At 54.8% G+C, this 57,671-nt stretch carries 56 protein-coding genes (1 of these 56 running past the window's edge); 20 read left to right on the top strand and 36 right to left on the bottom strand.

Annotation, left to right across the window (positions count from 1 at the left end; all coding sequences use genetic code 11):
* The 6 genes from ABWO67_RS00280 to ABWO67_RS00255 form a co-directional block, all read right to left on the bottom strand.
* Positions 1 to 1,217, bottom strand: the 5' portion of a protein-coding gene (locus ABWO67_RS00280) for an acetate--CoA ligase family protein (protein ID WP_353146122.1). It extends 928 nt beyond the left edge of the window; only the first 1,217 of its 2,145 coding nucleotides appear in the window; its start codon is at positions 1,215 to 1,217; the stop codon falls past the left edge of the window.
* 70 nt (positions 1,218 to 1,287) lie between these two features.
* Positions 1,288 to 2,049, bottom strand: a complete 762-nt coding sequence (locus tag ABWO67_RS00275; protein WP_353146120.1) for an enoyl-CoA hydratase/isomerase family protein — start codon at positions 2,047 to 2,049, stop codon at positions 1,288 to 1,290.
* Positions 2,050 to 2,054: 5 nt separating this feature from the next.
* Positions 2,055 to 2,762 (bottom strand): ABC transporter ATP-binding protein, encoded by a 708-nt coding sequence (locus ABWO67_RS00270; protein ID WP_353146118.1) that lies wholly within the window; start codon positions 2,760 to 2,762, stop codon positions 2,055 to 2,057.
* Entirely contained in the window at positions 2,759 to 3,511 is a 753-nt protein-coding gene (locus ABWO67_RS00265; RefSeq protein WP_353146116.1) for an ABC transporter ATP-binding protein, read from the bottom strand. Before ABWO67_RS00265 ends, ABWO67_RS00270 begins: the two co-directional genes overlap by 4 nt.
* Positions 3,508 to 4,506, bottom strand: a complete 999-nt coding sequence (locus tag ABWO67_RS00260; protein WP_353146114.1) for a branched-chain amino acid ABC transporter permease — start codon at positions 4,504 to 4,506, stop codon at positions 3,508 to 3,510. The genes ABWO67_RS00265 and ABWO67_RS00260 overlap by 4 nt, the downstream gene beginning before the upstream one ends.
* 14 nt (positions 4,507 to 4,520) lie before the next feature.
* Positions 4,521 to 5,387 (bottom strand): branched-chain amino acid ABC transporter permease, encoded by an 867-nt coding sequence (locus ABWO67_RS00255; protein ID WP_353146112.1) that lies wholly within the window; start codon positions 5,385 to 5,387, stop codon positions 4,521 to 4,523.
* Between the two features lie 217 nt (positions 5,388 to 5,604).
* Here ABWO67_RS00255 and ABWO67_RS00250 point away from each other — a divergent pair, with 217 nt between their 5' ends.
* The 11 genes from ABWO67_RS00250 to ABWO67_RS00200 all read left to right on the top strand — a co-directional run bounded on the left by ABWO67_RS00250 (position 5,605) and on the right by ABWO67_RS00200 (position 15,224).
* Positions 5,605 to 6,504 carry a LysR family transcriptional regulator gene (locus ABWO67_RS00250; protein ID WP_353146110.1) on the top strand — a complete coding sequence of 300 codons (900 nt, stop codon included), beginning with the start codon at positions 5,605 to 5,607 and terminating at the stop codon, positions 6,502 to 6,504.
* A gap of 107 nt (positions 6,505 to 6,611) precedes the next feature.
* Positions 6,612 to 7,733 (top strand): muconate/chloromuconate family cycloisomerase, encoded by a 1,122-nt coding sequence (locus ABWO67_RS00245; RefSeq protein WP_353146109.1) that lies wholly within the window; start codon positions 6,612 to 6,614, stop codon positions 7,731 to 7,733.
* Positions 7,734 to 7,750: 17 nt separating this feature from the next.
* Entirely contained in the window at positions 7,751 to 8,041 is a 291-nt protein-coding gene (catC, locus tag ABWO67_RS00240) for a muconolactone Delta-isomerase (RefSeq protein WP_353146107.1), read from the top strand.
* A 26-nt stretch (positions 8,042 to 8,067) separates the two neighbouring features.
* Positions 8,068 to 8,979 (top strand): catechol 1,2-dioxygenase, encoded by a 912-nt coding sequence (gene catA, locus ABWO67_RS00235; RefSeq protein ID WP_353146105.1) that lies wholly within the window; start codon positions 8,068 to 8,070, stop codon positions 8,977 to 8,979.
* A gap of 12 nt (positions 8,980 to 8,991) precedes the next feature.
* Positions 8,992 to 9,768 carry a 3-oxoadipate enol-lactonase gene (pcaD, locus tag ABWO67_RS00230; RefSeq protein WP_353146104.1) on the top strand — a complete coding sequence of 259 codons (777 nt, stop codon included), beginning with the start codon at positions 8,992 to 8,994 and terminating at the stop codon, positions 9,766 to 9,768.
* 176 nt (positions 9,769 to 9,944) lie between these two features.
* Positions 9,945 to 11,114, top strand: a complete 1,170-nt coding sequence (locus ABWO67_RS00225; protein ID WP_353146102.1) for a PepSY-associated TM helix domain-containing protein — start codon at positions 9,945 to 9,947, stop codon at positions 11,112 to 11,114.
* The gene (locus ABWO67_RS00220) at positions 11,114 to 11,299 is read left to right on the top strand and encodes a hypothetical protein (RefSeq protein ID WP_353146100.1); all 186 of its coding nucleotides are present in this window, start codon (positions 11,114 to 11,116) and stop codon (positions 11,297 to 11,299) included. The genes ABWO67_RS00225 and ABWO67_RS00220 overlap by 1 nt, the downstream gene beginning before the upstream one ends.
* 67 nt (positions 11,300 to 11,366) lie before the next feature.
* Entirely contained in the window at positions 11,367 to 13,517 is a 2,151-nt protein-coding gene (locus ABWO67_RS00215; RefSeq protein WP_353146098.1) for a TonB-dependent siderophore receptor, read from the top strand.
* Positions 13,518 to 13,576: 59 nt separating this feature from the next.
* Positions 13,577 to 14,128 (top strand): hypothetical protein, encoded by a 552-nt coding sequence (locus tag ABWO67_RS00210; protein ID WP_353146096.1) that lies wholly within the window; start codon positions 13,577 to 13,579, stop codon positions 14,126 to 14,128.
* Positions 14,125 to 14,676 carry a hypothetical protein gene (locus ABWO67_RS00205; protein WP_353146094.1) on the top strand — a complete coding sequence of 184 codons (552 nt, stop codon included), beginning with the start codon at positions 14,125 to 14,127 and terminating at the stop codon, positions 14,674 to 14,676. Before ABWO67_RS00210 ends, ABWO67_RS00205 begins: the two co-directional genes overlap by 4 nt.
* Complete coding sequence (locus tag ABWO67_RS00200) at positions 14,673 to 15,224, top strand: hypothetical protein (RefSeq protein ID WP_353146093.1); 552 nt, start codon at positions 14,673 to 14,675, stop codon at positions 15,222 to 15,224. The genes ABWO67_RS00205 and ABWO67_RS00200 overlap by 4 nt, the downstream gene beginning before the upstream one ends.
* Here ABWO67_RS00200 and ABWO67_RS00195 read toward each other — a convergent pair.
* The 26 genes from ABWO67_RS00195 to ABWO67_RS00070 all read right to left on the bottom strand — a co-directional run bounded on the left by ABWO67_RS00195 (position 15,208) and on the right by ABWO67_RS00070 (position 44,912).
* The gene (locus ABWO67_RS00195; protein ID WP_353146091.1) at positions 15,208 to 16,443 is read right to left on the bottom strand and encodes a hypothetical protein; all 1,236 of its coding nucleotides are present in this window, start codon (positions 16,441 to 16,443) and stop codon (positions 15,208 to 15,210) included. The genes ABWO67_RS00200 and ABWO67_RS00195 overlap by 17 nt on opposite strands.
* Before the next feature lie 250 nt (positions 16,444 to 16,693).
* Positions 16,694 to 17,743, bottom strand: a complete 1,050-nt coding sequence (locus ABWO67_RS00190) for a threonine aldolase family protein (RefSeq protein ID WP_353146089.1) — start codon at positions 17,741 to 17,743, stop codon at positions 16,694 to 16,696.
* Between the two features lie 2 nt (positions 17,744 to 17,745).
* Positions 17,746 to 18,990: an aminotransferase class V-fold PLP-dependent enzyme gene (locus ABWO67_RS00185; protein WP_353146087.1), complete on the bottom strand. Its 1,245-nt coding sequence runs from the start codon at positions 18,988 to 18,990 to the stop codon at positions 17,746 to 17,748.
* A 36-nt stretch (positions 18,991 to 19,026) separates the two neighbouring features.
* On the bottom strand, positions 19,027 to 19,764 hold the full coding sequence (locus ABWO67_RS00180; protein ID WP_353146164.1) for an amino acid ABC transporter ATP-binding protein: 738 nt from the start codon (positions 19,762 to 19,764) through the stop codon (positions 19,027 to 19,029).
* Between the two features lie 22 nt (positions 19,765 to 19,786).
* A complete protein-coding gene (locus ABWO67_RS00175) occupies positions 19,787 to 20,899 on the bottom strand; it encodes an amino acid ABC transporter permease (RefSeq protein WP_353146085.1) in 1,113 nt (370 codons plus the stop codon).
* Positions 20,900 to 20,902: 3 nt separating this feature from the next.
* Positions 20,903 to 22,114, bottom strand: a complete 1,212-nt coding sequence (locus ABWO67_RS00170; RefSeq protein ID WP_353146083.1) for an amino acid ABC transporter permease — start codon at positions 22,112 to 22,114, stop codon at positions 20,903 to 20,905.
* Between the two features lie 11 nt (positions 22,115 to 22,125).
* Positions 22,126 to 23,154 (bottom strand): amino acid ABC transporter substrate-binding protein, encoded by a 1,029-nt coding sequence (locus ABWO67_RS00165; protein ID WP_353146081.1) that lies wholly within the window; start codon positions 23,152 to 23,154, stop codon positions 22,126 to 22,128.
* Positions 23,155 to 23,196: 42 nt separating this feature from the next.
* Positions 23,197 to 23,868, bottom strand: coding sequence for a GntR family transcriptional regulator (locus tag ABWO67_RS00160; RefSeq protein WP_353146079.1), 672 nt, complete (start codon positions 23,866 to 23,868; stop codon positions 23,197 to 23,199).
* 413 nt (positions 23,869 to 24,281) lie between these two features.
* Positions 24,282 to 24,896 (bottom strand): TetR/AcrR family transcriptional regulator, encoded by a 615-nt coding sequence (locus ABWO67_RS00155; protein ID WP_353146077.1) that lies wholly within the window; start codon positions 24,894 to 24,896, stop codon positions 24,282 to 24,284.
* Between the two features lie 86 nt (positions 24,897 to 24,982).
* Positions 24,983 to 26,422, bottom strand: coding sequence for a dihydrolipoyl dehydrogenase (gene lpdA, locus ABWO67_RS00150; RefSeq protein WP_502929936.1), 1,440 nt, complete (start codon positions 26,420 to 26,422; stop codon positions 24,983 to 24,985).
* Between the two features lie 2 nt (positions 26,423 to 26,424).
* A complete protein-coding gene (locus tag ABWO67_RS00145) occupies positions 26,425 to 27,144 on the bottom strand; it encodes an ABC transporter ATP-binding protein (protein ID WP_353146074.1) in 720 nt (239 codons plus the stop codon).
* The gene (locus ABWO67_RS00140; protein WP_353146163.1) at positions 27,137 to 28,951 is read right to left on the bottom strand and encodes a branched-chain amino acid ABC transporter ATP-binding protein/permease; all 1,815 of its coding nucleotides are present in this window, start codon (positions 28,949 to 28,951) and stop codon (positions 27,137 to 27,139) included. The genes ABWO67_RS00145 and ABWO67_RS00140 overlap by 8 nt, the downstream gene beginning before the upstream one ends.
* Before the next feature lie 5 nt (positions 28,952 to 28,956).
* Entirely contained in the window at positions 28,957 to 29,841 is an 885-nt protein-coding gene (locus tag ABWO67_RS00135; protein WP_353146072.1) for a branched-chain amino acid ABC transporter permease, read from the bottom strand.
* Positions 29,842 to 29,912: 71 nt separating this feature from the next.
* The gene (locus tag ABWO67_RS00130; protein WP_353146070.1) at positions 29,913 to 31,127 is read right to left on the bottom strand and encodes an ABC transporter substrate-binding protein; all 1,215 of its coding nucleotides are present in this window, start codon (positions 31,125 to 31,127) and stop codon (positions 29,913 to 29,915) included.
* A gap of 68 nt (positions 31,128 to 31,195) precedes the next feature.
* Positions 31,196 to 32,554 carry an MmgE/PrpD family protein gene (locus tag ABWO67_RS00125; RefSeq protein WP_353146068.1) on the bottom strand — a complete coding sequence of 453 codons (1,359 nt, stop codon included), beginning with the start codon at positions 32,552 to 32,554 and terminating at the stop codon, positions 31,196 to 31,198.
* A 53-nt stretch (positions 32,555 to 32,607) separates the two neighbouring features.
* On the bottom strand, positions 32,608 to 34,101 hold the full coding sequence (locus ABWO67_RS00120; RefSeq protein ID WP_353146066.1) for a long-chain-fatty-acid--CoA ligase: 1,494 nt from the start codon (positions 34,099 to 34,101) through the stop codon (positions 32,608 to 32,610).
* Positions 34,102 to 34,175: 74 nt separating this feature from the next.
* A complete protein-coding gene (locus ABWO67_RS00115; RefSeq protein WP_353146064.1) occupies positions 34,176 to 35,351 on the bottom strand; it encodes an acyl-CoA dehydrogenase family protein in 1,176 nt (391 codons plus the stop codon).
* A gap of 6 nt (positions 35,352 to 35,357) precedes the next feature.
* A complete protein-coding gene (locus tag ABWO67_RS00110) occupies positions 35,358 to 36,602 on the bottom strand; it encodes a dihydrolipoamide acetyltransferase family protein (protein ID WP_353146062.1) in 1,245 nt (414 codons plus the stop codon).
* A gap of 4 nt (positions 36,603 to 36,606) precedes the next feature.
* Positions 36,607 to 37,392 (bottom strand): enoyl-CoA hydratase/isomerase family protein, encoded by a 786-nt coding sequence (locus ABWO67_RS00105; protein ID WP_353146060.1) that lies wholly within the window; start codon positions 37,390 to 37,392, stop codon positions 36,607 to 36,609.
* Positions 37,393 to 37,407: 15 nt separating this feature from the next.
* Entirely contained in the window at positions 37,408 to 38,382 is a 975-nt protein-coding gene (locus ABWO67_RS00100) for an alpha-ketoacid dehydrogenase subunit beta (RefSeq protein WP_353146058.1), read from the bottom strand.
* Position 38,383: 1 nt separating this feature from the next.
* On the bottom strand, positions 38,384 to 39,355 hold the full coding sequence (locus tag ABWO67_RS00095; RefSeq protein WP_353146161.1) for a thiamine pyrophosphate-dependent dehydrogenase E1 component subunit alpha: 972 nt from the start codon (positions 39,353 to 39,355) through the stop codon (positions 38,384 to 38,386).
* A 170-nt stretch (positions 39,356 to 39,525) separates the two neighbouring features.
* Positions 39,526 to 40,695: an iron-containing alcohol dehydrogenase gene (locus tag ABWO67_RS00090; protein ID WP_353146056.1), complete on the bottom strand. Its 1,170-nt coding sequence runs from the start codon at positions 40,693 to 40,695 to the stop codon at positions 39,526 to 39,528.
* Positions 40,696 to 40,881: 186 nt separating this feature from the next.
* On the bottom strand, positions 40,882 to 41,676 hold the full coding sequence (locus ABWO67_RS00085; protein ID WP_353146054.1) for an IclR family transcriptional regulator: 795 nt from the start codon (positions 41,674 to 41,676) through the stop codon (positions 40,882 to 40,884).
* Between the two features lie 181 nt (positions 41,677 to 41,857).
* Positions 41,858 to 43,021: a CaiB/BaiF CoA transferase family protein gene (locus ABWO67_RS00080; RefSeq protein ID WP_353146052.1), complete on the bottom strand. Its 1,164-nt coding sequence runs from the start codon at positions 43,019 to 43,021 to the stop codon at positions 41,858 to 41,860.
* Positions 43,018 to 43,809 (bottom strand): enoyl-CoA hydratase/isomerase family protein, encoded by a 792-nt coding sequence (locus ABWO67_RS00075; protein WP_353146050.1) that lies wholly within the window; start codon positions 43,807 to 43,809, stop codon positions 43,018 to 43,020. Before ABWO67_RS00075 ends, ABWO67_RS00080 begins: the two co-directional genes overlap by 4 nt.
* Before the next feature lie 131 nt (positions 43,810 to 43,940).
* Entirely contained in the window at positions 43,941 to 44,912 is a 972-nt protein-coding gene (locus tag ABWO67_RS00070; RefSeq protein WP_353146048.1) for a Bug family tripartite tricarboxylate transporter substrate binding protein, read from the bottom strand.
* Between the two features lie 342 nt (positions 44,913 to 45,254).
* Here ABWO67_RS00070 and ABWO67_RS00065 point away from each other — a divergent pair, with 342 nt between their 5' ends.
* Positions 45,255 to 46,316 (top strand): tripartite tricarboxylate transporter substrate binding protein, encoded by a 1,062-nt coding sequence (locus ABWO67_RS00065; RefSeq protein ID WP_353146046.1) that lies wholly within the window; start codon positions 45,255 to 45,257, stop codon positions 46,314 to 46,316.
* A gap of 113 nt (positions 46,317 to 46,429) precedes the next feature.
* On the opposite strand, the gene ABWO67_RS00060 is transcribed toward ABWO67_RS00065, so the two are convergent.
* Genes ABWO67_RS00060 through ABWO67_RS00050 form a run of 3 tightly spaced genes read right to left on the bottom strand, consistent with a single transcriptional unit; the run spans position 46,430 to position 50,332 of the window.
* The gene (locus ABWO67_RS00060) at positions 46,430 to 47,197 is read right to left on the bottom strand and encodes an enoyl-CoA hydratase/isomerase family protein (protein WP_353146044.1); all 768 of its coding nucleotides are present in this window, start codon (positions 47,195 to 47,197) and stop codon (positions 46,430 to 46,432) included.
* Positions 47,194 to 49,332, bottom strand: a complete 2,139-nt coding sequence (locus tag ABWO67_RS00055; RefSeq protein ID WP_502929935.1) for an acetate--CoA ligase family protein — start codon at positions 49,330 to 49,332, stop codon at positions 47,194 to 47,196. The genes ABWO67_RS00060 and ABWO67_RS00055 overlap by 4 nt, the downstream gene beginning before the upstream one ends.
* A gap of 7 nt (positions 49,333 to 49,339) precedes the next feature.
* Positions 49,340 to 50,332, bottom strand: coding sequence for a tripartite tricarboxylate transporter substrate binding protein (locus ABWO67_RS00050; RefSeq protein ID WP_353146042.1), 993 nt, complete (start codon positions 50,330 to 50,332; stop codon positions 49,340 to 49,342).
* 265 nt (positions 50,333 to 50,597) lie between these two features.
* Between ABWO67_RS00050 and ABWO67_RS00045 the strand changes: the two genes are divergently transcribed.
* From ABWO67_RS00045 to ABWO67_RS00015, 7 genes are read left to right on the top strand one after another with little or no spacing between them, the layout of a single operon-like run.
* Positions 50,598 to 51,746 (top strand): acyl-CoA dehydrogenase family protein, encoded by a 1,149-nt coding sequence (locus ABWO67_RS00045; RefSeq protein ID WP_353146040.1) that lies wholly within the window; start codon positions 50,598 to 50,600, stop codon positions 51,744 to 51,746.
* Positions 51,743 to 52,552 (top strand): enoyl-CoA hydratase/isomerase family protein, encoded by an 810-nt coding sequence (locus tag ABWO67_RS00040; protein WP_353146038.1) that lies wholly within the window; start codon positions 51,743 to 51,745, stop codon positions 52,550 to 52,552. Before ABWO67_RS00045 ends, ABWO67_RS00040 begins: the two co-directional genes overlap by 4 nt.
* Complete coding sequence (locus ABWO67_RS00035) at positions 52,549 to 53,703, top strand: thiolase family protein (RefSeq protein ID WP_353146036.1); 1,155 nt, start codon at positions 52,549 to 52,551, stop codon at positions 53,701 to 53,703. Before ABWO67_RS00040 ends, ABWO67_RS00035 begins: the two co-directional genes overlap by 4 nt.
* Position 53,704: 1 nt before the next feature.
* Positions 53,705 to 54,106, top strand: a complete 402-nt coding sequence (locus ABWO67_RS00030) for a Zn-ribbon domain-containing OB-fold protein (RefSeq protein ID WP_353146034.1) — start codon at positions 53,705 to 53,707, stop codon at positions 54,104 to 54,106.
* A complete protein-coding gene (locus ABWO67_RS00025; protein ID WP_353146032.1) occupies positions 54,103 to 54,495 on the top strand; it encodes a hypothetical protein in 393 nt (130 codons plus the stop codon). The genes ABWO67_RS00030 and ABWO67_RS00025 overlap by 4 nt, the downstream gene beginning before the upstream one ends.
* A gap of 7 nt (positions 54,496 to 54,502) precedes the next feature.
* The gene (locus tag ABWO67_RS00020; protein WP_353146030.1) at positions 54,503 to 54,880 is read left to right on the top strand and encodes a MaoC family dehydratase; all 378 of its coding nucleotides are present in this window, start codon (positions 54,503 to 54,505) and stop codon (positions 54,878 to 54,880) included.
* 12 nt (positions 54,881 to 54,892) lie between these two features.
* A complete protein-coding gene (locus ABWO67_RS00015) occupies positions 54,893 to 56,068 on the top strand; it encodes an acyl-CoA dehydrogenase family protein (protein WP_353146028.1) in 1,176 nt (391 codons plus the stop codon).
* Positions 56,069 to 56,211: 143 nt separating this feature from the next.
* On the opposite strand, the gene ABWO67_RS00010 is transcribed toward ABWO67_RS00015, so the two are convergent.
* Entirely contained in the window at positions 56,212 to 56,994 is a 783-nt protein-coding gene (locus ABWO67_RS00010; protein WP_353146026.1) for a DeoR/GlpR family DNA-binding transcription regulator, read from the bottom strand.
* A 147-nt stretch (positions 56,995 to 57,141) separates the two neighbouring features.
* Here ABWO67_RS00010 and ABWO67_RS00005 point away from each other — a divergent pair.
* Positions 57,142 to 57,671: HAD family hydrolase (locus ABWO67_RS00005; RefSeq protein WP_353146024.1), on the top strand; the 530-nt coding region annotated here is incomplete at its 3' end.

Here is a 57,671-nt window from a genome sequence, read left to right as displayed (position 1 = left end):
AACGTTCCGCTCTGCGAGATAAAGGTGATGCCCTTGGTATCGGTCGGGCTGTAGCGTGCTGCGCCCATGGCCATGCGGCTAGTGGCCGAGAACGTGCCTATGCAGTTGGGGCCGACCATACGCATATCAGTACCCGACAATACAGCCTGTATTTCCTCCTCGAGTTGCTGCCCTTTCGATGCCTCTTCACCCGACCACTCCGTAAATCCCGCGGTCAGAACTTGCACCACGCTTACTCCCTTATTCGCGCATTGCGTCAGCATAGCGGGTACCGCATTAGCGCCAACGGCCACATAGGCGCGATCCACAGGCTCGGGAATATCGCAGATAGATGGATAGGCTTTCAAGCCGCAAATTTCTTCGGCCTTAGGGTGGATGGGATATATTTTTCCGGCGTAGCCGAAGTCGAGCAGATTCTTGATGCTGCGGTAGCCCAACTTGTTAGGCGCCGTCGACGCGCCGATAAAGGCAATGGATGCAGGGTCGAACAAAGCCTTCATGCCTGTCAGCCTGGCTTTGCGACTGGAAATAGTCTCCTGGATTTGTAAGCCTGATCGGACATGGACGAGCTGATCATCAGCAAGATCTTGGGCGACAGCATCGACCGCGATGCATCGATCGCCATTGACGATAATAGGATTGATGTCCAGCTCGCTGACAGCGCCCTGGGCCAGCATGCCGTCGGGGCCGGCCACCGCCATGACGTATTGAACGAGCGTTTTCTTTGCCGCCGGACTAAGCTCTTGATTCAGCCGCTCTTCGATCGCCTTTTCTATCATGCTGCGAGCGCGATCTTCGCTGATGGGGGTTAATGCGGCCATGGGCGGTACGCCCTGTTCTACGTTCGATCCACCCAATCCCACCAAGACAACACCGCCATAATGTGGGTCGACACGGGCGCCGAGAAACACTTCCACATCGCCTGCGACCATTTCTTCCAACAACACGCCATCTATCGTTGCGCTTGGGCTGGATGCCCGGCAGGCCTCGATAATTTCGGCATGAACCCGCTCGACATGTTCGGCGGCGACGCCAAGACGCACGCCCCCGGCCGCCACTTTATGGACGATGTCGGCCGAGACTATCTTCATCGCAAAGGGACCGCGCAGGCGAGTGGCGATGACGCCAGCCCGGGCGGCGTCCGTCGCCAGGCTAGGGCTCGTCGTAGTGAATCCATAGTGTTGTAGAAGGTTCTTGGATTCGATTTCTGTTCTCATTCTTGTTTGCTCCATTTGCAAAATCCAGACTGCGCCGTTCAGGCATTCGATGATCTATAAGGCACGGGACTTATATAAAACGAGGGGTACGCTTCTCCAGGAAAGCACGCATTCCCTCATCAGCGTCGGGTGCGCTTTGCAGCTGGCGGCCAACCTCCCACTCATAATCAGCGGCCGCGCTTGCGCCATCCTTGGCAAAGACCTCCAGGCCAGTTTTTATCGATGCGACAACAGATGATGAGTTGGCTACTATATTTTTGGCGATATCGAGCGAGGCGGATAATGCCTGTCCGCGGGGTACCAGGTGGTTGGCAAAGCCGATACGATAGGCTTCATCAGCCTTCATTTCCCTGCAGGAAATCAACATCTCGTGGGCGATTCCGCGCGGCATAAGCATGGGCAACCGACTCAACTGGCCGCCGATAGGCAACAAGCCGATACGTGCACCAGGCGCACTAAAGCTGGCATTCTCGGCGCACACGCGCAAATCGCAGGAAATCGAAAGGATGAAGCCTGCGGCGAACGCAAAGCCATTAATAGCAGCGATAGTGGGCGTTGTCAGCGTAGCCGGCATCAGGAAGGGCGCGTTGGCCGCCTGGTCAGACGCGTTATCGCGGTCATCGAGCATTTCGCGTAGGTCGTGACCACTAGAAAAAGCGATATCCCCAGCGCCAGTGATGATTATGCATTTCACAGCAGCATCACTTTCCGCCGCCTGCAGACGGGCTCCGAGTTCCTGCGTCATTTGATGAGTAAATGCGTTGCGCTTCGCCTCATTGCTGATAGTCAGGATTTGTACGCCATTATCGTAGCTGCTTTGAATCGATGCCATAAGTCTTACTCCACGGTGAGCATATTCGCGATCATTGCCGGATCACGTACTGCCGACTGGCGATCCTGACTAAATATCACTTGGCCGTTTTCCAGGACGTAAAAATCGTCGCCTACAGCCATTGCCAGCGGGAGGCTTTGCTCGACCAGGATGATGCCTATATTGCGGTCGCGGGCGGCATCAATGGCGTTTTTAATGGCGTCAACGTATTCGGGCGCCAGTCCCTCGGTAGGCTCATCGAGCAGGATATAAGACGGATTGGCTAACATGGCGCGCGCGACCACAAGCATTTGCTGCTCGCCCCCGCTGAGCGTTCCCGCCTTCTGCGCAAGCCTTTCCTGCAAACGCGGAAAGAGCTGCGTGGCATCTGCGATACCGAAGTCGTTCTGTTTACCTGTCGCGTGCATGGCGACGGTCATGTTCTCTTCTACTGTCAGGCTTGCGAACACCTTGCGGTCCTCCGGCACCAACGTCACGCCCATGCGGGCCCGGCGATGCGTACGGCCCAACAGGGGTGTGTCGTTGAGCGTAATGCGGCCTTCAACACGGCCGACCAGCCCCATAATGGCGCGCAACGTGGTGGTTTTCCCCATCCCGTTCAAGCCAAGCAGGCAGGCGACCTTGCCTTGTTCGACGCGCAGCGATAATTCCTGCAAGATTTGACTGGATCCGTAAAACGCTGAAACGCGCTCAAGCTCGAGGACGTTGCTCATGTCGCAAAACTCCCATGAAGATAGGCTTTCTTTACATTCTCGTCTTCGCGTATAGCCTCAGGTGCGCCCTCGGCGATGATGCGTCCATGCTGCATGACGGTAATCGTGTCCGACAGTTTCATCACCATTCCGACATCGTGCTCCACAATCACTATCGTCAGGCCAAGCTCGTTGCGCAGCTTCAGTATCAGGTCGGCAATGCCTTCCCGATCGCCGCGCGACATGCCGGCCAGCGGCTCGTCCATCAGAATGAGCATGGGTTTCAAGGCCAAGCCAATCGCGATGTCGAGCGCACGTTGGTAGCCATGAGCGAGCTTGTCGGCCAAAATGCCGTCGCGCTTATCCAACCCCACGTCGTGCAGGCACTTGAACGCTTCCTCGTTCACACTGTCATCGACTTCACGCGAGATACGGACCTTGTAGTTCAGGCCGCGACGTGAGCGTATGGCCAGCGACACGTTTTCCAGCACAGACAGATGGCGAAAGATGCTGGTGCGCTGGAAAGTACGCACTACCCCGATGGTGGCCAGCTTGTCCGGCGACCATCCGGTGATTTCCTTGCCTTTAAAATGCACAGAGCCATTGGCGGGTGCGATGGCGCCGGTAATCAAGTTGAACAATGTCGTCTTGCCTGCGCCATTGGGGCCCAGAATGGAATGGATAGCGTTTTCCTTTATGCCCAGCGACACATTGGATACTGCCTTTAAACCGCCAAAACTCTTGGATAAGTCGTTGGTCTGCAAAATCATGGTGCACCTCGTTCATTGCGCTGGGTCAGGCGCTCCCATACTGGCCTAAGCAGCCCGAAGATGCCGCCTGGCGCCACGATGACGATCAGCACGAAAAGTGCGCCGAAGTAAATCAGCCAAGCATCGGTATAACTGCTGATGTAGTGCTCGGCGAACGTGAATACCACGGCGCCCAGCGCGGGTCCGACGATAGTGCCGATCCCGCCCAGCACGACATACATCAGTATCTTTCCCGACTCGAACCAGTGCAGGATTTCCGGTGACGTTGCCCCGTTGAACAACACAAATAAACTACCTGCGAATGCCGCCATTGCCGATGAAAAAATATACGAAAGCAGTTTGAGCAAATTGACGTTCAAGCCAATGAAATAAGCACGCTCGGTGTTTTCACGTATGCCGAGCCATGCCTTGCCCAGAGGCGTTCGCCGGATATGAAGCGCGAGGTATAACGAGGCGAGCAGGGATACATACAATAGCCAATACCAGACTTTGGGTTCGGTCACATCGAAGCCCAGCAATGTTGGAACAGGCACGCCTTGAAGGCCGTCCTCGCCCCCTGTGTAGCTGGAAAATACGAATACGAGGGCGTAAAGCACTTGGCTGAACGCCAGGGTCAGGATGGCAAACGCCTTGCCGATTTGCCGCACAAGGATCTGGCCCACCGCCCACGACAGCAAGATAGCCAGGACAATAGCCATCGGGACGATGACCAGCATTTCGGTCGTCAGAGCCTGCGAAAGCAGTCCCGCGGTATAAGCGCCCAAGCCAAACCAGCCAGCGTGCCCGAAGGAAAGCAGGCCTGTATTGCCGGTAAGCATATCCAGGCTGACGGCCACAATAGCCGCGATCACGGCGTGGGACGCGAGGACCAGTATGAAAGGGGAATCAGGAAGGATCAGGGGGACCATGGCCCCCAGGGCAGCGACAATAATGCCGATAATGCGCAACCAATTGAGGCCCGTCGATTTTTGCGTAGTGATTAAGGTGTCTGGCACAGTCGTCTCCGTATTCATTCTGTCCGCCCTTCGCCAAAGAAACCCCGTGGCCAGCGAATCAGCATTGCCATCACCAACAAGAACAACACCAAAAGCGCCGCCTGGCCACCTGAATAAGCCTCACCGAACACCATAATCATGCCAACGACATAGGCCGCCACGATGGCGCCTCGCAAGCTACCCAGTCCACCCAGGATGACGGTCATAAAGGCCAGGATTAGAATTTTGTCGCCCACCGTTGCATAGGCATTGAAAATTGGCGCAGCGGCCGCGCCTGAAATGGCAACCAGCGCTGCACTGACACCCACGACCGAGTGCATGAGCGTATTGCGGTTAATGCCAAGACATGCAGCCATTTCTCCGTCATCGTTGGCAGCTCGCACTCGCAAACCCCATTTTGATTTCTTCAGAAAGAGCAACAGTGCTATCGCCAACGCTATGGCTAGTCCGGACACGAAAACGCGGTAAAGCGGCAGCGCTGTACCCAGAATATGCACCGTTCCAGACAAAGCAGGCGGCGGCACCAGCACCTGCACGTTACGTCCGCCGCTTTCGTACAAGATGCCGGTGATCAGCATAGCTACGCCGAACGTCAGCAGCAGGCTGTCCACCATGGGCCTGTCGCGGATACGCGCAAGAATGCTCCAGTCCATAACGATCCCTGCCAGACCGACGATAACCAGGGACAGCACCAGCGAAACCCAGAACGACAGGCCCAGTGCAACTAGCCACACAGCACACATGGCGCCCAAACTAAACAGCGCGCCATGAGCAAAGTTCACGACGCGGCCCACGCCATAAATCAGAGTTAGCCCCAGGCTGGACAGCAGCAGGATGGATCCCAGCACCAGCCCGTTAAGGAGCAACGACACAATAAGCATTTTGTCTCTCCATTTTTATTTCTGAGACCACTCTATATTGTCAACTGTACGATTGTCAACAATCTTACATAGACCAAGGGAAGTCCCTAATAAGACGCAGAGCGCCGCCGACTTCCAGCAAGTTCATCGTCACACCGATGGACTTCCATCTACTCTTTGATGGGTTACGCTTATCCAAAACCAAATTCGCTGGAACGGAAACTTTAAGGTGTGAATCATGGAATTACGGCAAATCCGTTATTTTCAGTGCGTGGCGGCGGAGCTGAGCTTTACCAAGGCAGCCTCGCGCTTGCTCATGGCACAACCGCCGTTAAGCCGCCAGATTCGCCAGTTGGAAATTGAACTTGGGGCAGATCTGTTCGAACGGCTGGGCCGCAGCATACGCCTGACCGATGCGGGGCGGTTCTTTCTGGACCAGACCACCCAACTTACTAACCGGCTGGACGACATCACTGCGGCCACCAAACGTATTGCTGAAAATCAGAAAAAATGGTTTGGTATCGGCTTTGTGCCCTCGACGTTATATGGCTTTGTTCCCGCCTTTATTCGCCAGGCCATGGCTCTGGATGAAAATGCCGAGATCGGGTTGTTGGAGATGACGACGCTGCAACAATTCGACGCCCTGAAAGCGGGGCATATCGATCTCGGTGTTGGGCGCATATTGCTTGATGACCCTCTAATCGAACGGCTGGTGTTGGTCGAAGAACCGCTGATGGTTGTACTGCCCAAGACCCACGCCCTGTCCACCCGTTCCGAATTGCGGCTGGAAGACATCTTGTCTGAAGCGTTTATTCTTTATCCATCCAAACCGCGCCCGAGCTATGCCGATCACGTTCTAAAGCTATTTGAACACCATGGCCTCACTATTAACGTCGCCCTTGAAACCAATGAACTGCAAACGGCGGTCGGGCTGGTTGCTGTAGGGTTAGGCATTACGCTGGTGCCCAGTTCGGTGCATCGACTGCACCGCGAAGACATTAGCTATATTCGCCTGGACGCGCCCACATTTACGTCGCCCATCATGATGAGCTGGCTTAAGTCAAATGAATCAGCTTTTCTAAAACAAGTCATCGGCCTCGCCAAAAAAAGCGCACTTGATTATTACGACGCGAGCTAAATTCAACCCATACCTATTAGGTATTCATCAACGCAAAAACGGTATTAGACGTAAACCGAAAGCACCCCATATACTCCTGAGTAGGCTTAACGCACGACAGGAAGGTTATGGAAGCAATTATCAACGACGTCAACTGTTTAATTGTTGATATCCCTACGATTCGCCCCCACAAGATGGCAGTATCGACCATGGGTGCGCAGTCGCTGGTCATTGTTCGACTCCGCTGCTCGGACAACATAGAAGGTATCGGTGAAGCCACCACGATAGGCGGCCTGAACTACGGCGGTGAAAGCCCCGAAAGCATCAAGACCAATATCGAAGCCTATTTCAAACCGCTGCTGGTGGGCAAGCCCGCCAGCCAGATTGCCGGCCTGCGCAAACTGCTCAACAGCACGATAAAAGACAACCGGTTTGCCAAGTCTGCGATAGAAACTGCCTTGTACGATGCCTATGGTAAACGGCTGGGTGTTTCAGTAAGCGACCTGTTTGGCGGCCGCATTCATGACCGGATCTCGGTCGCCTGGACGCTTGCCAGCGGCGACACGCAAGCGGATATCGCCGAGGCCCAGCAAATGCTGGAATCACGTCGCCACAATATCTTCAAATTGAAGATTGGCATGCGAGAGCCGCGGGATGACATCAAACATATAGCCGCCATCAAGAACGCACTCGGCGACGCCGTAAGCATTCGCGTCGATATCAATCAGGGCTGGAGCGAAACCCAGACAATACGTCATTTGGCCGACCTGGCCAATGTCGGCGTAGAGCTGTTAGAGCAGCCCATTCATGAAAAAAACTGGGAAGGCATGCAGCGCCTGACAGCACTGGCTCGCCTGCCCATCATGGCCGACGAAGCGTTGAAAGGCCCACACGACGCCTTCCGCATGGCAGCCGGACATTGCGCCAACGCGTTCGCGATCAAGATTGAACAGGCCGGAGGCCTGCAAAATGCGCGAGACATGATTGCCATTGCCGAGGCGGCGGGCATTGCCCTGTATGGCGGCACCATGCTCGAAGGCTCAGTCTCCACCATTGCCGCTGCGCATCTTTTTTCAACGATAGCGAAGCTGGAATGGGGCACCGAAATGTTCGGACCACTACTGTTGAAAGATGAAATTCTGACTACCCCGCTGGACTATAGCAATTTCAGTCTGGGATTGCCCCGGGGCCCCGGCCTGGGCATTGAGCTCGATGAAGAAAAACTGGTGTTTTACGCCCGCAAACCCTAAGCCTGACAGAGGAAACCATGTTATTTAAAGTTGAAATGGACGTACGTATTCCACTCGATGCCGATCCGGTAGCGATCTCGGAAATCAAAGTGCGCGAGAAAGAATACTCTCAAGCCCTGCAAAAATCCGGCAAATGGCGCCACATCTGGCGTGTCGCCGGCCAATACGCCAACGTCAGTATTTTTGACGTGGACAGCAACCAGGAACTGCACGACATACTGATGGGCCTTCCCTTGCAGCCTTATATGGAGTTCAAGGTTGAAGCCCTTTGCCGCCACCCGTCGTCAATACGCGATGACGACCGCTGATTGTTAAACACCAGAAGGAGCATGCCATGAGCAAAAAAATCGTAGATGAATTAATTAAACAAATAGAAAGCAAGCAAGGCGCGGTGCCGGATGAACGCATACAGGCCATCGTAAACCGTATCGTGAAAGACTTGTTCTACACGATAGAGGAATTCGACGTTACCCCAAGCGAATTCTGGACTGCATTGAATTTCCTGGGTACGGGTGCTAACGAATACGGGCTCATGGCAGCCGGATTAGGCTTCGAGCGCCTGCTGGACATACGTATGGACGAGGCAGAAGCGAAAGCGGGGCTGTCTCCCAACGCCACACCGCGCACCATCGAAGGTCCGCTCTATGTCGCTGGGGCGCCTGAATCGGTAGGTTTTGCCCGCTTATGCAATGACGATGAGATCGGCGAACCGCTGGTCATGGAAGGACAGGTATTCGCCGATGACGGCGTTACTCCGTTAAAGAATGCCCTCGTGGAAGTCTGGCATGCCAATCACCTGGGGAATTATTCTTATTTCGACTCATCTCAAGAAGCCTTCAATCTGCGCCGCAGCATACGTACCGATGAAAATGGCCGCTACTGTTTTCAAAGTGTCATGCCGCTGGGTTACAGCGTACCGCCCAACGGCGCTACCGAGGCTGTGTTAAAGACACTGGGCCGGCACGGCACGCGCCCAGCGCACATTCACTTCTTTGTCACCGCCGACGGCCACCGAAAACTGACTACCCAAATCAATATCGATGGCGACCCGTTCCTGTGGGACGACTTCGCTTTCGCCACTCGCGAAGGACTGGTACCGCCCGTCAGCAAGGTGACAGACCAAGCCGAAGCTGCCAAATACCAGCTTAAGGGCGAGTTCTCACACATTACGTTCGATTTCGTCTTGCATGCCGACAAACAAGACGTCATCACCACCGATATCACTCGCGTGCGCGCCGCAGCCTGACAGGAGACATCCATGCCCTATGCGAATCTGGCAAGTAGTCGTATTTTCTATCTAGTCGATGGCCCTGAAGATGCGCCTTGGCTGGTACTGTCCAATTCGCTTGGCGCGAACGCCGACATGTGGTCTAAACAAGTGCCCGAATTGAGCCGGCACTTCCGGGTGCTGCGCTACGATGCCCGAGGGCATGGGCACTCGCCCGCGACGCAAGGTGAATATAGCTTGGCAGACCTCGGCGGCGACCTCTCCGACTTGCTGACCTTCCTGAAAATTGAACGGGCACATGTCTGCGGTTTGTCTGTAGGCGGCTTAACTGCGATGTGGCTTGCCTTGACGCATCCGCAACAAGTGGATCGGCTTATATTGTGCAATACGTCGTCAAGGATAGGTTCGAACGAAAGCTGGGAAACACGCATCGACACCGTCCGCACGAATGGCGTCGAGGCGATGGCCTATGAGTTTATCCAGCGCTGGCTGTCGGCCGATTACCTGGCCAAGCAACCAGAGTCCAGCCAGATACTGATAGACATGATGCGCAGAATATCCACTGACGGGTATGCCGCGACTTGTGCGGCACTGCGTGATGCCGACCTCGATGCACAGGTGCACGACATCGTCGCCAAGGTTCTGTTAATAGGCGGCACGCATGATCTTTCGACCACTCCGCAAGCCATGTTGGCACTAACGGCAAAGATACCCGGAGCTCAATACCACGAACTGGACGCCTCTCACATATCGAACTGGGAACAGGCGTCAGAGTTCAGCGACAAGGTGGTCAAGTTTCTTGCTTGATCAACGACGTCAATAGTTTCCACAGTCCTAATTTCCTCAGAAAAGTTTCTATTGACAGCAAAAAACAATAGAAACTAGAATACGAACCATTCCTATTCAAGCAGTTACACCTGAGGCATTACGATGCGGCAACTCACGGGACGCTACCGCGTCCGTTGCGACGCGGACAAGGGTTCATGACAGCCGCCGCGTCGCTCAAATCCTGGTACTGGGTCCATAAATGGTCCAGCTTGGTATGCACACTATTTTTGCTGGTGATCTGCATTACCGGGCTGCCACTGGTATTTCACGAAGAACTCGAGCACCTGCTGGATGACGGCAAGCCTTATGCCGTAGTTGCAGAAGGCGCGCCACGTGCAAGCCTCGACAGTATTGTTCAGAACGCGCGCCAGCAATATCCCGGTGAAGTGACCCAATATGTATACATGGACGACCACGAGCCGCTGGTGTATGTCGGCATGTCTGCATCCTATGCTTCCGATCCCAAACAACACCATTACATGCGCTTCGACGCCCATACCGGCGCGCTGCTGCAGGATGGCGATACGGTGGCTCAGGAACAATTCACCTTCATGGGTCTGATGCTGGCGCTGCATGTGGACATGTTCGCTGGCCTGCCCGGCCAGTTGTTCCTGGGCGTTATGGGCCTGTTGTTCGTCATCGCCATCGTCTCGGGCGTGGTGCTTTATGGCCCCTTCATGAAGAAGCTATCGTTCGGCACTGTGCGCAAGCAGCGCTCCACGCGGCTTAAGTGGCTGGATCTACACAATTTGTTGGGCGCCGTCACCCTGGTCTGGGCAATGGTCGTCGGCGTGACCGGTGTCATCAACGAACTGGCCAGGCCGCTATATAGCCTATGGCAGGCTACAGAAGTGGCCGAGCTGATTGCGTCGTACCGAAACGATGCGCCGCCTTTACGGCATACATCCGTAGACGCTGCCGTGACGACGGCCGCTGGAGCGGTACCTGCCAATGAAGTGGTCAGCATCAGCTACCCGGGCAACCTCTATGCCACTTCTCATCACTACGTCATCTGGACCAAAGGCGCCACGCCTCTGACCAGTCACCTGTTTACCCCTGTTCTGGTCGATGCAGGTACGGGTGCTGTGACCGCCGTGGCGCATCCTCCCTGGTATCTGAACCTGCTCGAGCTGTCGCGGCCGCTGCACTTTGGCGATTACGGCGGCATGCCTCTCAAGGTGATCTGGGCGCTACTCGATCTGCTGACCATCGTGGTGCTGGCCAGCGGCCTGTATCTATGGATCGCACGCCGCAAGGCGAATAACGCTCGCATCGAACGGATGGCGAGCGAATTCTCGGCCAGCCCGAATCCGGCGGGGTATTGATGTCAACAAAACAGTATGCCGCCATGTGGCGCCTGTGGGGTGTGCCGACCGCCCTCGGGTTGCTGACCTGTTTTGGCTTGTTAGCTGCGCTGCTGGGCGTGGACATTTGGCACTGGCTTGCCTGGGTGGCGCTCGCTACACCGGTCGTGGCGGGCATCTGGTTCTGGTTGTTTCCCAGAAGATAAGGGCAAAGAGTCCGGCGCAGCATCACGCCCATTTGAACTCAACAAAAAAAACTGGAAGAGGATTTATATGCCGTGCAAGACATTGACCCGGTCAACCGTGAGTGCCCTGGCCGCAACAGGTTGGCTTTCGTATTCGCTGACGGCAGGCATGCCGATCGCTTCGGCTCAGGAGGCATCGTTAACTCAGAAAGGTGACACACGCACCTTGGCGCCGATCACGGTCAACCCGCAAGCTGCGCCAGAATCGCCGTTCGAGCCGGTGGGCGGCTATATCGCCAAGCGCTCGATCTCGGCCACCAAAACCAATACACCGCTGAGTGAGACGCCCCAATCGGTGACCGTAATCACAAGCGAAGAGATCCAGGACCAGGGCGCAACCAGCGTGCAGGATGCGCTCAACTATGCCGCCGGCGTCCGCTCGGATGCATACGGCCTGGATTCCCGTGCCGACAGCTTCCGCATCCGCGGCTCGGAGCCCGCTGTGTTCCTGGATGGCCTGCGCAGCAACTACAACTGGTACACCAGCACCACGCGTGCCGAACCCTACACGCTCGAACGCATCGAGGTGCTGCGCGGCCCCTCGTCCATGCTGTATGGCCAGGGAAGCACAGCCGGCGTGGTCAACATGGTCACCAAGCGCCCGCTGGCCGAACCCATGCGCGAGATCGGCGTGTCATATGGCTCGCATAACCGTCGACAGATCCAGGCCGATTTTACCGGCCCCATCGACGAGGATGCAAAATGGCTATATCGCGTCGTCGCTCTGGGCCGCTTAGCCGATACACAAGTGAAGCATGTGCCGGACGATCGCTGGGTGCTCGCGCCATCGCTGACATGGCAACCCACGGCCAGCACATCGCTGACCCTGCGCGCCCTGCTGCAAGAAGACAAGTCGGGATCGACGGCGCAGTTCTTTCCTTGGGAAGGGGTTTCATTGCCCAACCCGAACGGACAGATTCCCACTGACAGCTTCATCGGCGATCCTGAGTGGGATCGCTACAACTCAAGCCGGCGCGCCATAGGCTGGAGCTTCGAGCATGCCTTCAACGACAATTGGACGGTACGGCAGAATACGCGCTGGTCGCACAACGAGGTCGACTACCGCAGCCTGTACGCCAACTCGTTCAGCGGCGCCGATGGCTGGCCGGCTGATCCCGTCAACAAGCGTATGCTTAGCCGATACGCGGACGGCACCATTACCACCGTAAAAATGGCATCGGCCGATCAGCACATGGAAGGCAGGTTCGATACCGGATCGATCAAGCATCAGGTGTTGTTGGGCTTTGATGTGACTTATGCCAAGGAAGACAAAGTGTCCGCGTTCGAGTCACCGGATACTGTGCCCCTGATCGATGCCTTTAACCCGGTTTACCCAGCCTATACGCCGCCTGCATTCACGAATCACCAGCCGACGGCGCGTCAACGCGACATGGGCATTTACCTGCAGGATCAACTGCGTTACGGCAACTGGATTGCAGTGGCCGGGCTGCGGCGTGATCGCTCCAAGAGCGCCGTCGAGGGCGGAGAAGATCAGGTCAGCCGCGCCACGTCCAAGCGCCTGGGCTTCATGTACGCGGCCGACAATGGCCTATCGCCCTATCTCAGCTATAGCGAATCGTTTACGCCGGTACTCGGACGCGATGCATCGGGCGCAACCTTCGTTCCCATTCGCGGCAAGCAGGTCGAAGCCGGCCTAAAGTATGAGTCGGCAGACGGCGGCCTGATGGTCAATGCTGCGGCCTACACGTTGCAGGAAGAAAACCGCCTGATCGATGACCCGGCCAATCCGACCAAGCAGGCGCAAGTCGGCAAGACTCGCAACCGCGGCATCGAACTCGAACTCAAGACTGAAATCGGTCGACAGTTCGACCTGATTGCCAACTATAACTACATCGACCTGGACGAACAGCTTGAAGGCATGCCCAAGCACCAGGCCTCGGTCTGGGGCAAGTATCGCTTTGCCATCGGCGACGTAAAAGGCCTGTCCGCCGGTGCCGGCGTCCGCTGGCTGGGCGACTTCCAGGACGGCGATGCACCCCGCACGCCCGACGTTACGCTGGTCGATGCCATGCTGGCCTACGAGACGCCATCGTGGCGCTATGCCATCAATGCCAACAACTTGTTCGACAAAACCTACGTCAGCACATGCCTGAGCCGAGGCGACTGCTGGTACGGCTCGCGCCGCTCCATCGTGGCAAGCGCTACCTACAGGTTCTGATCGCAGATTGCGCTTGTGCCTATAATAGTCACAAGAGCAGTCCATGCGAGAGTGGCCTTATGGCAGAACAACAATCGTCACTGATGCGCCGCACTATTCGGCGCGCCTTGGCGGCATCTGGCATTACCGCAGCAATCCTGTACGGCTGGTGGCAAACCATTGAAGCCGCACGTACAGCGCCTGTCGTGCCTGAAACCCAACTAGGCTCGCCGCTGGCATTAGGTCGCGTCACGCTGACCCCGCTATCGCTACAACTTCGTTCCGACCTGCTGGTGCTGTCCGCAAGGGTCGAGAATGTCACGAGCGAGACCCAGCCCGCCCCCTTGGGCTACCCGCCAAGGTTAGTGACGGTCGAAGCCGACAACGTTGCATTCAGCGCCCCCGAAGTCACGCTGCTTCGCGACCGCCAGGCCCTGTATCAGCTACAGCCCAGGATGCCCGAAGACGTGGAAATTACCTGGCAAGTACCAGAAGGTTGGCAAGCTGGGAAACTGTCGCTCACCTTCTTTCAACAACAATTCAAGTTAAAAGACAACCTTTACGGCCGCTCGAATTGGCTGGGCTATTCGGCTGCGGCGCACATGGCCGCCATCCCGGAACCTACGCCATGATTCGCGTGCGCAATGTTCTCCCTGTCTTACTGGGGGCCTGCGCCCTTGGCGCCATGATGATGACGACACCTGATTTCGACAGCGTATTCCAGCCCTTGCGCACCACGGCCCAAAGCGGCGAAAACGCACAAGGGCGTCTGCTCTCCGCGCGTTTCACGGACTGGCAAACGACAGACCAGCTGTCCTTCAATCGTTACGGAACCCCAGTCACACGAGACACCCAGGGCGTTTTTCTTATTGTCGACTTCGATATTTCAAACGTACGCGAATCGGTACGTCTAACGGCGACATGGCAAGGCCGTAGCGGCCGCCAGTATGTGCAGTCGGTGCGTACGGAGGAGGCTCCGGGAACGCTTGGCGTGCGCCAGTTCCACCCTGGACTTGAAGACCAGGGTCGCGCCGTCTTCGAGCTGCCGCGGGACGAAATCGAAGGTGGCAAACTGCTACTGGCCCGCAGAGGCCCCAACATTCTCGATAGCGAACTCGCGCTGACACCCACGGTCGGCGCCCCTATGCCGCACACTGCGCTATTGAGCCTGACGCCATGAAGAAACCAGGATGGCTGGCAGTGGCCGCCGTATTATTTGCAGTCATCATCGCCGTGGATGGTTGGCCAGCTCTGCGTGAATTGAGCGCCAACCGCGAATGGCGCGCTATCGACGCCTCGCCCGGTGGCGCATCGATGGACGGCTTGCAGGTTGCGGTAGTAGCACAGACCGCCGCCATCGCTGCGCAAAAGCCCGAGCGTGCTGCTGTACTGATCCGACTGAAAATGCAGGTAACACCCGCCGCTCGCGAAGCATGGCAGGACTGCCGTGTTTCGCTGCACAGTGCAACGGGACAGATCTGGATGCCGCTTAGCAGTGCAAGCGCGGATGGCGCCATCAAGGCGCTATCGCCAGATCACAAAAACGCCGGTCTGTGCCGATTGCAGCCAAAAGATGAGGGTAACGGCAACGAAACGGTACATGCCGACCAGGTCTTCCTGCTACCGACAGACAGCCTGCAAGGACTGCGACTGCACGTATCCGGCGTAGGCACTCGCCCCCGTGCGCTGTCTTTTGCAATCGCTCCAGCCGTCAGGAACTTGCCTTAGACGCCCCCTGCCCCTTCAATGCCAGCGACAATCCGGCAGCCAGCACGCAAAACTGCACAACCATCACTACCACGCCGTCCTGCGGCTGACCGGGCATGCCAAACAGCAGATTCAGCGGTATGGCGGCAAACATCCAGACATCGCTATCCTGCGGACCGATCAGCCTTGCCGCCCCGACCCATGCCCAACGACCCAGCCAATCGGCCAGCCGCCAAAAGCACAGAATCGATACCGTCAGCCACACACCCGCCGAAGCCGCCAGCAGCACACCATTAGCAACGGCATGCCAACGCTTGACTAGCCCGCCCCAGAAATGCCCAAGGAAATCGGTAAGAGGCTTGGGCAGCGCTGCCCAGCGATTCGTCACTCGGCTTGTTACGGACCGGGTCGAGTCGGACATCATGTTCAAATCGTGTCCATAGACGATGGCGCCCAGATTGAACCAGATGAGCGGCAGCAATGCATAGCGGAATAGTTGACCCAGCCAGTCTGCCGCCTGCAACGGCGGAGGCCAATCGACCGGTCGCTGGCTCGCTTCCGAAATAACTGCCTGCGCCGCTGGCAAAAGCCAGTCCAGCAAACTTGCCGGCGATGGCATGGCAGCAAGCCAGGAGACAAACTGAGCCTTCCAGCCACTGAGCACATAAAGCCCCAGAATGACCCAAGTGGCTTCGCAGGCGACAACGACCAGCGGCCAAATCGAGTGACCGGTGCTGGCATGCCGGGCCTTGGCCGTGCGACGGACAAGCCAGACAAACACAACAGGAATGAGCAGCCATAACGTGCCGTCCACTTGCAGGGCGTGAGGGCCGATCGAGTCCGGTTGCAGGAAATCAATGCGGTTCCACTGCTCCGTCAGGAATGCCCGGGAATAATCACGCAGGGTGTTGCTCAAGAATCCCCAGCCAGCGTAGTAGCCATAGAATGGGATGAGCACCGCCAGTAGCGCACTGGCAAATATCGGCGAACCGTTTTTTTCCTGTAGGAGAGCCGAATCCAGGCTAGGACTGCGACGCAGCCTGAACGCGCTTGGCCCATCGCGAAGAACGACGAACATGGCAACGAACACGATCAGTTGCAGCAGGATGATCATGATCACAGCGACCAGCCCCGCGAAGCGATGGATCATGCCCAGCTCCACCGCAAGGCGCATCAAGAGCGTCTCGAGCAGCTCCGCCCCCAGCAGGATCGTCGCAAGCAGCAGACCGTACTTACGCATTAACTGCCCAGTCAGAACAAAGTGTGAACGTGTGATCGTCCAGCCGCCACTCACATTAATACCTCCCCGGATACGCGAATAGGCTACGCACGCGGTCCATTCTACCGAATGGGGAGCTATGGCGCGATAACGATATCGACGCCCTGGGATTCGATCGCGGCGAGTATCTCTGCATTGGCCGCCGCGTCGGTAATCAGCCGCTGTACCTTGCACCACGAAGCGATCCGGAAACTGGCAAATGCGTGCGTGGCTATTGCACCAACACGGCCTTCAGCGCCTCAGCCGCGGTCCCCACCATACTGGTGTTGATGTCCAAGTGAAAGACCACACGCATCAAACTCTGGCTTTCCACACCGATACGTACGCCATACTCAGCCAAACCCCGCGCTATTTCCGCCGATGTTTTGCCGCTATCGGACACATCGAAAAAGACGAGGTTGGTGTCGATCCGGTCGAACCGCAAACAGATACCGGGCAGCTCGCGGATTTGCTCGGCAAATAGACGCGCGTTGCAGTGGTCTTCGGCCAGGCGGTCTATGTTGTGTTCAAGCGCGTACAACCCGGCTGCCGCAACAATACCGGCTTGGCGCATTGCACCTCCGAAACGGTGCTTCCAACGATTCGCCTGCTGGATAAATTCGGCGGATCCAGCCAAAACCCCTCCGATCGGACAACCCAGGCCTTTCGAAAGATCCAGCCATACGCTATCAAAGGGTTTTGCATAGGATTCGGCTGAAACCTGGGTGGCCACACACGCATTCATCAAGCGTGCGCCATCCATGTGCAAGGCCAAATTAAGATCCCGTGCGGCACCCACTATCTCATGCACCGTTTCCAACGGCCACACCGCCCCCCCGCCACGATTGTTGGTCTGTTCGATACAAACCACTTTCGAGCGAGGCGCCTTTACCCCCGGAGAGCGCACTGCCGCAGCCAATTCTTGGGTGCTAAAAATCCCGCGCTCCGACCCTATGCCGCGAATAACGCTGTGTGCAAAGACGGATGCGCCCGCCCCTTCCGATGAAACGATATGGCTATTGCCGGCGGCGATGATTTCATCGCCCGGCAGGCAATGCACCGCCAAGGCAATCTGATTGCACATGGTGCCCGATGGCAGAAAGATGGCCGCCTCCTGGCCCAGCATTGCGGCAACCTTTTCGGTCAGTGCGTTGACGCTAGGATCCTCGCCACGTTGCTCGTCCCCGACTTCCGCCCGCGCCATCACCTCGCGCATCGCTGGTGATGGCCGGGTTGCAGTATCGCTGACCAGATCAATAGGAAACGGCGGGCGCATGGACATGGCTATATCGCGGCAACGCCCTTGATAACGCCCAGACCCTCTCGTACGGCGTCCAATGCGGCATCGATATCGGCCTCGTTATTGTAGGCATGCAGGCCAAAACGCAGCTGGCCACGCCTGATGGTATGGGCTACCCTGCGCTCGACCAGATGCTCCGACAGCGGCTGAATCAACGGATCGGTTGAAAACCCATGGCCACCGGCATTCAGGGCGCCGAGCGTGACGATATGTGATTGCTTGGAGCCTCGGCCAGGTACGGCGGGCGTAATACCCAGGCTGCACAAGCCGTCGTGAAACCTGCCTACTAGTTGCAGGACATGGGCCTCGATATGGGCTGTACCCAGCTCCAGTAACATATCAAGAGAAGCATCGACGGCATACGCCCCCGCCAAGTTGAAACTGCCAACTTCAAAGCGGCGGCTGTCCGGCTGATACTCATAGTCAAAACCGCCCATGGTTGAATGATCGTCCGTTCTCTGCACTATTGCAGGACGCGACAGATAGGCGGGCTTGAGTCGGTCTATCCATTTAGGCGACACATACAAGAAACCGTAGCCGTACAAGCCAAGTAAGCCTTTCGATACCGAAGTGGCGAACCCATCCACCATTTCGGCAGATAAATCATGGTGCATGATGCCCGCGGTTTGCACGCCATCAACCAGCAGGAAAACATCGCGCTTGCGGCATGCCTCGCCCAATTTCCGCAGATCAGTGCGGTGCCCAGGCGCGAACGTGGCCGATGCCACGGTCATCAATCGTGTCCGCGCATCCATGGCCGAAATAAGCCCGTCGATATCGATCGAGCCGTCCGGCAAGGGATTGACGATACGCACCTCCAGCCCCCTCTGACGTTGCCGCAGCCAGGGATAAACGTTGTTGGGATGCTCGCAATCTGATGTCAATACGACATTGTCGCCTGGCTCCCACGGAAAGGCCCATGCAATGCTGTTGATTCCGTCGGAAACGTTGCGGATCGCCGCTATGGTTTCCGGAGCAACATTCATTAAATCCGCAAATTTGCGGCGCGACGATGCCACATGGACTTCATGCTGCACACGATTCGCCGACGCCAGTTCAAGATGATCGAGAAACTCCTCAACGGAGGCACGGACGCGCCGATGCAGGATCATCTTGTCGCATATCGAAAGATAGGTCTGAGTAGTCAACGCAGGGAAACCACTGCGAAAGGTACTGAACGTCAGTGGCGTGTCCGAGGAAGCCTCTGGGGAAACAGCATGCGAAGTCATTGGGAATCCATCCTAATTAAAACCGGGAACAAAGCATCAGTGCAAAATCTGGCTAAGAAACAAGCGTGTCCGTTCACTGGAGGGTGACTCGAAGAACTGATCCGGTGGTGCCGCTTCGACGACCTCCCCGCTATCCATGAATACAACCAGATCGGCAACCTTGCGCGCGAAGTTCATTTCATGCGTTACACAAATCATGGTCATACCCCCCTCGGCGAGCTCCGTCATGACATCGAGCACCTCGTGAATCATTTCAGGATCCAGGGCAGAGGTCGGCTCGTCAAACAACATGACATGGGGCCGCAGCATCAATGCGCGGGCTATCGCCACACGCTGTTGCTGGCCGCCTGACAGCTGACCTGGAAATTTCTTTGCCTGCTCGGGTATGCGGACGCGGCGGAGCAATTCCATGGCCCTGTCTTGCGCCTCGTCCTGAGGCACTCTCTGCGCCAACATAGGTCCGAGGGTCAGGTTGTCCAGAATCGTCAGATGAGGAAATAAATTGAAGCTCTGGAATACCATGCCGACCTTACGTCGAACGGCCTCGATCTGACGAATGTCCGAGTTCACTTCAATGCCGTCGACAACGATGCTTCCTTCCTGATGTTCTTCCAGTCGGTTGATACAGCGGATCGCCGTTGATTTCCCCGACCCCGATGGACCGCAAATCACCACCTTCTCGCCGCGGCCTACGACCAGATTAACGTCGCGCAGCACATGAAAATCCCCGTACCACTTGTTGACTTCCCGCAGCTGCACGGCCGCTCCCTCGATGGGCTCTATTAATTCTGTCATTTCACCGCCTTACTTTAAGCCTGTACTCCAATCCCTCGCTGTACTTCGACATTGCGAAACACATGATGAAATAGAGAAGGAAAACAAACAGATATGCCTCAATGCTGTATCGCACCCAGACGGGATCCTGTATGGCTGTCGATGTAGCGCGCAGCACATCGAACAGCCCTATGATTCCGACAAATGTCGTATTCTTGAACGCTCGAATGATTTCATTCATCATCGATGGCAACACGATGCGCCCGGTCTGCGGCAAAATGATGCGCAACATTTTCTGCCAGTACGTCAACCCTATTGTGTCCGCCGCCTCGTACTGGCCCCTGCCGATAGCTTGCAAGCCGCCCCGGATTACCTCGGCAGCATAGGCGGCAAAAAACAGCATCATCGCGATCTGCGCGCGCATGAATTTGTCGATGGTAATGCCCTCTGGCAGGAACAAAGGAAACATCAAAGAGGCCATGAACAGTATCGTCACCAATGGCAAGCCTCTGACAATCTCGATGAACCCCACGCAAAGCGCCTTGATGGCCGGCATTTGCGAACGTCGGCCCAGGGCTAGCAGGACGCCCGCCGGAATGCCGCCGACCACAGTGCCAACGAACATGATCAGCGTCAAAGGCAATCCACCCCATCGATGCGTAGGAACAGGCGCAAGTCCGAAGACTCCGCCAAGCATCAACAAAAAAACCATCCCCATGGCCGCGACCCATGAAACAATCAACGCGCGTGCGGACAGAATGCGGAAAGCGGAGATGACGGCCAATCCGATGATGATCACGATAGCTGCAATGGCGCGCCACTGCTCCTCGTAGGGAAAGGTACCGAACAACATGACGCTGTATTTCTCGGAGATGACGGCCCAGCACGCACCAGCAGCAGCCTTACAGTCTTCGGAATTCGTCGTGAACCAAACCGCATCGATGAATGCCCAGCGAATAAGTCGCGGCAAGGTAACGAACAATACCCAAAGCGCCAAGAGGCTCATGGCGCCATTGAACCAGTTCCTGAAAAAATTCCTTCTGAACCAGGCTGCCAGCCCTTGCTCTCTTGTGGGAGGAGAGCGGCGCTGTGTCGACTTCACGACGGCACGTGAAACACATTGCTGTGATGCCATGACTCATCGCTCCTTGATCTGTACTTTGTGGTTGTACAGGTTCATGATGATCGCAATACTGAAAGAAATGGCTAGGTAGATCGACATCATTATGGCGATTGCCTCGATCGTGTGCCCACTGAGCGTGACTATGGTGTTATTCACGCTGAACAGCTCCGGATAACCAACAGCGACGCCCAGCGAACTGTTCTTGACGATACTCACATACTGACCCGCAGCGGGCGGCACCATGACCCGCAGCGCCTGCGGGAAAACGACCCTGCGGTATATATTGAAAGGCCCTAAACCCACTGTTTGCGCAGCCTCAATCTGACCCGCGCTGACCGACTCGATCCCCGAGCGGACTATCTCGGCAATAAAGGCACCTATGTATAGAGACAGGCCTAACAACAAAGCAAGGAACTCAGGCGATATGGTTGTTCCACCCTGGTAATTGAACCCTCGCAGAACTGGAATCGATATTTCGTACGAAGGCCCCAAAAGCACTGTCAGCACAATCGGCGAAAAAGCGATCATTAGGCCCAGCATCAACGCCACGGGCTGCTTCTGGCCCGATTTTTTGCGCCGGCGATCGATCACCTGCAGTATTGCCCACAACAAGATGCTGCTTGCCAATATTGCCGCCAGCAGCATCCAAATCACCGAATCATTAGTCAACCAAGGAATGACGATACCCCGGTTGCTGAGGAACGCCAGGCCATCAAACGAAAATGCCTGGCGCGGATGTGGAAGCTTGGTAATGATCGTGTACCAGAAGATCAGTTGCACCAGCTGAGGCGTATTTCGGAACACTTCAACGTAGATCGAGGCGAACTTGCGCCACATCAGATTGGATGAAAGGCGGCCTACACCGACTATCACACCTATCAACGTGGCAAAAACAATACTTGCCACCGATACCTTCAATGTATTCAGGAGTGCAACACCATATGCCTTGAGAAAGGAATCAGTAGACTGGAATGCAATGGATCGTTCGCCTATCTCGAATCCCGCATCATCTGCCAAGAACGCAAAGCCGGTCGATATCCCCTGTTTGCTCAATGCGTCCTGAGCGTTCCCGACCAAAAAGGATCCGAGCGCAATTACGCCTATCAGCACTATCGCCTGATATATCCAGGACCTGACACCAAGATCATGCCAGGCCCCCTTCCACGAAAGACGGTGCCTGACTGGCAATCGGGGAGGCCGACGGCGAAGGGTTGCGGTTGTCTGCATGCTGGCAAAACTCAATTAAAGGGCGGCGCATACAGCAATCCGCCATCGACCCATTGACGATTGAGGCCACGATCCAGTTTGAGAGGCGAGCCTTTGCCGACCGTGCGCTCAAAAACCTCACCATAGTTGCCTACCTGTTTGATAACTTGGTAAGCCCAGTCATTATTCAGGGCTAGCTGCTTGCCGAGCTCGTCCTTCGCACCAAGCAAACGGGCAATATCTGCGTTATCCGACTTCTTCATTTCGTCCACGTTCTGCGAGGTAATCCCCAATTCCTCCGCAGCGATCATGGCATAGACCGTCCAATTTACGATATCCCGCCATTGCGCATCGCCTTGCCTGACGACTGGAGCCATTGGGTCTTTGCCAAAGACTTCCGGCAGAATGACGTAATCGTCAGGATTGCTGGCTGCCGTCGCGCGGCCCGAGCTCAACCCTGAAGTCGACTGCACATGCACATCGCAACGGCCGCTAAAAAAGGCGTTATTGAGTTCCTTACGATCCTCGATGACGACGGGTTTGTACTGCATCCCTTTAGCGCGGAAGATATCGGCAACGATCTTCTCCGACGTGGAACCCGGCTCAATACAAATCGTGGCTCCGCTCAACTCGCTCACGCTTTTGACGCCGAGTTGCTTACTAACCATGAAGGCCTGGCCGTCGTAAAAGATAGGAGCTACAAAGTCCAGGCCAAGATTGGTGTCGCGGCTATAGGTCCATGTGACGTTAGCGACTAACAGATCGACCTCGGATGTCTGCAATGCGGTAAAGCGGGTCTGGCTGGACACTTTGACGAGCTCCGCTTTTTTTGCATCGCCCAGCGTCGCTGCGGCGACGGCGCGGCAAACCTCCACGTCAATCCCTTGCCACTGGCCTTTACTATCAATACCTGAGAAACCGGGCCGCCCACCGTTGGCGCCGCAAACCACCTTATCCTTGCTCTTGACCGACGCAAGGGTGGGGCCGGCTTCCGCAGCACTCGCTGCAGTTCCAAAAGTGAGCGCGCCTATAAGGACGGCTGCAGTGCTGATCAGTTTCATTGGTTTGTCTCCAGTTTTATAGCGTAGTGGTTTTTTTCGCTTTTACATTCTGTATTGATCTCTGTGCAGCAGCATCTCGATACGCCAATCCAGCCCCTTGCGTAAATGCTCACACATCAAGAAACGTGCATGCTCCGCATCCCGGCGCATGATGGCCTCCAACAAGGTTTTATGTTCCAGCAATGCGGCGCGTATGCGTTCCGGCGTCCTGTTCCGAACAATGCCGAATGGAATCCGAAAACGAAGTCGGAAGGGGTAATACATCTCGAGTAGCCGCTTATTGCCGGATAAGCGCATTACTTCCTTGTGAAATTCGACGCCATCGTCATGAACCTGAAGCACGTCAAAATCGTCTGGGTTGGTCAGCGCTTCTTCAAATGCCACGGCAAACCGCTGGAGCTGTTCGACCGCGCCCCGTTGAGCAGCCAGCGCAACGGCAATACCCTCGATCGCATAGCGAATTTCATAAAGATCTTGGAGATCGGGAATGGTAAGCGGCCGCAGAATCGTCCCCCGCATTGGGTGGCTTTCCAACACGCCTTCGCGAACGAGATCGCGCACCGCCTCACGAATGGGAGTACGGCCAAGTCCAAGGAGATCAGAAAGGTTGCGTTCTGAAAGCGGCTGGTCTTCTGTAATGCTTCCGTTAAGAAGCATCTCGACCAGTTTTTCATACGCACGCTCGCTATCGCGTTTAATAGTTACTGGTATCATGCTGGAATATTACTGGTATACCAGTTCGGATAAAAATAGGTATTGACCCTAAATTTTCCTAGAGACCATTTCAAAGTGAGCTTTGTAAGCCTATGGGCTGCTCAACGAAGAGAGGACACGCCTTGAGAGGCACCTGTATGGATCAGGCTCGCAGTTGGGCCAAAACACATCTAGATGCAATACGCACACGTCTAGAACAGACTGGAAAGCCAAACATCCATGCCGCACGCTAAGCAACATTGTGGTTTTTCGGTCAAACAGCGAGCACGATAAATAGCCATTTTTGGAGACAATGCATGAGCATACTTAGATATGGGGCAAGCATAGGGCATCCCACAGACGTGCTGACAACTCCCCCACACACATCTTGCCTTGATGCGTGCTGTCGTCGTTGTAATGCCATTGCCAATCGTTCACATCTTTTTGAGTTTAGAAATATCGATAGGAAGTTCGGCCGGCGGATTCTTAGCAATTGAGCGGCAAAGCAACTCTGACATACCCCGTGCGAGTTGCTTGTTGGTCCAGGCCCCTTTTTCCGAAAACCATTTCGGCACCCAGTTCACTGCACCGAATATGGAAAAAATGGCAAGTTTGGGATCACAGGGAATTATGCTGCCGTCCTCGATCCCAGCCCTAACGAATCCGCGTAACGCGGCTTCGAAACGATCGCGTTGTTCAACGATTTTCACCCTGTCGTCCGGTGACAGCGCATGCTCTTCGGTAATAATCACGCATCGGCTAAGTTCGCTAAGCGTTACTTGCAAATACTCTTGGATCGCCATCTGCAGTTTCTCCAGACCGGTGCCACCTGAATCCTGGGCCTTTCTGATCGCGTCGAAGCCGACACGCAACGCTTCTGTAAACGCCTCGAACAACAAGGAGTGCTTGTTTGGAAAGTAATGATACAGCGCGGCCTTGGTCACCCCCAGACTAGTGGCGATATCGTCCAGCGAAGTAGCATGAAACCCCTTCTGGTTAAAAGCGGCAATGGCTTCGCGCAGAAGCGCTTCGCGCTTGAGCTGATGCATTGCCTTGCGGTTGGGGACTGCGTTCTTCCATATCGCCACCGATCAACTCCTCTTACAATAAATTATTTGTATCGCTTTCATCGCAGTTAACCTCGCTTGCTGCTCATATACAGTTCCGTCAAGGTGCCTTCATATGCCTCGGCCGCAAAGGCAAAAGTTTCCGACAAAGTAGGATGCGGATGAATCGTTAACGCCACGTCGCCTGGTTCCGCCCCCATTTCAATGGCAAGCGCTGCCTCAGCAATAAGATCGCCCGCATGTGGCCCAACCATCCCGACCCCCAACAAAGCATGCGTCACCGGATCAACCAAAATCTTAGTCAAACCCTCGCCCCGCCCCAGAGTCAGCGCACGACCACTTGCTGCCCAGGGAAAGCTAGCCTTCTGATAAGCAATGCCGGTACGTTTGGCCGCTGTCTCGGTTAGCCCAACCCAAGCCACTTCGGGGTCAGTGTAAGCTACGGCGGGTATGACCTTGGCATCATTAACCACATTTTTTCCCGCTACCACCTCGGCAGCCACTTTACCTTCGTAAGCGGCCTTGTGTGCCAGCATAGGATCGCCAACCACATCGCCTATAGCAAATATATGGGCAACATTCGTGCGTTGCTGCGCATCCACCCTGATGAAGCCGCGCTCATCCACTTTCACCCCTGCCTGCTCGGCCCCAATGGTTGCCCCATTAGGCTGGCGACCGACCGCCACCAGCACGCGATCATACACCTGCGGCGCAGGAGCTTTACTGCCCTCGAACGACACCAGCAGCCCATCGTTTTGCGATACCACGGCTGTTACCCTGGTTTCAAGCAAAACGGCCTCATAACGACCTGCAATACGCTTCTCCAGCGGCTTTACAAGATCACGATCGCATCCCGGCAGCAAGCCTTCAGTCATTTCCACCACCGTGACTGCAGCTCCCAAAGCGCCATAGACCGTGGCCAACTCCAAGCCTATGATGCCGCCGCCAATTACCAACAGGCGCTTAGGAATATCGCTCAGCGCCAGGCCATCAGTAGAGTCCATTATGCGTGGGTCTTCTGGCAGGAAAGGCAAGCGCACAGGCTGCGAGCCAACAGCTATCACGGCCTGCCTGAACTTTACACTGACGCCTCCCGATACGCTTAGCGTATTCGGACCAGTAAACCTACCCTCGCCCATCAGCACCTGTATCTTGCGCTGCTGCGCCAACGCCGCCAAACCGCCGCAAAGCTTAGCCACCAGGGCATCTTTCCAGTCGCGCAGTTTTTCCAGCCGAATCTTGGGCTCGCCGAACTCAATTCCCTGATGCACCAGCTCACGAGCATCCTCTAAAGCCTTGGCGGAGTGCAATAAGGCTTTAGAGGGGATGCATCCGACATTCAGGCAGACGCCGCCCAGAGTATTGCGCTGCTCAACCAACACAACGGACAGCCCTAAGTCTGCGGCGCGAAACGCCGCGGTGTAGCCACCTGGCCCACCACCAAGAACAAGCAAATCCGCTTCAACGGAAGATGGTGTTTGCCCTGAATCCCGCTTCACTGTTTGCATCCTTACTGCCCTCCGCCTAAATAGGCGCTTGAGAGATCGGCCGATGCCCCCGAACGCAACTCATCCCGAGTACCTTCGAAAACAACCTTGCCGTGTTTAAGTACATAGCCATAGTTGGCAACCTTTAGGGCAAGGCTAGCCATTTGCTCACTAAGTAGAACCACCCGATCACCTTCAGCACAGTACTCTTTGATGAACTCAAAAATCTGGGCAACAATAATTGGGGCAAGCCCTAGTGACGGTTCGTCCAGCAGCACAAAACGCGGCGCATGCAAAGTAGCCATGGAAAGAATCAGCATCTGCTGCTGCCCGCCACTCAATGTGCCAGCCTTGGCTCTGGATCGCTCAGCCAGAATAGGAAAGTTGCCGTAGACCTTGTCCAAGGCAAGCTTGAAATTTCCTTTCGGCTTGCGAAAATGCCAGGCGGTGATAAGATTTTCCTCTACCGTATGCTGATGGAAAATCCGCCGACCTTCCATTGCATGAGCAAGCCCATTTTGAGCCCGCTCATGGGGCAACATCCGCGAAATATCTTTACCATCCAGCAGGATTTCGCCTGTCTTGGCCGGAGTTACCCCTGAAATCGCCCGCATCAACGAAGATTTTCCGGCGCCATTTGCGCCTATAAGCGCAGTAATTTGCCCCGGACGCGCGATCAGGCTGACCCCTCGAACGGCTTCAATCGCTCCATAACTGACTTGCAGATTACGTACTTCAAGCATGAGCCATATCCTCCACACCCAAATAGGCGGCGATCACCGCCGGATTGGATCGCATTCCACACATATCGCCCTTGTAGATTTCCTCGCCGGCCTCAAACACCACCACATCGTCTGCCAGCTCAGCCAGGAAGTCCATGTGATGATCAATGATCATCACCGCAACACCATGTTCGCGCGCAAGACGAACCAAACGGATCAATTGCTCGGATTCATGCTCCGACAACCCCGCCGCCGGCTCATCCAGCATTAAGAGCTCGGGATCACTGGCCAAGGCGCGAGCGACTTCAGCCAACCGCTGGATGCCATAGGGCAGCTCGCCAATAATGGCGTCAGCGTATATCGTCAGGCCGCTGGCTTCCATCAGGGCATCGACCTGACGCAAGAAATCCGCCTCTTCTTGCTTGGCTTTCGGCGTGTTGATCGCAGCGGCTAGCGGTCCATGCTGATAGCGGCGATTGGCTCCCATGAGAATATTTTCCCGCACAGTAAAACTCGGTACGTTGCGCGGGTCTTGGAAAGTGCGGGTGATACCCACCCGGGCGACCTTGAACGAAGGCCAGCCGGCAACGTCCTCGCCCTTGTACCAAATGTGCCCGGAGGTTGGTCTGTAGATGCCGCTGATCACATTGACGAGCGTACTCTTTCCAGAACCGTTCGGCCCCACAAGCGCCGTAACACTGCCGGCGTATAGATCCAATGACACTCCCGCCAAGGCACGCAATCCCGAAAACTCCATAACCACCTGTTCAACACGCACCAAGGCAGCTCGCGGCGTTTTTTCTGAAACTGCGTCTTTTCGGCTCAGCGGGGCAACATAAGCCTCGTTAGCGGTCAAACGCAGCTGATCGTACTTGCTATAACGCGTTTCTGTACGCAACAGCCCTGCCAACCCTTTGGGCAGCAAGGTAAAGATAAAAATCAGAATCAGACCGTAGACGATATATTGATAATCATTGAAAGCCTGTAGTTTTTGTGGCAAATAAGTAAACAGAATTGCGCCAAAAATCTGCCCAGCCAGCGACCCCAGGCCACCCACGATAGACATTACCAAAATCTCGATCGACCTCATCAAACCGAAGCTTTCCGGCGTGAGGTAGCCGATCATATGGGCGTAGAATCCGCCGGCAAGCCCCGCCATTCCGCCACTGATTCCATAGGCGGCCCGCTTGGCTGCGGATTGGGAAATCCCCAAGGAACCGGCAGCGATTTCGCTCACGTGGACCGCGTAGAAAGCTCGTCCATAATGGCTTTTGACGAAATTTCGCAACATGAACATAACCACGAGCAGGACCACCAGCAAAATACGGAAATACCAAACCGTATCAATGCTCCAACCGAACACGTGCAACGTACCAATCTGCGAAGATGGAATGCCGCGCATTCCCATTACACCGCCGGTAACCCCGCGCAACTCGCGCGCCAGCTCATAAACAATCAAGCCAAAAGCAAGCGACATCATCGCTAGATAAAATTCGCGTACGCGCCCAGCAGGGCCGGCCAGCAAATAGCCCGCGACCGCCGCAGCAACCGTAGCCATCGCCAAGGCCAGCGGAAACGGAACACCCCAAGCCTTCAAGGCGATAGCGCTGACGTAGGCTCCAATCGCAAAAAACCCTGCATGGCCGAGCGAAATCTGCCCATTGATGCCTGTCAGCAGGTTAATGCTCTGTGCAAGAAAAATATTGATAATCACGAAGCTCCACATCTGCACCGTGCCGGTGTCCGCGAAGCTGGCTCCTATCGCCAATGCCAACGCAAGGACAGCCAAGGTCCAGAAATTCGTGAGTAAATTGCCAAGCAGTTTCATGGGGTTCATACCTTCACAGTTTCCCGCTTGCCGAACAAGCCTTGCGGACGTATGGTCAGCACACCTATCAATAGAACGAAAGCGACGACCTCTGCGGCAGCCGGCGACACATAACCGCCAACCAGTTTTTCCATAATGCCCAAGGCAAGACCTCCAGCCAAAGAGCCAACCGCGCTTCCCATGCCCCCCAGCACTGCTGCGACGAAGGCAAGAATCAAAAGATGAAGCCCAAAATTTGGATCGACAGTGCCGGAAACTTGCGACACCAGAATGCCCGCAATGCCGGCCAGCAGACCGCTGACCAGGAAAGACATGACCACTACGCGTCGAACCGGTATGCCCATGAGAGATGCCAGGTCGCGATCATGAGCGACCGCACGCACGCCGTAACCCCAAATGGAATATCGCAGGAACAGCTCCATCAGGCCTACGATAAGAACGCTGATAACAAACACTGCGATGTATTGCACGGATATATACGCGCCCATAAACTCGATAGTGTCCGTACTGCTGAAAAGCACATCTGGAAAAGCAACCGCCTGCGTTCCAAACAACCAGCTCGCAATTCCCTGTAGAAGAATACCGGTGCCCAAGGTAGAAACCACCCAGCCCATGCTGCCGGAAAAGCGAAGCATAGGCCGCACTCCGACCAACTCTACGACCCAGAGGATAATGGCTGTGGCAACGAGCGATAAGCCAACAGCCAAGAACACATTGACACCACCGGCGACCATGACAGCAGTAAGCATCGCCCCAGCCATCAAGACCGACCCTTGCCCAAAGTTGAGCACTCGAGTCGTCCAGAACGTGAGATTCAGCCCCAGCCCGATCAAGGCGTAGACGGCGCCCACGCTCAGCCCGGACACAACCATTTGTATAAAAAAATCCATACCACCCTCGTCAACAAAATGACAATGACGACAGATTCAAGTCCGTACCTCGAATCTGTCTCACCTCCCAATTACTGAGCGATTGGCTGAAGCCTAACCTTGTCGCCTTGTTTGACGTATTCGAACACCTTGACGCCGTCTGTCTTGATACCGTGATGATGATCTTTCGAGAAGGTATAGACGGCGTTTACGCCCTGATAGTCTTTGATCGACTCGATGGCTTTGATGATGGCTTTGGGTTCGGTGGAGTTCGCAATACGAATACCTTCGAATAAGGTATTGGCAGCGTCGTATCCGTTAGAAACCGAAATCGCCATGAACAGCTGGGGATTATCGGCATCGCTGCCCCACCAACGGTCAGCGCCATATTTGGCTTTGTAGGCCTGTGCGAAATCTGCCGTTGCCTGACGCATCGGGTTGCCAAAGGCGCCGATCATGGTCCCCAACGTACCAACCGTCAATTCACCCGCACCTTCCTGATAAGGCTGACCCAGCGCGCCATTGGCGGCCACCAGCGGTACATTGAGATTCAATCGCGCCATGGTCCGGCGCAACACTGCCAGGTCCTTGCCCAGCCCAATGGCGGCAATCGAATCCACATTAGCCCGTTTCAACCGGGCCACTTGGGCAGTCATATCCTGAGCGCCTTGATTGTACGAATCGGTAGCCACGGGCTTTTGCCCGCCGTTTCTTTCAATAGAAGAGGTAAGGTAATCTACGCCGGTCACGCCATAAGCGGTACTCTCATGGATGATGCCCACCCGCTTGAAGCGTTTCGCCAGATACTCGCCCATTGCGACAGCTTCCACATCATTTTGCAGCGCGAAGGAAAAGACATTAGACCGCGGGTTCTGGTCTGATTTGCCATCAGGATAGGTCACCACAGGTGTCTGGGCGATCGGATTCATATAAGGCCTGCCATCGGCCTGAACCATATCAATAACAGCCAAGGTCGGGCCGCTGCCCGCCGGACCAATAATCCCGACGATTTCCTTGTTATCCAGAATGCTGCGCATATTCTGCACGGCGCGATCAGGATTAAGCTGATCATCCAGCATCTGCGCAATCTCGATTTTCTTGCCGTTGATCCCGCCCTTGGCGTTCCATTGCTCTACTGCCAACTCAACTGCGCGTCGGTTGCCTTCACCGAATTCGTTATATGGGCCTGTAAGGGCGGATGTCATGCCGATTTTTATCGTGTCGGCCGCCAAAACCGACCCTGATGCAAAAACAGCCGCCGCAGCCGCCACGAGAACTGCTTTAGTGGAACTTTTATGCCAAAACATAGGTACTCCTCCGGAACTCTTATTTATTACGTCGTATTTGCCCCAACTTCGAGGCGCCATCCTGGCCGCTAACGGGCCCTTTGGATTTCTTTGAACGCGGCAAAAACATCAGCCAGCTCTGCCTTCGGCAGTGCGTTCACAAATTTTTCCAGGCGATCGTAGGCGGCAGGCGCCACGCCCGTTTCTTCACCAATTCGGCGAATCAACGCCGAAACGCCAGCCTGGTCATAGCTGTATTCTGTGTGATCGGTTTGAAGATTCACTGTCAGCGGTTCTGAAACGCCGTCAATCTCGGCTTCGATGCGGCAAGCCAGCAAACCCAATGCGCTGTCTGAGATTGGCTGCACGCGCGGGATAAGATCGTTTACACCCGCGTCATTGAAAGCTGTCATATGTGCGATGGTCGGCGTGCCGTGCAGCAAAGTGGTGGCGATGCAAAACTGAATGCTCATCAAGGTGCCGGAAACGCTGGCAAAGGGCCCTTGCGAGTTCATGCCTGCGTAACCCACCACGGTGGGGTTCAAATATATCCGTAACGACTTGACCGCGCCGGCCTGGTCGCCCAATTGCTCCCGAAGCATCAGGGCTGCTCTTACCGGAGTCTGGTTCAGCGCACAAACAGGATAGGGCTTGAAAGTCACCTTCAAGACTGACCATTCCTTGCCAAGCTTTCCGGCGATTGCCTGAACATCGCAGTCAGTGCGAACATAAGCTCGTACAAAACCGCTACCACCCTCGAAAGCATTGGCGGCGGAAATCGACCCCTGAGCGGCCAGAGCGGCAGCTGTCAAGCCGTTGCGCCCCGCCATGCCAACTTGATAGCGCCACTCGTCCGTGCCGTCGCCGAAAGACTGCAAAATGCCGCCTGTAAATGAAGCGGCATTGGAAATCGCCGCTGCAGTCTGCTCTACCGTCAGACCCCACATCTTTGCCGCGGCGGCAGCCGCGGCAATTGTTCCGTACAAGGGTGAAGCACGCAGGCCGGCAGCCGTAGTCTGTGGTGAGTATGCCGATTCCAGCGCACCGCCGACCTCATATCCAGCAATCAACGCCGGCAGCAGGTCCTCGATGCGACCTTCGTCGTTTTCGATCATGGCAGTCAAGAGTGGAAGCAAAATGGCGCCGAAATGAGCCACGCCGCAGGTGTCCTCTTGTGCTCGGCCATGGAACAGCGCCGAATTGGCCAACGCAGCACCCGCAACCGTACTCTTGCGGCCATCGCCCAGCAAAGTAGGGCCTGACTCCCGTTCACCGTCGACAGCCAGCACGGCGCGCGCAGCTACAGAAAAGAACGGGGTAGTATGAGATCCCAGCGCAATGCCATAACCGTTGAGCACACAGGCCCTGGTCTTTTCAATCACCTGATCAGGGATAGTGCCCATGCCAAGTCCAACGACAAACTCTGCAAAGGTCCTTGCCAAACTCATAGTCTCTTCTCCTGGATGTTTCTTTATTGAGTGTTGTCTCGAAGCGTCACCAATCAGGCCTTGTATTCCTGGCGCAATACGCGCTTGAGGACTTTCCCGGACGGATTGCGCGGAAGCTCAGAAACGATCTGCAGCTCTTTGGGTACTTTGAAACTGGCCAGGTGCTTGCGGCAATACAGGTCGATCTCCTTCAAAGACAGATCCGCGTCCGGCTTCAGCACCACTACCGCTACGACTCTTTCCCCCCAACGCTCGTCGGGAACACCGATCACAGCGGCCTCGGCAACTTGCGGCAACTCGTACAGCACGGCCTCGACTTCGCAGGAAGCCACATTCTCGGCACCGGTAAGAATCATGTCTTTGGTGCGATCGGTGACGAACAAAAAGCCATCCTCATCCAAATAACCAACATCGCCGCTACGCAACCAGCCGTCGTAAAAAGACTCCTCTGTTTTTTGGGGCGCATTCCAATAGCCTTTGGTGACCTTGGGTCCTCGGATACAAATTTCACCCTTCGTATTCGGCGGCAAGGCGTTGCCCTGATCATCGGCAATACGTATTTCCACATGAGCCAGAGCGCGGCCGGTCGAGCCGATCTTCTCGATTTCCATACCGGCTTCCATCAACGTGTCGCCACTACAGGTTTCGGTCATTCCAAAACCGTCAATGAAACGGCCAGCGGTAAAGACACGAGTGAAATCGCGAATACGCGACTCAGGCGTTTTTTCACCTCCCGCTATGCACCAGCGGAAGGTGTTCAGATCAAAGCGCTCGGGGCTTTCAATTGCCAGGGTGCGGCTTAACATGACAGGCGCCATCCAACCGCTGGTAAGCTTGTAGCGCTCAATCGATGCCAAAGTCGCCACCGGGTCGAATTCCCGATGAATACAAAGCGCACCGCCGACCCAGAGCACGGCAATACCAGGCAAATCAAAAGCACCGACATGATAGAGAGGGCCGACCACCAAGAGGCGCTCTTCACGCGTAAGGCTGAGTGCAATAACGTGATCGATCGACTTCCAATAAATATTGCCGTAGGAATGCATCACGCCTTTTGGCCGCGATGTTGTTCCCGAGGTATACATCAGCCGGACGAGATCGGACTCGGTGGCGGCATTGAGTTCGGGAATGGCCAAGCCGCTGCGCCCCAAATATCGAGAATCCGCCTGTGCTTGCGCATCAAGCACCAGCTTGGGAATATCCAGCTCCCGTATGCTGGTGAACTCTTCGTCTACGAACAATAGCTTCGCCTGCGCATCGCCCAATATGTAGTCTGCTTCCGGCGCGGCCAGCCGGTAATTGACCGGTAAAAATATGGCGCCAAGATAACTGACAGCGAAGGCAATTTCCAAGAATGCCGCACTGTTCTTCATAAAGAGCGCCACCACATCGTTTTTCCCTACGCCATGTGCTTGCAACAGGGCAGCCGCACGACAGATGCGGTCATAAAAATCACCATAGCTGATAGCTTCATCGCGATAGATGATGGCAGTTCGCTCAGGTGCCTGGCGAGCGTGGTACGCGATCGATGCGCTCAGGTTCAGCATGGTTCAGGGTCTCCTTTATATATCAGCTCTTTATACAAACAGCCATTCTCTACGCCATTACGGGCCGGCGCATCTTAATATGACTTCGGCATGCCAAGATCGTGGATGGCGATATAGTTGAGAATCATTTCTTCGGATACTGGAGCAAACTTAAACAGGCGGGCGTCGCGCCACAAGCGCTCCACATGAAACTCGCGTGCATAGCCCATGCCGCCCATCGTTTGCATGCTCCGCTCGATCGCGTGGGTCGCTGCCTGCGAACCAATGAGCTTGGCCACGTTAGCTTCCGTACCATAGGGCTGGCCCGAATCACACAAGGTAGCCGCCTTCAAGTTCATCAAGCGGGCGCACTGCAGTTCAGCGTGCGACTGCGCCAAAGGAAATTGCAGCCCCTGATACGAGCTGATGGGCTTACCGCCAAATACTTTGCGCTCATTCGCATACTGCACAGCCAAACGCTCAGCCAGACGACCGGCGCCCACCAATGACGCCGTCGTCACAATACGTTCGGTATTAAGCACATCCAGCAGTTCGCGAAACCCCTTATCCAACGTGCCTATCAGCTCGTCCTGCTCAATGCGGACATTATCGAAAAACACCGAGCAGGCGCTCAGGGTTCGTGTCCCCGCCTTTTCAATGGGCGCATAGGTCAGGCCTTCGCGCTCGACGTCTATCATGAACATCGAGATGCCATCGCTGTGCTTGGTGACTTCCCCCGGCTTCTTTGTGCGCGCAACAACCAGCATTTTTTGGGCGGCATCCACTGCGGTAATCCAGATTTTCTGACCATTCAGGCGCCACCCTCCCTCATCAGCCGCTTCGGCAAAACTTTTCAGCGCCAGGGTATTCGTGCCCGCATCCGGTTCGGTCAGAGCCATGCAGAAATTAATTCTGCCTTCCGTCAATGCTGGCAGTAATTCGCGCTTCATCTTGTCGCTGCCAAACTTGGAAATTGGCACACCGCCGAAAATCGGATTAATCATGAACAACTGGCCAAGGGTCGAGCCAGCCCCCGCCGCCGCCAACTCTTCAACAATCAATGCCAGCTCAAGCATGCCCAGCCCCGATCCACCGTGCTCATCGGGAAGCGCGGCACCAGCCAAGCCGGCATCGCATATCGCTTGCCAGCACTCATTAGGAAACTCTTCCTTGCGATCCCGTTCGGCCCAATACTCAAGGCCAAACTCTTCGCCCACTCTGCGGGCGGCCTCAATCATTAACTTCTGTTCGTCTGAAAGCGAGAAATCCATGAATTCTTATCCTTTGAAGGCGGTGTTGCTACGCAGAAGCCGATAAGGGGCTTGCAACAGATCAATGACGTAATTAAGAAATTTCAATGCGCTGACGCCATCGTGCAAACGATGATCCGCGGCCAGCACCAACCCCATTTCACGCTTAAGAGTCGGGGCGCCGTCAGCATCAGGGCGAAAGACCTCGCGTATGCTGCCGACACCAAGAATGGCCGACTGCGGCGGGTTGATGATCGGCGTCATATAGGTGACATTGAACATGCCCGCGTTGGAAATCGTGATCGCTCCCCCGCTCATGTCCTCGCGCAAACCCTTGCCTTCACGTACGCGGGCAATCAGCTCGCCAGAGCGCACCGCAATGCCATCCAGCGAACATCCAGCCAGGTCATGCAGCACGGGGGCCATCAATCCGCGATCGGTAGAAACCGCAAGGCCAATGTCTATCCCGCTGAACTGGACGACATGCCCATCGCTCCATATGCAATTTTGCTGCGGCATCCCTTCCAACGCGCGTGCTACGGCAGCGATAATGAAATGATTCAGTGTCAGTTTCGCCCCCCCCTCTTCAGCATTCAAGCGCTCGCGAAGTAGCAGAAGCTCGCTGATTTCGGCCTCGGCAGAAAGATAAAAATGAGGTACCTGCTTGGCCTCGGTCATACGGCGTGCCATTGCCTGAACCAGGCCGCTGGCGGGCTGGCTCTGTGCTACCGACGTCGGCACTGGCGCAGAGTGTTGATGCGAGTATTGCTCGACCGGTGCTGAACTCGTCGTCTTACTAGCGAAACGCACATCGGCGGCCTTGATTCTGCCGCTCGGTCCACTACCTGCTATCAAGCCAAGATCAATACCGTGTTCGCGCGCCAGGCGACGCGCAAACGGAGTGGCGACGACACGTGCGCCCACCACAGCCGTGTAAGGCAGGATATCTTCCTGAACTTCAGCCGCGAGTGGCGCCGACTGAATCGTTAGTGCAACAACTGCCGAGGAATTGCTGCCGATGCCTTGGCCGGGGCCGGTCCAGCGAGCAACCACCGCTCCTACCGGAACGGTATCCCCCGCTTGAACCAGAATCTCGCCCATGACGCCATCGGCGTCGGCCAGAATCTCGTTGGCTACCTTGTCGGTTTCAACGATAAACAGCGCATCGCCGGCCTTGACGCTATCGCCGGACGCTACGCTCCACTCGGCGAGCAAACCCTCCGTCATGGTCAGGCCAAGCTTGGGCATCAAGAGATCATTGAGCTCGCTCATGGGCTTAACGTCCGGTGAAGCGTGCTTCGCGCTTTTCAAGGAAGGCGCCGATGCCTTCGTGAGAGTCCTTGGTATCGAACACCAGGCTGACCATGGCTTGTTCATGGGCCAGAGCAGTAGCAAGCGGCATATCCGCGCCATCGCGCAAAGTCCGTTTCAACAACTTAAGCACCAAAGGCGACTTGCTTGCTATTTTGTCGGCCAAGGCCATGACCTCTGTCATAAGCTGCTCTTTAGGCACTACACGATTAGCCAGACCGATACGAACCGCATCGGCAGCGCTGATGCGATCCCCGGTAAACATCATTTCCTTGGCCAGGCAAGGAGATATCTGACGGATAATGCGCTGCGTGCCGCCAGCCCCGGGGAACAAACCCAGGTTGATCTCGGTAAGCGCAATCATGGCGGTATCGGCAAGGATACGCATATCCAGGGACAACAGAAGCTCTGTACCGCCGCCAAGCGCCCATCCGTTGACGGCGGCGATGGTTGGCTTATCGCAGACTTCAAAGCGGCGGAAGACCCGATGTATATCCTCGGCAAACTCCTGATAGTGGGCAATTCCCTGGCGCGAGTTCAATTCCGCCAAATCCCCGCCCGCCACAAAAGATTTCTCACCAGCCCCCGTAATGACGATGACTCGGACCTGGTCATCGGCCTCGAGTACCGTTAGCGTTTTCTCAAGCTCAAGGAGCGTCGGCGTATCGAGCGCGTTATGCAACTTTGGCCGGTTAATGGTAATAAGACCTACGTGATTACGGACTTCGGTAAGAATGCTTTGTTCAGTCATGGTTGTCTCCATTTATCAGGCGCATAATTCACGGACGGCGGCAACGACATCGTCCGCTTGTGGCTGGTATTGCTCTTCCAGAATGGGTGCGAATGGCACGGGCACGAAAGGGGCTCCAATACGGACAATGGGCGCGTCCAGTTCGTCAAAGCCGATATTGGCCATGCGGGCGGCGATCTCGGCACCCACGCCAAAGGCCTCTACCGCCTCATGCACAATCAGCAGCCGGTGCGTACGCTTGAGCGACTCAAGCACAGCAGCTTCGTCCCAGGGCTGGATGCTGCGCAAGTCCAGCACCTCAATTTCTATACCTTCATTCGCCAGCGTTTTCGCGGCTCGTTCAACTCGCTGTACCGTCGCCCCATAGCTAACAACTGTGACATCCGTGCCCTGACGCACCAGGCGCGCCTTACCGATAGGAATAGGGCCGGCGTCGTCGGGCACCTCACCCTTCATGGCATACAGCGCCTTGTTCTCGACAAACACCACCGGGTCGGAATCGTAAATGGCGGACTTAAGCAAACCATAGGCATCGGCCGGATTGCTTGGGCAGATCACCTTCAGGCCTGGTATATGAGCAAACCAAGCCTCCAGGCATTGGGAATGCTGAGGACCGGCACTGATGCCACCGCCATGCGGAGTGCGCACCACCATCGGCACACTAGTCTGCCCCCCAAACATGAAGCGGGCTTTCGCAGCCTGATTGACCAACGCATCCATGGTCAAGGTCATGAAATCCATGAACATAATTTCCAGAACCGGTTTAAGTCCCGTCAAGGCCGCACCAACTGCGGCGTTTGCCATGGCGGCTTCGGAAATGGGGGTATCGCGAATCCGGTCCTGGCCGAATCGTTCGTGCAGCCCACGTGTGACGCCGAACGGCCCACCCGCTTCGGCGATATCCTCGCCGAATAGAAATACGGTGGGATCTTCTTCCATGCACTCCGCTAAGGCGCGGTTAATCGCATGGGCAAAACGCAGCTCAGCCATATCAGGAAACCTCTACTTTGGTATAAACGTCTTCACGAGCGGTCTGCCACTTCGGATTGCGCCCTTGGCGGGCGCGGCTGACAGCCTGCTCAACCTGCAAATCGATGGCGTCGCGCGCTTCCTTCAGCTCTGCTTCGCTAAAGCCCCTCTCGCGAAGCACTGTTTCAAAATGGCTCACTGGATCGTGGTCGCTCAAGCCAGCGACCTCTTCGCTGGGTCGATACTTCTGCGGATCACCCTCATAGTGTCCGCGCCAACGGTGAGTCATGCACTCGAGCACTTGGGGACCTTTGCCTGCCCGAATCTGGTCGACAGCGTTACGTGCGGCATCGACGACTTGCAGCACATCATTGCCGTTGATCTTGTTATGGGGAATGGAAAATGCAGCGGAAAGCTTATCCAGCGGTGCCACAAACTGCTTATGGGTCGGCGAGAACTCGGCCCAACCATTGTTTTCGCACACGAACAGCAAGGGCAGGTTCCATAACGACGCCAAGTTCAGGCTTTCGTGAAACACCCCTTCGGCCATCGCCCCGTCGCCGAAGAATGCCACCGCAACAGCGTCGGTCTTCTTGACCTGATGTGCCAGCGCACTGCCCAACGCGATAGGGATGCTGGCCCCCACAATGGCGTTAGCGCCCAGCATCCCGATAGACATATTGGCCACGTGCATGGAACCTCCACGCCCCTTGCATATACCCTCTTCGCGCGCCATCAGTTCCAAGAAGAATTCTTCAATATCAATTCCCTTGGCAAGCGCATGACCATGGCCTCGGTGAGTCGAGGCAACGGTGTCATCGGACCGCAACACACAACCCATTGCCGTCGCCACAGCCTCTTGACCGATACTCAAGTGAATGAAGCCAGGCACTTCGCCATCGGCAAACAGACGTCCCAGCCGCAACTCAACCAGCCGGATACGAAGCATCCGGCTATAAATATCGAGCAGTTCTTCTTTATTGGCAGTGGCCACCCTTGCCTCCCTCGTCAGATCGATTTGATGCATCTTGAATAGTCCATTTTTCAATAAAACAATCTAGATAGTTAATTTACTAAACGGACGGTTAGCAAAATATAAATGAAAGCTCAATCTGTGTCAATCATCTGCCAATCTCTATGGAAAACCTACCTTAAGCCGCCAAATCACATGGCTTGTTCAAGAATTTCGATGATGTCCTGAGGGCCTGAGATGGTACGCGGGTTGCTACGCACCATCATGTTCTGCATGCCGCCATTGGCAATTGCCAAAAAATGCTCACGCTTGACACCAACATCTTGCAATCGCGCAGGCATGCCGAGCCCACGCACCAAGCCTTCGATCAAATCCGCGGCTTCCTCATCTGGCTTGCCCAGTGCCTGACTGATCATTGCCTGACGATCACCGTTTGCCGGCCTGTTATAGCGCAACACATTATGCAAGAGCACACATGAGGTATAGCCGTGCGGCACATCAGCCACTGCACCCAATTGGTGGCCTATACCGTGGCTCGCACCCCACTCAACCCTCCCCAGTCCGGTCGAAGCAAGCCAAACTCCAAGCTGGCTCTGCAGCCTTGCGTCAAGGTCGTCAGGTTGTCGTTTAGTGTGCCGCAGCGATTCACTAAGCATTTTTAGTCCATGCAAACAGGTTGCATCAGTAAAAGGCTGCGGTTTTCGCGAGCAAACGGTTTCCACCGCGTGATCGACTGCCCGAATGCCCGTGGACAACCATAGCCATTCGGGTGTGTACACCGTTACCTGGGGGTCCAAAATGACGATCTGGGCGCCAATCTCACGACCCGTATAGAGATCCTTGACCTGCCTGACCGGGTCGGAACAGCCGCCCAGATTACTGAACTCCGCCCCCGAAAGCGTAGTGGGAACCACAATTTGCCGTATCGGCGGTTTCCCCACTGACGGGATGCTCCTTGAGCCGTCCTCAAGCACGCGAATTCTGTACTCGTCTAACCCATCCTCGGACGTAACATCCTGAGCAAGACACAGCAACAAAACCTTAACCGTATCGACCGGAGTACCTCCTCCTACCGTGACAATCAAATCTGGATCGGCACTTCGCACTGCGGCCGCTGCCCGCAATACACTTTCACGAGGAACATGAGCCACACACTCATCGAATAAACCGCAATAACGCTCACCTAAAGCCAACCGTATCCTGTCTATGACATCCGTCTTACGGCTCAAGGTTTTACTGGTAACCAGAAAGACACGCCTTGCGTCCATCTGCACAGCGGCTTCCTTTACTGCCTCAGCTGCTGGCACGCCATATACGATGCGGTCTTGCGCTAGAAACTCATAACGGCCTTGCATGATCATATTGCCCCTTCCTTGTAAGTATTTTGATAAGCGGAGAAAATCTAACCTATTGGTTAGACTTTCTACTGAACAGTAGATATATCCTAGAACCGGCAGATTTTCAAGACAAGAAACCCTGGAAAAAAAAACAAAAATGCCGGACGAAATAAGCCGTCCGGCATTTTTTCCTATAGTGCGGAAGAGTTATCAGGTGCTCGATCTAGCGGCGCTCACACCTCCCGATAACGCCCGTGTCACTTCCGCTGCCCGATCCCGCAAATCTTCACCAAGGCTCTTAAGCGCCGTTCGATTCAACTGCGCGCTAAACCCAACAGCACTAATAGCCATCACCGCCTTGCCAGTCGAGTCGAGTACAGCCGCAGATACCGTGCTCACGCCTTTTACATAATTGCCTGAGTCAGTTGCATAGCCACACTTTTCAACCTCTTTGACACCCGCCATGTATTCCGCAAAAGGAGGCTTATCATCCCAACGAAGTGCATCGAAGCGCTTTTCCAGCTCAGCCGGCTCCAGCCCTGAATGAACAGCCATGCATCGACCCAAGGCCGCTATATACATAGGCAAGCGCTGCCCAATACTCATGTGTACTCGTACCGAACTGTCGCTTTCGGCACGATCCACAAGCACAACACGTTCATTGCTGGAGCTGTGCCAAAGCGTAGCAGTAACACGATGCCGCGCAGCAATTTCCTCCAGATGCGGATGAATCAGGCGCACGTAGGCCCCCTGCTCCAACACGCCTTTCGCCAATTCAACCAGCCCGAGAGCGATCGAATAGGTTTTGTTGGTTTCGTCGAAAGAAACCAAGCGCTCATGCACCAGCGTCTTCAGAAAGTTGTAGCAGGTACTGGAGTTGAGTTGAAGATCGCGCGCGATGCGCGTGACGCCGACACCAGTCGGAGCGGCGCTTAAATAGCGAAGCACGCTTAAGCCACCGACCAGTGCTCCAACCAGTTTTTCGGAAGTAGGTATTGTTGCCATTCGTACAATAGAAAGTTTTTCTGAATTGGAAGATACGTAAATTGTGGCACAGTGGCACGCACAAGCACAAGCACAAGCCAATCACGTGAGTACCTACCTCCGCAAGCAAAGGTCACTATGTTGCGTACCGCGTGCCTTTTCTATAATGGCTTCATGCTCGGAGCGCTTCTATTCTATTACGTCATGCAGCGGCATTAAGAACGGCTGCAAGCTTCTTCGAATCCAAGCCTGCGTTCTTTAGTATTTCTACTGTATGCTGACCCACCTTGGGCGGCGGGCTTTGCAATGCTTCTGATGCCAAAAGGCCTGGCATACGCACAGTATGAAGATGGCCAATATCATCTAAATCCGCGGATTGAAATAATTGCCGTGCCAGAACATGAGGATCATCCCGGTAGGCTGAGTACGTAAGCACCTCTTGGCAAATAATGTCAAATTCCTGCATACGAGGAAGCCAATACCCGGTTTTTTCGCTCGCCAAGCGTTCTGATATAACCTGGCGTAAAGCATCTTGATTCTGAAAACGCGCTTCCGCAGTAGCAAATCGCCCATCGAGCAAGATATCATCACGATGAATAACCGAAATCAAATCCAACACTTGCTGTTCACGCATCGCGCTAAGCGCTATATGCCCATCGGCCGTACTATACATACCGATTGCGGCAAACAATTCTTTCCGCAGTGTGCCGCCAGTAAGTTCATGCTCAGCATACTTATAACCCTGCACCGCAGTAATACTATGCATTAGGCTTATGTCCAGATACTGGCCCTTTCCACTACGCACCCTTTGGAACAATGCACCCAACGTTGCCTGACTTACATATATTCCTGTAATGATATCGACTAAAGACACCCGAACGCGGATGGGCTCAAGCATGTCGCTGGCGGCAAACGAGAAACCTGTATAGGCTTGTATTGCGGCGTCAGTAGCTGGACGATCAATGTAAGGCCCCTCTTGACCGAAACCAGTAACTGACACATAAATCAACTTTGGATTTACTTCCAGCAAGGAGGCATAATCCAAACCCAAGCGTCTCATAACTCCCGGCCGATTACTTTCAATCAAGACATCGGCGTCAGCAATTAAAATGCGCGCAGCTTCACGGGACACCTCGTCCTTTAAATCAAGAGACACCCCTTGTTTGCCACGATTAAAAATACCAAAAAGCACGCTTGACCCACCACGCTTGACACCGAGTCCGCGTAGCCAATCGCCCGAAGGGGGTTCAATTTTTATCACCTGGGCTCCCATCTCAGCCAATAAGCAAGCCCCATGAGGACCCGCAATACCTTGACTAAAATCGAGAACTTTGACACCTGAAAGCGCTTGACCGAGCATACTCATGGCTTTATATCTCCCGGAAAGAGCAGCGGCCGTTTATTCAGAAAATTAGCTACAGCTGCATCATGATAGGGAGTATGCAATGCTACGGCCTGAGCGTATGACTCCAACTCAGCCAGCGTGTCCTGATCCAAATTAAATGATCGGTTCAAAATATTTTTCGACATACCAAACCCAATAGTGGAAGCCTGGTGATACCGCTCAGCCAATGCCAAAGCGTTTTCTAGCAAACAATCTGGTTCTACTATGCGAAATAGAATACCCAACCGAAGAGCTTCATAGGCATCAAACTCCCGTGCAGAGAACACCAGATCTTTTGCTCGTTGTAGACCAACAATTCGGGGTAGAAGAAAGAGCCCTCCAAGATCAGGAACCATACCAAGCCGAGCAAATACAGCACAGTAACGAGATCGTGATGTTCCAATAATAAAGTCACAGGCAAGCGCGAGGTTCAGGCCTCCTCCGAAGGCGGGGCCATCAACTGCAGCGATTACCGGCTTTTCAAGATTGACCAGTTCACGAAACCACGGATGTAAACGCCGTATTCGCTCACGGTCCTTAAAGACAGGTCGTTTCTCTTCAGAAAGAGCTTTCAAATCCCCCCCAGCGCTAAATACCCCTTGCGTACCCGTAATAATGATCGCTTGGACAGTATCATCATCACGCGCGTCAATAATTGCCTGCCCCAAAGCATGACGCACCTCCAAATCAAATGCATTGAGGCGGTCAGGACGATTAATGCTGATAACCAAAGTAGCACCGTAGCGCTCACGAAGAACAAAATCATTCATGTCAGGATCCAAACCAAAAAATTAAAGTGTTCTTAGTTGCGGCTACTGTGTATTTTCGGTAAACATGTTGCCATGCATTTGGACAGGCCACTTCAATACACAACTGCCACCCTATGACGAGGTGTCAATCGTTAATCCAGCCTTAGCCCTGCTTGCGACACCAAGTCACCCCATTGGGTTATTTCAGCGTCAAATTGTTTGGCAAATTGCGTAGGTGTACTGGCCACAGGCTCCAAGCCGATCGTCCCCAACCATTTCGCCAGTTCTGGTTGCCGCACCACCTCTGCTAGGTCCGCCTGAATACGTGTCGCTATTTCATCTGGGATCTTTGCAGGGGCAAACAAGCCGTACCATACGCCCGTATCGTAATTACTCACACCAGCTTCCCGAACTACAGGAAGCTCTGGCCAAAACTTACTGCGATCGGACGTAGTTATGGCAAGAGCTTTAACTCGCCCATTTTCAGAAAGAGGCTTAGCCGTCGCCAGCGGATCCAACACAAAATCAATGTCACCAGCCGCTAACGCAGCCAATGCCGGTGAGGCGCCTTGGAACGGAACATGGACGGCTTGAATACCAGCTCGTACCATGAGCAACTCAGTTGATAAATGAATTGAACTTCCAACTCCTGGTGTGCCGAAGTTTAGCTTTCCAGGGTTTTCCGCTGCCATAGAGACAAGCTGCTCCAGGCTATTAATGCCGGACTTTAAACTAGCTAACACAGCAAACGGACCTATTACGGCCATAGAAATAGGTTTCAAGTCCTTCTGAGCATCGTACGGAGTTTTCTTTTTAGCTCCTATTTCCATTGCAATAGCGCCACTATGTAGCAGCAATGTATATCCGCTTGGGTCGCTACGAACAACAACTTCGGTTCCGATAGAACCTCCGGCTCCGGATCGATTGCTCACGATAACTGGAACCTTCCAACGCTCTGACAGTGCCTTGCCCAGGCCTCGAGCAAGAATATCCGAAGTTCCACCCGCAGAGTAAGGCACTACGATAGTCACGGGCCGGTCAGGATATTTTGCCGTCGCATTAGATACAAAAAAAACACTGGATAAGCTAAAAAGCAAAAATTTCAAACGAATATTTTTGAACATGCCCCCTCCTTATATTCTTTATGTAGAATCATTAACTCCATAGAGAATACTAATTGACTAGTTTAGCTGGGTCAAGGTCTTTATCCAGATTTTTTACAGTGTTCAAAATTCATAATTTTGCAGATTGACGGCTCCTTGTGACAACGTTATTATATTTTTTATAAAAAATTTTATTCTTCATAAAGAACAAGCTGATCTACTACTACGCCCTTCAAGTAAGTGCCCCACGACATCGACGCGGCGGAACTGTTTTTGACGATATATGAATAAAACTGGACTTTACACACGCCCACAGGAATATCCGCCAGATTGCCATCAGCGGCAGCGCAAACGAAATCATGCTTGAAGTCGTCACCAAGACCATGGGCACTTATCCAAGAAAGCGTAAGTCATGAGACGGACGTTGACATTAATTACAAAGGGACAAAAATGAGCTTAAAAAGCAAACTCGCACTCTCTGGCTTACTGCTGTCACTGAGCTTGGCCGGGCCAACTGCAGCCACCTCCTATCCTGAAAAACCTATACGTATCATTGCTCCTATTGCGGTGGGAGGTCTCACCGACACTCTGGCGCGTCTAGTCGCCGCCGGACTAGCAGAACAGTTGAAACAACCCGTAATCGTAGATAATCGTCCAGGCGCCGGCGGCATCATCGGTATGGAAGCAGCAGCGAAGGCCGTGCCGGATGGCTACACACTAATACTGGCCTATCAAGGTGTAGCAGCTGTCAATGCCAGCCTATATGAAAGTCTGCCCTATGACACACTACGTGACTTCATGCCGGTAGCAGGTTTAGGCACTTTCCCCATGGTGCTGGTAACCAGTCCAGGCAAGCACATAAAATCAGTAGACGACTTTGTAAGCTTGGCCAAAGAAAAGCCAAACACTCTTTCTTATGCTTCAGCCGGCAATGCCACCACATCGCACCTAACCATGGAGCTATTCAAGAAAGAAAGCGACATCCAGGTACTGCATGTTCCCTACAAAGGCGAAGGCCCTGCCAATACCGACGTGGTCGGCGGACAAGTGGATATTGCCTTTTCATCGCTAGCGTCCGTCATGCCGCTAATCCGCGCTCAGCGCTTGTTACCCCTGGGAATAGGAACGCTCGAACGCTCTGAGGCATTGCCAAATGTCCCTACAATCTCCCAGTCCGGCATGCCCGGCTTCGAAGCCATAGGCTGGTATGGGCTTCTCGCCCCAGCTCAGACCCCACCCGCAATCGTGGCTCATTTATCCGAAACTATCCAAAGAGTCTTGAACGAACCCGCAATGCGTGAGAAGCTAACCAGCCTTGGCGTTACAGCCAACCCAACATCATCCAGCGCCTTTAGTCAGCAGATCAAGGCCGAAACCGCTAAATGGAAATACGTCATCCAAAAAGCAAATATCAAAATCAATTAGGAGCGGGCGATACCGAGCAAAGCGCTCAGTACATGACTCTATTTCCATCCTGACTACAGATATCCATCCTCAATTGGGAAACTACAGAAAATAGATTGATTCACTTTTCACGCTCAGGCCGCTCGCGTTGCGCGCAGGTCCGCCAAATATTTACGTATGGATTCTTGCACTCCTGGCCTGTCAAAGTTTTCGTGCATTAAAGGTTCCAGCATATCAAGCTGCTGTAATGCGCTTGCCGGAGAATCAGTCAACAATCGGGCCTTACGCGCTATCAACAGCGCTTCACGCCGCTTTGTATAGAACTCCAGCCGTTGCTGGGCGTAGCTGTCAAAATCCTGCGTGGTAAATATATCCGTAACCAGCCCCAAGCCCTGAGCAGCTTTTGCATCCAACGGTTGACCGCTAATACACAACTGCCTTGCCTGTGCGCTTGAAATTTTGGTTTCCAGAGCCGCCTGAACAATAACAGGGTACATGTTGAAAGCGATCTCTGGACATGACAGGGACAAGTTCTCGGCAGCAATCACTATATCCGTCATGGCAAGAAGAATAACTCCCGCCCCTGCCGCCTTGCCGGCTGCTATTGCCAGTACCGGTACTGGGCACTGAGACAAGGCAAGCATGGCCTCTTTAAGCGCAGCCCCTTGTGTCGCCAGCTGCTTCGGCCCCTGTAAGAATTCGTCAATGTCACCGCCTGCACAGAACACCTTTGCGGAGGTGCTGCGCAGCAGGATCAAACCAGTCTGCGCAATGGAAACGCCTTTTACAGCACGCGCAATGCTCACGAGCATCGCGGCAGTCAACGCATTCCCCCTTTGAGCCCTGCTCAGCGTAATGTGGCGAATCCCATCCCTATCCTCAACAAGTATGCTGTCTGTCATGACTCGGCCCTGCTCACCAATGCATCAAGCACCCACACTTGGCTGCCTCTGATCGCCAACGGATTGATTTCAATCTCAGCAAGCTCGGGCTTCTCGGCAAAGCCTTTGCAAAGCGCAGCAATGCGCAGCGCAACCTCAGCGATATCCGCAGCAGGCCGGCCACGGAATCCGTCTAATAAGCGCGCGGTTCTCAGGGAGCGGATCATCGCTTCAATCTGCAAGGCGTCCAGAGGCAGCAATCGGGTGACAACGTCGGAATCCAATTCGACTTCGACACCACCGCGGCCCAGCGTAAGCGCAGGACCGAACTTCGGATCGCGGCGCAGCCCCAGCAATAGCTCGTGATCGAAAGCTTGCATCGACTCCAGCAATACACCCTGAGCCTGAATGCCTTTGTCTTCCGCTATTTGCCGCAGCCGGGCAACCGCTACTCGCAAAGCAGCATCGTCGGATATGTTCAGGATCACGCCCCCGACATCGCTCTTGTGCTGTAATTCGGTCGCCTGGAGCTTCGCCACAACCGGGTAGGTCAGCGGCGCCGGCAGGCCGTCAATAACATCCTCATTGCCCAACAACACACCCACAGGGACTTCGGCAATTCCTATTTGTCGCAACAACTGCTTGCCATCCCACTCCGTCAAGACGTTCAATGTCGTCACAGGCGGCAGGCTTTTCTGCAATGATGCTGGCGCACCACGCGCCGCCGTCTGCAAGGCCTTGATACGTACAGCGGCCGCCAGGGCCGAAATGCCCTGCGGTATATCGCGGAATACCGGAATGCGGGCCTTCTCCAGAATGGCGACAGACTCTTCCTTTGCACCTATCCAGATCACCACAATGGGCCGATGCATAGTCTGGCGGGCCTGCGCAATGGCATCGGTAAAGGCACTGGCAATACTGTGCATCAGGCCAACAAACAAGACTATGACATCGTTGCCTGGGTCCGCTGAGACCGCAGCGAGAGCCTTGGAAATACTATCCGTATCCTGAACGACATTGCCTGTCAGGTCGAGTGGATTGGCGGCCTTGACGAAAACCGGAAGAACCGGAGCAAGAGCACTAATCGTATCTGAAGCAAGCGGCGGGATCTGCAAGCCCAGTGCTTCGGCCTCGTCGGCGATCATCACGCCTGCGCCACCGGACACCGACATGATGGCAACCCTGGGGCCTTGTGGGACACTGTCAAACAGGAATAGACGGGCGGCGTCTATCATCTGGCCCAGCGAGTCGACACGCAAAGCGCCATGCTGCCGCAGGCAGGCGTCATACATGACATCATTGCCGGCCAGCGCACCTGTGTGCGAAGCAGCCGCAGCCGCTCCAGCCTGCGAACGGCCAGCCTTGATGGCAATGACCGGCTTGCCGGCAACCGCGGCACGTTGAAGCGCCTGGCGAAACCTTACGGTGTCACGCACGTCCTCTAGATATAGGCCAATTACTTTTGTCTCGGCATCGTCGATCAAATACTCGATGGCGGAGGCCGCATCCAGATCGCACTCATTGCCAGTAGTAATCCATTTGCTGAAGCCAAGATCCGAGCGTAGACAGATATCCAGCCAGTAAGCCCCCAATGCTCCGCTTTGGCTTACCAGGGAAAAACCGCCTTTCTTAAGCGGGGTCTCTTCCAGTGCAGTTGTAAACGATGCAATAAGGCCGGTCGAACTGTTGGCTACCCCAAGGCAATTCGGCCCCATTATGGTGATGTCGTTAACCTGGGCAAGCTTGGCGAGCCGGGACTGCAACTCAGCACCCTCGGCGCTGGCCTCGGAAAAGCCAGAAGAAAACACGACAAAAGCTTTTACGCCAGCCGCTATGCCTTCTTCGATAACACCTTGGACCTGCTCTGCCGGCGTGCCAATAATCGCCAAGTCTACCGGCTCTCCAATTGCGCCTAGCGATGGATAGCTTTTGAGGCCCTGAACCTCACTGCGTGCAGGATTGACAGGAAACAACTTACCTGCAAAGCCCCGCGATAGCATATAAGCAAGGGGGCGTCCCGAGATCTTCGTCGGATCGGCCGAAGCGCCAACGATCGCAATGCTACGCGCCTCGAGAACTGAAGCAGCCCGCATCGCTGGTGACCGTCCTGACTGCAGTGCAAACGGCCCTGGCACCGTGGTTGTATGAATGTCCATAGTCTTATTAGTCAACCTTAACGCCACCTAGCTTGATCACAGTCGCCCACCGCTTCAGTTCACTGGCAACAAACTGGTCATATTCCTTAGGCGTCGAGGCTACTGATATGACGCCCTGAGCAATCAAGCGCTTGCGTACTTCAGGATCATTGAATTCCTTTTGCACAGCTGTGCTGATTTTTTCAACCACGTCTTTCGGCAATCCCGCAGGACCAACAAGACCCAGCCACGAGTTGCCATTAAAACCTGGCAGGCCTGATTCGTTCAATGTCGGGTAATCAGGATAAGCAGGAGAACGGGTCAGTCCTGTAATTGCAATAAGCTTCAACTTACCTGACTTTACGAATGGCTCTGCTGAAAGCGCATCAACGAACATCGAAGAAACCGAACCTCCAATTACATCGGTAAGCGACTGCGCGCTCCCCCTGTAAGGCACATGTATCATTTTTATGCCGGCCTCTTGCTGCAACAATTCACCGGCAAGATGGTTAGATTGTCCGACACCAGCAGATCCGTATGTCAACGTTCCAGGCTTAGCCTTGGCAAGCGCGATGAACTCCTTCAGATTCGATGCCGGCACCGAAGGATTCACAACCAAAAAATTGGTTAGCTCGACCATTTGAGAGATATTGGTGAAGTCGCGCTCGGTGTCGTACGACAGCTTTGAGTAGACGCTGGGATTGATGGCATGACTGGTCGCCACAGCGCCTAAGGTGTAACCATCACTAGCCGCTCGAGCGACCGCAGCCGTGCCAATAGTACCTCCACCCCCAGGCATATTCTTCACTACAGCGGTCTGCCCTAGTCGCCCTAACCCATGAGCGGCCGTACGGCCAATCGTGTCAAGAATCCCGCCCGCCGAAGAGGCAACAATAATTTCTATAGGTTTGACCGGGTAGCTCTGTGACAACGCGGGTGTCACCGCCGTCGACAAAACACCAGCGACAACAATGCCGGCACAACTAAGCGGCGGCCTCAAAAAGGCATTCCAGATTTTCATGCTGTCTCCTAATTATTCTTTATATGAAATAAAAATCTCACTACAGAATTAAGTCTATGTCTGGAAAGTTACCCTTGTCAAGCCCAAACTGGTTCTAGCAAAAACCAACCGTAGACCGAATCTTTTATCGATTGACGGCCTAAGACGCCATTGATATTATATTTTTATGTGGGAATATTATTCTCCATAAAGAATCAAAAGAAAGCGGGGAACACTTATTGTCCGCCAACTAGCCAAGTAATGGCGACCTGTACAGGAGTGAGCTGTGAGTTTGAACTTTAGTTTTTCCAATGAGCACGAATCGGTCAGGAGCACAGTCCAGCGCCTTTGCCGAGATGAGCTCGCCCCCCTGGTTTTCGAGGCGGAAGAGCAAGAAACCTTTCCAAAACACATTTTCGAACGATGGGGCGAGTTAGGTCTGTTGGGGGTACGCTACCCCGAAGCCGATGGCGGAAGCGGGCTGGACAAGATAAGCGATTGCATCGTGCGCGAGGAATTGAGTTATCTATCGCAAGCTTTTGCATCAACCTGGTCGGCTCATACCCACCTGGGTATCTGGCCTATTTGGAAAGCAGGAACGCCATCGCAGAAAGAGCGCTTCCTTGCTCCTGCCTTGGCGGGCAAGAAAATCGCTGGCTTCGGCCTGAGCGAACCTGACGGCGGGTCCAATGTTCGCGCCATGAAGACCAAAGCCGAACGTGTGGAAGGCGGATGGAGGCTCAATGGCAGCAAACTCTATATCACCAACGCGCCCATCGCCGACTTTCTGCTAGTGGCCGCACGCACACAACCAGAACTAAAACCCCAGTCCATCAGCCTGTTTATTGTTGAGCTACCCAACCTAGGCTTTGACATTTTCAAATTAAAAAAAGAAGGCATACGCGCCTCGGAAACGGCGCTGATTCATATCGACAACGCCTTCGTGCCCGATGATTGCTTGCTAGGCGAGATCGAAGGCACCTATCCCGTCATTCTGGATTCGCTTAGTGAAAACCGCGTAGGGGTCGCCGCCAATGCCTTGGGCATGGCCCGTGCGGCCTACGACGCAGCCCTGAGTTTTGCAAACGATAGGCTAGTCGCCGGGAAACGTGTTGGCGATTACCAGGCCATCGCGCACAAGCTGGCCGAAATGTCGGCACAGATCGAGGCAGCGCGCTGGCTGGTGTACTACGGCGCGTGGCGTGTGGATCAGGGGACATTAGATTCCGCCACCGCGGCCCGCGTTAAGCTGGTAGCCAGCGAAACAGCAGTATCCGTAAGCGAACAAGCCATCAGAATCCACGGCGGCGCGGGCATCATGCGCGAATATCCGGTCGGACGCATTCATCGCGACGCCCTCGTCTACATCATCGGCGAAGGCACAAGCGAGGTTCAGAAAAACATCATTGCACGCAGCCTAGGATTCAAGCCATGACTGATTTTGTACTCCGCGAGCGCCACGGCGCTACTTTTGTCATCACCATCAACCGTCCTGAGCGGCGCAATGCGTTCGATCTCGAGGTTCGCCAAGGCCTCGCCGAGGCGATATTCGAAGCACGCGACGACGACGATATCAAGGCTGTCGTCATTACTGGCGCCAAAGGCGTATTTTGCGCAGGCGGCGACCTGAAATCACTCTCGGAAAGCAAGCGCCCCATCTACAAAGACCGCGACCGCATCCGCCGCCTGCATTCATGGTTCCATGAACTGGTCAACCTTGAGAAACCCGTAATCGCCGCCGTGGACGGACCAGCCTTTGGCGCGGGGTTCAATTTAGCGCTGGCCTGCGATTTCATTATGGGCACGCCAACGGCGCGCTTCTGCGCCGTATTTGGGCGCATCGGCCTGGTTCCCGATCTAGGCGGCTTCTTCTTGCTGCCCCGCATTGTCGGACTCCAGCGCGCCAAAGAGCTAGTTTTCACGGCACGTGAAGTCGAAGCGCAAGAAGCCGCATCCATGGGCATTCTGTATCGTATCGTTCCCGCCGAAGATCTGCTCCAGGAAGCATTGGCACTAGCCGCGCGGTTTCATAACGCGTCAACACAGGCGCTTGGAATGTCCAAAAACATTCTGAACCGATCCTTCAACCTTGACCAGAATACTTTGGCTGAGTTGGAGTCCCATGCACAGGCGCTGGCACTGCATACCGATTATCACGACACAGCGGTAGCTCGATTCCTTGACAAGCAGCCGCTTGAATTCGTATGGGGCCGGCCTCCTCTTAACGGAGACCAGGAATGAGTCTAAACGCATTCATTACCGGCGCCTACGATACTCGCGTCGGCGAGCTTGTAGGTTCCACCTGCATGGGCCTGCATGCAGAGGCGGCGTTTGGCGCCATCAAGGATGCCGGCCTGGAAGTCAAAGACATCGATGGCGTACTGTGCGCCTATTCGCTCACTGAGCCCCACCTGATGCTAGCTTCGGTGTTTTGCGAATATGCCGGCATTCACCCCAATTTCTGCGCAGCCATCCAAGCTGGCGGCGCCAGTGCCTGCATCATGATCATGCAGGCCGCTGCATTAGTTGCCAGCGGCCAGTGCGCCAACGTACTCGTGGTTACCGGCGACAACCGCCTCACCGGCTTGTCGCGCGACGGTGCGGTCGCAGCACTAGCCGAAGTTGGGCACCCTCAATTCGAACGGCCTTTCGGCATCAGTGTTCCCGCCTCTTATGCACTGGTGGCGCAACGCTACATGCACGACTACGGCGTAACGTCCGAGCATCTTGCAGCCATTGCCGTAGAGCATCGCCGCCATGCCTCCCGGCACCCGCAGGCACACAAACGCGACCCTATCAGTATTGACGACGTGCTTAATTCCCGCGAGATCTGCTCACCATTGCACTTGCTTGACTGCTGCCTGATTTCCGACGGAGGCGCCGCCATTATCGTCAGCAGCCGACAAGTCGCCGGGCCAAGCCGCAATCAGTCCATAGAAATTCTTGGCGCCGGCCAGGGGCATACCCATGAACATATAATCGCCGCCCCCAGCCTGACCGATTTCGGCTGCAAGGCATCTTCAGCCCATGCCTTCACGACGGCACAAGTAAAAGCATCCGATATCGACGTCGCCCTGATCTACGACTCTTTCACCATCACGCTTCTGGCAGAGCTCGAATCCATCGGTTTTTTCGAACGAGGCGAGGCCGGGCCCGCCGCCCTGCGAGGAGAGCTGGGGCTGGGCGGGTCTCTGCCTTGCAACACTCACGGCGGTCTACTGTCCTATGGCCACTCGGGAGCCGCTGGCGGCATGTTCCACGCCGTAGAGGCCGTCCATCAGCTACGCGGCCATGCTAATGAGCGTCAAGTAGATAATGCGCTGCTGGCATTCGTACATGGCGATGGCGGCATTCTTTCCGCCCATTGCTCTTTGGTTCTGGGAGCTATCTAAAATGCAAAAACCCAAGATTCAGCCCACTGCCGACAATGCGCCTTTCTGGCAAGGATGCCGGGAAAATACGCTGCGCTATCAACAATGCGGCACCTGCAAAACCGTTCAACTCATACCGCGAGGAGTATGCACGCAATGCCATAGCCAACAACTGGACTGGAAAGTATCTGCTGGCCTGGGGCGTATCCTGAGCCACACCACAGTCTATCGCGCCCCCACCCCCGCCTTCAAAGCCGACGTGCCCTACGTGATCGCGCTGGTAGACATGGCAGAGGGATTCCGGCTCATGGTGAACGTACGAACCGGCAAAGATGCCGCTGTAGCCATCGGCAAAACCGTGCGAATCGGCTTTCGCGAAAGCGGAGAGAATGTACTGCCCGAAGCAGAGGTGCTGCCATCATGAAACTAATTACCTATGACACTTTCGCTCCGGGAACGATTCTTGGTGAATGGGAAGACTGCATTGACGCATCGCTCTCGTCAGCATGGTCCCAACTGTTTGGCGCGGGCTCACCCAATGAACCGGCTCAAATGGCGGGCCTCGCCGTCATTCTCATGATGCGGGCGTACCTGAACATCGTAACGCCAAGGCCCCCCGGCAATATACACGCCAAGCAGAAATTTTCCCTGGACGGCCTGCCTCGGCCTGGTGAAACAGTACGCTCTTGCGTCAGTTGCCTAAGCAAAGAAATACGCCGTGAACGCCGTTATATACAACTACAAGCCATTGGCAAGGGTGCGAACGGCCGCGCAATTTACACGGGGCAAATGAACCTGATCTGGGCAGCATGAGCAAGCTATGACACAACCACTCCATGAAGTATCCATGACAGTCGCACAGCAGCAAATCGACATTTATGCGGAACTGACCAACGATTTCAACCCCATCCATGTAGACCCGGCCTTTGCAGCCACGACACCCATGGGCGGGGTCATTGCCCATGGAACGCTCTCTATCAACCTGATCTGGCAGTCAGTCGCCAAATCCCTGGGCGCAGCAGCCATTGAAAAAGCGCTACTCGACATCCAGTTTCTGAAGCCGCTATATGCCGGCGACACAGTCACCGCCGGCGGCCAGCGCAACGCTGAATGCGCCAACCAATTTGACGTTTGGGTAAAAAGCGCCGATGGCTCCACCCTGATTGCGGGCAACATAAGCCTGCCGGACCAGTCTTGAAGGAAAACACCTATGCAATTTACTCACGAACACAGCGAATTGGAACGGACAACTCTGCGCATTATCGAAGAGCATCTGGACCCTTACATTGACGAATGGGAAGAGCAGCAATTATTCCCGGCACACAAAGTCATGAAAGCCTTCGGATCCGCCGGTCTTCTAGGCATCGGAAAACCCACTGAATATGGGGGCATGGACCTGGACTTCAGCTATGAAATGGTGTTTGCGGAAACACTGGGCAGTGTACGTTCCAGCGGCCTGACCTCTGCCATCGGAGTCCAAAGCACGATGTGTACGCCGGCGCTCGCCCGCCATGGCAGCGATGCGCTCAAGCGCGAGTATCTGGCACCTACCATCGCTGGCGACCTGGTTGGCTGTATTGGTGTCAGCGAAGCATCCGCCGGTTCCGACGTCTCGCAAATCAAGACCTGGGCCCGCCGCGACGGTGACGACTATGTCATCAATGGGTCCAAGATGTGGATTACCAACGGAGTCCAGGGGGATTGGATCTGTCTGCTTTGCAATACATCCCAGGAAGGCGGACCGCACAAGAACAAATCACTGATCATCGTGCCACTGAACAGCCCTGGCGTCAGTGTTTCAAGAAAACTCGACAAGCTTGTTTTGCGCTGCTCTGACACAGCGGAACTGTTCTTCGACGACGTGCGGGTTCCAGCGAGCAACCTGATCGGGGAAGAGAACATGGGCTTTATGTATCAGATGGAGCAGTTCCAGGAAGAAAGAATGTTTGTCGCCGCACGCGGCATGCGTTCGATGGAAAAAGCCATCGAACTAACCATCGAATATACAAGCCAGCGCCGGGTGTTTGGCAATACAGTACTAAGCAACCAAGTCGTGTATCACAAGCTGGCTGAAATGCAGACGGAAATCCAGGCTTTGCGCTCGCTACTGTATAGGGCCACCGAAGACTACATGAACGGCAAGGACATAATTCAACTGGCATCAATGGCTAAACTTTTTGCCGGGCGGCTAGCCATGAAAGTGCCTAACGAATGTCTCCAATTCTGGGGTGGTCAAGGCGTCATGACGGAAAACTGGATATCGCGCGCCTACCGGGATATTCGCCAGACTGCCATCGGGGGCGGAGCGAACGAAATCATGCTGGAGGTGATAGCAAAAACCATGGGCATCCATCCCGGAAAACGTCAACAAGCATATCCGCAATAACGTCTGTTTTTGGCTGCAATGTACCTACGAACTGCGCTTTCTAAGGCCCCACGGATATGCAAATTCGACTCAAAGAGGGCTACGTGGAAGCCTGCATGCTCTCAGTGACTTGCTACGCACTGAAATGCAGCTAAAGACCAACGCTACGGCGCGATAACGATATCGACGCCCTGGGATTCGATCGCGGCGAGTATCTCTGCATTGGCCGCCGCGTCGGTAATCAGCCGCTGTACCTTGCACCACGAAGCGATCCGGAAACTGGCAAATGCGTGCAGTTTGGTGTGGTCGGCCACGACGGTGACGCAGCTTGCCGCGTCGATGAAAGCACGGTTCATGGCCGCGTCTTCGTTGTCGCGCATATAAATGCCACTTTCAGACACAGCGTGCACACCGAGAAATGCCTCGCGTATCTGGATGTCAGGGAAGCGGTCATGGTCGGGGCGCTCGATGGTGGCTTGTTTGCGTATATCGAGCCTTCCGGGCAACACATACACATGAGCCCGAACGCTTTGCCCTGCGACCGTGGCGACAGTCAGGCCATTGGTGATCACATGCAGATCCTGATGACCGCGTAACGCCTGCGCAAGTGCATGCGTAGTCGTACCGGCATTGACAAGAATGCTGTCGCCGTCCGAAACATACTGCGCGGCACATTCAGCGATCGCGGCCTTTTCTGCCGACTGCTGATGATGGCGCTCCAGGTAGTTATACATTTCATAGCGCGCACTACCTTCTGCCAGGACTTCCTGAGTAGCAACGGCGCCACCGTGCGTGCGCTCAAGCAATCCCCGCTCTCCAAGTTCAAGCAGATCCCGCCGTATGGTGATGGGGGAAGTGGAAAACTCGGCAGCCAGGCCCCGCACAGTAACCGCGCTGGCTTGCTGCATCAGGACCAGGATGCGTTGTTGTCTTTCTGCTTTAAGCATAGTTCTAGATGCCGATAAAAAAGTACCGCGTGGAGAGTAAGGCCACACATTAGCATAGCTAACATGATCATATATGATCGTTTTGTGAACACAATACACTATGCATCGTTCACATTATTGTCACACTCGATCAATAAAATGCGTGGCATGAACAATCAAACTCACCCTAAAACGGTCATTTTCGATCTTGATGGAACATTGCTGGATACATGGCCCGGCCTGCATGCAGCCGTTCTCGCCTTCGACTCCACTGGGCAAAGTCGACTTGACCCGGGCGCGCTGAGGCTCCGGCTGAGCGACGGCATCGGCCCCATGCTGTCGCTTGCACTGACGCAATTAAACCGGAATGTAGAAAAAGCGCATGATGATTACCGCCTGCTCTCCGAAACCTATGAGAACGATTGGCTATATGCAGCGGCGCCCTTTGAAGGTAGCCAGGCAATGCTGCACGAGCTCCACACGGCGGGTTATCGGCTAGGCCTGTGTACGAACCGCGACCCTGGCACCACCAAGGCGCTGCTCAGCCATTTTGGATGGGACGAATACTTCGCTGCCAAGGTGTGCCTGGGCGATGGCGAAAACGCCAAGCCTCATGCGGATCCTTTACTCAAGACCCTGTCTCTGCTGGGCTGTGCGCCGGCTGATGCCTTGTTTGTTGGCGATTCTCATATTGATGC

Source organism: Pollutimonas bauzanensis (assembly GCF_040393045.1).
Lineage (GTDB): Bacteria > Pseudomonadota > Gammaproteobacteria > Burkholderiales > Burkholderiaceae_B > Pollutimonas > Pollutimonas bauzanensis_A.
The sequence above is the reverse complement of the archived record's forward strand: the minus strand, read 5'-3'. Positions and strand labels throughout refer to the sequence as shown.

Bases quoted from the DNA above. Each gene is read 5' to 3' on its own strand.
- ABWO67_RS00085 (WP_353146054.1), bottom strand. From the start codon at position 41,676: ATGGCAACAATACCTACTTCCGAAAAACTGGTTGGAGCACTGGTCGGT.
- ABWO67_RS00160 (WP_353146079.1), bottom strand. From the start codon at position 23,868: ATGATACCAGTAACTATTAAACGCGATAGCGAGCGTGCGTATGAAAAA.
- catA (WP_353146105.1), top strand. From the start codon at position 8,068: ATGAGCAAAAAAATCGTAGATGAATTAATTAAACAAATAGAAAGCAAG.
- ABWO67_RS00140 (WP_353146163.1), bottom strand. From the start codon at position 28,951: ATGAAACTGCTTGGCAATTTACTCACGAATTTCTGGACCTTGGCTGTC.
- ABWO67_RS00125 (WP_353146068.1), bottom strand. From the start codon at position 32,554: ATGAGTTTGGCAAGGACCTTTGCAGAGTTTGTCGTTGGACTTGGCATG.
- ABWO67_RS00060 (WP_353146044.1), bottom strand. From the start codon at position 47,197: ATGACAGACAGCATACTTGTTGAGGATAGGGATGGGATTCGCCACATT.
- lpdA (WP_502929936.1), bottom strand. From the start codon at position 26,422: ATGCAAACAGTGAAGCGGGATTCAGGGCAAACACCATCTTCCGTTGAA.
- ABWO67_RS00170 (WP_353146083.1), bottom strand. From the start codon at position 22,114: ATGCAGACAACCGCAACCCTTCGCCGTCGGCCTCCCCGATTGCCAGTC.
- ABWO67_RS00050 (WP_353146042.1), bottom strand. From the start codon at position 50,332: ATGAAAATCTGGAATGCCTTTTTGAGGCCGCCGCTTAGTTGTGCCGGC.
- ABWO67_RS00205 (WP_353146094.1), top strand. From the start codon at position 14,125: ATGATTCGCGTGCGCAATGTTCTCCCTGTCTTACTGGGGGCCTGCGCC.
- ABWO67_RS00010 (WP_353146026.1), bottom strand. From the start codon at position 56,994: ATGCTTAAAGCAGAAAGACAACAACGCATCCTGGTCCTGATGCAGCAA.
- ABWO67_RS00130 (WP_353146070.1), bottom strand. From the start codon at position 31,127: ATGTTTTGGCATAAAAGTTCCACTAAAGCAGTTCTCGTGGCGGCTGCG.
- ABWO67_RS00110 (WP_353146062.1), bottom strand. From the start codon at position 36,602: ATGAGCGAGCTCAATGATCTCTTGATGCCCAAGCTTGGCCTGACCATG.
- ABWO67_RS00040 (WP_353146038.1), top strand. From the start codon at position 51,743: ATGACTGATTTTGTACTCCGCGAGCGCCACGGCGCTACTTTTGTCATC.
- ABWO67_RS00115 (WP_353146064.1), bottom strand. From the start codon at position 35,351: ATGGATTTCTCGCTTTCAGACGAACAGAAGTTAATGATTGAGGCCGCC.
- ABWO67_RS00015 (WP_353146028.1), top strand. From the start codon at position 54,893: ATGCAATTTACTCACGAACACAGCGAATTGGAACGGACAACTCTGCGC.
- ABWO67_RS00090 (WP_353146056.1), bottom strand. From the start codon at position 40,695: ATGATCATGCAAGGCCGTTATGAGTTTCTAGCGCAAGACCGCATCGTA.
- ABWO67_RS00075 (WP_353146050.1), bottom strand. From the start codon at position 43,809: ATGAATGATTTTGTTCTTCGTGAGCGCTACGGTGCTACTTTGGTTATC.
- ABWO67_RS00030 (WP_353146034.1), top strand. From the start codon at position 53,705: ATGCAAAAACCCAAGATTCAGCCCACTGCCGACAATGCGCCTTTCTGG.
- ABWO67_RS00120 (WP_353146066.1), bottom strand. From the start codon at position 34,101: ATGCTGAACCTGAGCGCATCGATCGCGTACCACGCTCGCCAGGCACCT.
- catC (WP_353146107.1), top strand. From the start codon at position 7,751: ATGTTATTTAAAGTTGAAATGGACGTACGTATTCCACTCGATGCCGAT.
- ABWO67_RS00275 (WP_353146120.1), bottom strand. From the start codon at position 2,049: ATGGCATCGATTCAAAGCAGCTACGATAATGGCGTACAAATCCTGACT.
- ABWO67_RS00255 (WP_353146112.1), bottom strand. From the start codon at position 5,387: ATGCTTATTGTGTCGTTGCTCCTTAACGGGCTGGTGCTGGGATCCATC.
- ABWO67_RS00105 (WP_353146060.1), bottom strand. From the start codon at position 37,392: ATGACTGAACAAAGCATTCTTACCGAAGTCCGTAATCACGTAGGTCTT.
- ABWO67_RS00215 (WP_353146098.1), top strand. From the start codon at position 11,367: ATGCCGTGCAAGACATTGACCCGGTCAACCGTGAGTGCCCTGGCCGCA.
- ABWO67_RS00020 (WP_353146030.1), top strand. From the start codon at position 54,503: ATGACACAACCACTCCATGAAGTATCCATGACAGTCGCACAGCAGCAA.
- ABWO67_RS00200 (WP_353146093.1), top strand. From the start codon at position 14,673: ATGAAGAAACCAGGATGGCTGGCAGTGGCCGCCGTATTATTTGCAGTC.
- ABWO67_RS00100 (WP_353146058.1), bottom strand. From the start codon at position 38,382: ATGGCTGAGCTGCGTTTTGCCCATGCGATTAACCGCGCCTTAGCGGAG.
- ABWO67_RS00225 (WP_353146102.1), top strand. From the start codon at position 9,945: ATGACAGCCGCCGCGTCGCTCAAATCCTGGTACTGGGTCCATAAATGG.
- ABWO67_RS00220 (WP_353146100.1), top strand. From the start codon at position 11,114: ATGTCAACAAAACAGTATGCCGCCATGTGGCGCCTGTGGGGTGTGCCG.
- ABWO67_RS00175 (WP_353146085.1), bottom strand. From the start codon at position 20,899: ATGGCATCACAGCAATGTGTTTCACGTGCCGTCGTGAAGTCGACACAG.
- ABWO67_RS00025 (WP_353146032.1), top strand. From the start codon at position 54,103: ATGAAACTAATTACCTATGACACTTTCGCTCCGGGAACGATTCTTGGT.
- ABWO67_RS00080 (WP_353146052.1), bottom strand. From the start codon at position 43,021: ATGAGTATGCTCGGTCAAGCGCTTTCAGGTGTCAAAGTTCTCGATTTT.
- ABWO67_RS00245 (WP_353146109.1), top strand. From the start codon at position 6,612: ATGGAAGCAATTATCAACGACGTCAACTGTTTAATTGTTGATATCCCT.
- ABWO67_RS00135 (WP_353146072.1), bottom strand. From the start codon at position 29,841: ATGGATTTTTTTATACAAATGGTTGTGTCCGGGCTGAGCGTGGGCGCC.
- ABWO67_RS00210 (WP_353146096.1), top strand. From the start codon at position 13,577: ATGGCAGAACAACAATCGTCACTGATGCGCCGCACTATTCGGCGCGCC.
- ABWO67_RS00190 (WP_353146089.1), bottom strand. From the start codon at position 17,743: ATGTCCATGCGCCCGCCGTTTCCTATTGATCTGGTCAGCGATACTGCA.
- ABWO67_RS00145 (WP_353146074.1), bottom strand. From the start codon at position 27,144: ATGCTTGAAGTACGTAATCTGCAAGTCAGTTATGGAGCGATTGAAGCC.
- pcaD (WP_353146104.1), top strand. From the start codon at position 8,992: ATGCCCTATGCGAATCTGGCAAGTAGTCGTATTTTCTATCTAGTCGAT.
- ABWO67_RS00195 (WP_353146091.1), bottom strand. From the start codon at position 16,443: ATGCGTAAGTACGGTCTGCTGCTTGCGACGATCCTGCTGGGGGCGGAG.
- ABWO67_RS00035 (WP_353146036.1), top strand. From the start codon at position 52,549: ATGAGTCTAAACGCATTCATTACCGGCGCCTACGATACTCGCGTCGGC.
- ABWO67_RS00155 (WP_353146077.1), bottom strand. From the start codon at position 24,896: ATGCATCAGCTCAAGCGCGAAGCGCTTCTGCGCGAAGCCATTGCCGCT.
- ABWO67_RS00250 (WP_353146110.1), top strand. From the start codon at position 5,605: ATGGAATTACGGCAAATCCGTTATTTTCAGTGCGTGGCGGCGGAGCTG.
- ABWO67_RS00185 (WP_353146087.1), bottom strand. From the start codon at position 18,990: ATGACTTCGCATGCTGTTTCCCCAGAGGCTTCCTCGGACACGCCACTG.
- ABWO67_RS00070 (WP_353146048.1), bottom strand. From the start codon at position 44,912: ATGTTCAAAAATATTCGTTTGAAATTTTTGCTTTTTAGCTTATCCAGT.
- ABWO67_RS00165 (WP_353146081.1), bottom strand. From the start codon at position 23,154: ATGAAACTGATCAGCACTGCAGCCGTCCTTATAGGCGCGCTCACTTTT.
- ABWO67_RS00270 (WP_353146118.1), bottom strand. From the start codon at position 2,762: ATGAGCAACGTCCTCGAGCTTGAGCGCGTTTCAGCGTTTTACGGATCC.
- ABWO67_RS00265 (WP_353146116.1), bottom strand. From the start codon at position 3,511: ATGATTTTGCAGACCAACGACTTATCCAAGAGTTTTGGCGGTTTAAAG.
- ABWO67_RS00055 (WP_502929935.1), bottom strand. From the start codon at position 49,332: ATGGACATTCATACAACCACGGTGCCAGGGCCGTTTGCACTGCAGTCA.